Genomic DNA, 57,671 nt, shown 5'->3' on the forward strand with positions numbered 1-57,671 from the left:
TTGCAAAGTAGAACATTGCACGAGCAACGTTACCTTTGTGCTCTACAGGTGGCTCAAAATAGTGCCCATCTGAGTGAGAGGCAAAGCAGTCTCTTGTCGCGCTCTTACCACTTTTAATATCACCAAAGTCATTGGAGCTACGTACGCTATTTGCTTTTGAATCAGTTGGGAAGAGGTGGTGAAGATCTCCTTTTTGTAGCCTTGAACTAAAGGCACCCGTAAATTTTGACTGAGGCCAAGTGTGTTCACAGTTTACGACCTGATGATTTGGAGTTCTTCCATTTCCAATTGAACCAATATTTGGAGTGTTCCCATTAAATACCTTATTACAGTAAACACCTTTTACATAAGGCTTATTACCTTCATCGTATTTTAAATGTAATTCATTAAAAAGGTAGCGCTTGGCCTGAGAGTAAGAATTTTTTGTGTGATTTTGGCTTGTAATTCTCTGTAGTTGTGTTCTTAGGTTTTCATTTTTTAAAAGGTCATTTGCGATATCTGCTTTAAATGATTCCGGATAGTAACCGGCAGTAGCCGTTAGGGCGAGTAGTGCCACTACTAAGAGTCTTAATTTCAAAATCTAATCCTTGATAATGTTTTTGTACATAAAAGCATCTCAAAGATAAAAGGCTTTGCAAAATAAAAAATCAAATAGAAAGGCCTTCTTAACAGAAGGCCAATATTAGTACTGAAATGGAATAGTCAGATATTAGAAGTTATTGATCTTATCAGCTAGGTTAGGGATATCAATAAATGGATTTCTGTTATTTTGAACAGAATAAATAATATTATTTCTTTCTCTTTCTTCTGCATCAACTGGATCAAGTTTGTCCCACTCTCTAAGAACTCTTTCTTGGTTACTTGAGATTGAGATATCGTATCTTACAGAGAAGTAGAAAAGTGCTCTTGCAACATTTCCTTTATGATCCGCTGGTGGCTCGAAAGCACCATTACCTTGAGTTTGAGAAGCTGTACAATCTTCATAATCTACTGGAAAACCATCTACATTATCAAACTCGTAGTTACCTCTTACAGAGTTTGCTTTTGAATCAGTAGGGTATAGGTGGTGTAGGTCTGACTTTTGAAGTCCTTTATCAAAACGGCCAGTAAATTTTGATTGTGGCCAAGTGTGCTCACAGTTTAGAACGTTAGAGTTAGGGATTTGCCCTGGACCCATTGAGCGAGTTTGGTATCTTCTTAGTGTTTTCTGGCAGTATACATCTTTAATGTAGTAACCTTTATCATCTTCTTTTAAATGGATTTTTCCGAAAAGAACTTTTCTAGCACCTTTGTATCCAAGGCTTCTTTGGCCATAACAACGACCTTTATTCTTAGAATCACATCCAAGTACATCCTGTGCATTTGTTTCTTGGTGAGTTGTATTTAGGACTTCAAAAAGATAGCTCTTTAATTCCTCTCCACCTCTTGCAAGAAAATTTTTAGTTTCTTTTGGGTAGTAGTTGTTTAATTCCGAAGCATTAATCGTAAGAGCGAGAAGTAGTGTTGATAGAACGATTGCGATTTTCATCAAATCCCCTTTGGTGTTTGTGTGTGTGAAACTTTTATAGGATATAATTATTAAATTGGCTAATGGGAATATTAAGTTTTTCTAATAAAATCTAACACAAGTTCTAATTTCAGTAATTAGACGCATTGCTCTTAATTAAACTTTGACAAAAGTTTCGAAAAATCTAGCTTTCTTTAGTGTGTTTTTGTATAAGTCATCAAAGAAATCAACAACACTATTAGGGTAACTTAATATGAAATACATCTTACTTGCATCTTTGCTTATATCTTCAAGTGTATTTGCTTACACTAAGACAACTCTTAACTGTATTAAAAAGTTAACATATGATCTAAATGTCGATAGCCGTGCCTTTAAAATTAATACAGATGAGGTTGATGTAGATATTGACTTTGAGGGAAGACCCCTAGATGAAGCAATTGCTATCATTAGAACGACTCTTGAACTTAACGGATGTAATAGTCATAACACAATTAATTTTTCTAAGACGCCATCTGGGCGTGCCAAGAGCCGTTGTGTGGAGCTTGTTCCTGGACAAGACTACTCAATGAGCTGCTATATTGAATCAAATATGGGCTTCTTTTTTGTGACTAAAGACCTACAAACTGATGCTTTTGTCGTTTACTCTCGCTGGGACTAATTAATAGCCCCATAATTCTGATAAGCGCTTTTTAATATTCTTTTCGACACCTATATCTTTAGGTTGATAGAACTTTGGTGTACCATTAGGTGCATATTGTTGTCTCACGAATGAGCCTTCAAAACTGTGTGGGTATTGATACTTTACCTTGTGAAACTTATCTGGAAAGTTTTTTAAATGCTCGGGAACCTCAATTGTCTGTGAGTTTTCAACGTAGGCCAGTGCTTCATTTATAGCATTATAAGCAGCATTACTCTTTACTGTACTAGCTAGATAAGTCGTCGCTTGAGCGAGTGTGATTCTTGCTTCTGGCATTCCAATATTTTGAACTACATGAAGGGCGTTTGTGGCCACTGTTAATGCGTTTAGATCAGCATTTCCGACATCCTCACTGGCAAAGATTACAAGTCTTCTTGCAATGAAAACTGGATCTTCTCCACCATCTAGCATAACAGCTAGCCAAAGAATGGCCGAGTTAGGATCACTCCCACGCATACTCTTAATGAAAGCCGATATCACATCGTAGTGACGGTCTCCACCAGCATCAAAATTACGGGAGTTCTCTTTAATAATATTTTTAACAGTCTCAAAATCAATTTCATCTTCTTGCTCAAGAAGAGAGAAGATTACTTCTAAACTACCGAGGGCAATTCTTGCATCACCGTTGGCATAGTCGCAAATAAGTTCGAGATACTCTTGTGACAATTCTTTTTCCAACTTGGAAATAGTTCTCTTTATCAGTGAGCGAATCTTATCTGTTGTAAAAGACTTAAGCTCAATGATCTTCATACGTGATAGGAGAGCGCGATTTACAGATCGACGAGGATTCTCAGTTGTTGCACCAATAAGGATGAAGCTTCCTTGTTCAACATGAGGAAGGAGGGCATCTTGTTGGGCCTTATTAAAGCGATGTATTTCATCAATAAAGATAATGGATTTTCTTTGGAAGTCACGGGCCTCTTCCTGGGCCTTTTGAATAAGCTTTTTTAGATCTGCAACTCCTGATAGAACAGCACTAAATTCATAGAAATTTGCATGAATTTCGTTACCCAAAACCTTGGCCAAAGTAGTCTTTCCACTTCCAGGAGGCCCCCAAATTATTAATGAAGGAATAGTATCGCTTCTGAGGAAAGGAAAGCGTCTAGCTAGCGCGTCAAAGCCTTCATAATCCTGCCTATTTTCAGGTCTAACCTGATGGGCCAGGGGAGTAACTTTATTATCTTCTGCGTTAAATAAGCCTTGTTGCATATATTACCTATTCGTTATTGGCCATTGACACACTGTGGGGCCGTCGTGTAATTTAACATACCAATTAAAGCTAGACAAAATTTGTGCTTATTGAAGCACTAATAAATCTCGCAAATGCGTCGTTAAAGGCGTTGAGAAAAAAAAATAGAAGGAGGTGAATGTTATGTCTAAAGATTACTCAATCAAAATCGAGATCGATGAAAGATTAAGTGCGGAAAGAGCTCTTAAGAAATTCAAGAGATACTGCGAAGCTTTCGGTGTTATTAGAGAATACAGAAAGAGACAAGAGTATAAGAAGCCTTCTATTAGAAATAAAGAAAAGCTACAAGCGGCTGAGAAGAGAAGAAAGAAAACTCAGACGAAGTACAGTAGAGGTTCTAAAATCTAATTTGATTTAAATTTCTTATATACTGAAGGGCTCCCGATGGGGGCCCTTTGTATTTTAGCTATCAATAAAACATAAGTTTAAGAATACTATTCCAACGAGCGTGCATAACCTTAACGTTACGAACATATTCTCTTGGAAATCCAGTTTGACCCTTTTCTAGGTCCATGTGAAAAACATTCCATTGCATATTAAGATCACCAAGGCGGTCGATAAACCAGCGTTTATCAAGTTCTGGAATCATCTTTAGCTCTAGTGGCGAGAGAAAATTATCAAGAAATTGTTCAAAAGATGGCTTTAACTCATTTGGAATAATGTAGATAAAGGCATCATTTGAATAGTTGTACATCTTTCCAACGTAATTCTTATACTTTTCAATATGTGGAGTATATGTCGAAAAGTTAGTTCCCTCGGTTAGGTGAAGAAGCTGAATATAGGATTGAACCCTGAGGTTTAAGTTGTCGATATTATCAAGAAGGGAGATAAGGTTAATATAGTCATCAACATTTCCGTACTGCTTACTTGGTAGTGAAATAAAGTCTTCTCGTAGCTTTTTGATATTTCGCTCAATTGCTTGAATTAGTGGAATAACTTCCTTTACGTATTGATAGCAGGTCTTTTGATTTTTCTTACAATTGTTAAATGCACCATCAAATTGAAGAACGAGTTTTAATGTGTTCTCTCTTAAGTTGATGAAGTCTTGAGATGTGTACGTGATTCTTTTTACGATATAGTAGAAGTCATTCTTGATCGAACGAAGCTGTGGACGTACATAGCGTCGATAGCTGTAATCACTTAGCTTTAGTTTTGAAGAATCGAAGTTAAAGTACGGATACTCCGCAAAACTTGAAAACGTTAAAAGAATGGCAAAAATTATTTTCTTCACTTCTTAAATGATTGAAGAGATGGCGCAAAATGTCAATGAAATGAACTCTTAACCAACCAGATCGAGATCAGCTTGAGGAGAAATATGACTTAGTTCAATGAACTTTGGTTTCTTTTGAAGAGAGCGAAAATCTCGCACCCAACTATCGGTGTTACAAAGTGAGATTGAAATATTATATCTTGGGATTTTGTTCTTTGCTAAGTTTCTTGGAAATAATCTCAATGGTGCACCGTGAAGTTTGAAGTGAACATCAAGATGAGAAGGGATTTTTCCTGAATAAATAAGCGCTAAGCAAATAAAGGCACCAGCATTTGATGATTCAATTTGAATTCTATCGCCTTTAGATCTTTTAATAAGAGAAAGTAGATCATTTGAATATTTTTCGATTTCTTTAGTGTTTAAGTTTTCAAACTTGAAGATATCTTTTCTGTTTTTAGAAGTTAGAACTCTTTTTTCATTCTCTGAAAAATTAAGGTGAGAAAAATTATTCATCATCACTTCATCAAAGGTAGGCTCTTGAGTATCAAATTTATAAACTACATCAGCTCCAGCACCTTTTACTTTGATTTTTCCAGAAAATAAGACCTTAGACACAACGAACCCCGTAGTTACTAAATTGATAATGTTATTTAGTTAATCGGAACGATTGGGTACTAAGTTAAGTAAATTTCCTATAAAATTTGAAATTTAACTAATTATCATCGAATTTATTCGTCAGACTCACTCATTAACTGCTTGAAAATATTATTCTTTCTCATTTGAAGCAGTTTCATGATATCTGTGGCCGTCTCTTCTAGGGCGCGGTCAGTAACATCAAATACTGGCCATCTCTTATTCTTGCCAAAGATTTCATTGGCCCATTCCAGCTCTTCGATAACTTTATTAGTATCTGCATAATCGCCCGTGTGCTCAGTTGCACCAAGTTTATTTAAACGATTTTTACGAATTGAATAAAGTGCTTCAGGATCAATTGTAAGCGCAAAGATTTTTCTTTGATCAATTTCAAAGAGTTCTTTTGGAAGATCTTGTCCATTAATAATAGGGATATTTACAACCTTAATTCCGTGTTGAGATAGGTACACTGAAAGAGGTGTTTTCGATGTACGAGAAATCCCTACAAGAATTACATCCGCTAGGTGGAGAGTTTCAACATTTCTTCCATCATCGTGGTTAAGCGTAAACTCCATGGCAGCAACACGGTCAAAGTATTCAGAATTAACAGCATGTAGAAGACCGGGTTCACTCTTAGGCTCTTGATGAAAGTAATTAGAGAAAGTCGTAAGTACTGGCCCCATTAAATCAAGAGAGCGCACATGCTTTTGCATTGAGATTTCTTTTGTATATTCTCTAAGTTCTGCTGAAACGATTGTATAAATTACGAGGTCGTGATGAATAGCTGCTTCGTCAAAAATTGATTTAATTTGTTCCTTTGTGCGAACATTTTTAAAACCTGTATAGAAGACTTCGCTTTCTGGGAACTGTGTCATGGCCGCGCGACTGATCGCTTTTGCTGTTGAACCTGTACCGTCAGAAATAATAATTATTTTCATCTTTTTCAAAATTTAGCCTCGATTTAATTCTTTAATCTACTTTATTCAAGAATGAAGTCTTCGACAAGGTTATAGATGTCATTTCGCTGACTCAACGGGTGAAAGCGAGATAGGGGAGTCACTTTCTTTAGGAAGGTTTTTTGGGACTTGGCAAGTCGGCGAGTTGCAAAATAAATCTTCTCGATTAATTCCTCTTCAGATGTAATCTCACCATTTAAGAATTGGATGCTTTCTTTGTAGCCAATGGTCTTTAAGGCCTTAAGTTCAGCATGATGCTTACTGCTCTTCATAATCTCTTTGACTTCATCTAATAAACCTTGAGAGAGCATCTGCTTTGTGCGTTTTAAAATAATTTCCCAATGTTCTTCTTTTGGTAAATCAAGGCAGATATTTAGAGTTTCCCAACCGTGAATATTTGTTGAAAAGTCATACGCACCCTGATCATCGGCTTGCTTCTTCTGCTCAGAGATTCTCTTCCCCGTCATACGATGATACTCATAGGCACGAGTACGACGATAGTGATCGTTCTCATGAAGGTTCTCAAGTGATTCAGGATCATGTATCTTAAGGTAGTTCACAATTGGGGCCATACCCTCTTTTTCGTATAGGGAGCGGGCCTCTTGCTGAATGGCCTCATCTGTTGATTCGGACTCGTACATGCCACGAATTAAACTTCTAAGGTAGAAGGCACTTCCTCCAACAAGAATAGGAATAATTCCTCTTGCATGTAGCTCATTGATTTTATTCTTTGCTAGCTCCACAAAATCTGAAGCATTAAGTTCATTTGTAATGGGGGAGATACTAACAAGATGATGGGGCACGCCATTCATTTCTTCTTCATCAGGCTTGGCACTTCCAATATTTAATTCATTATAAAAGAGGACACTATCGAAATTGATAACGTGGCATCTTTCGATACCTATTTGCTTAGCAAGCTCAATGCTAATACCAGTTTTTCCAGAAGCCGTAGGCCCTAATATAAGAATCAATTTCTTTGTCATTTTAATAATTTTCTCAATTTCTTTGGCGAGATCTTCTTTGCAATCTTCTTCTCAACTAGCTCGTAGAATGAAATAAATGAAAGGAGTTTTCTAACTTCATTTACTTGAAGCTCTAAATCTTTAAGAAGCTCACAATCATTAATTATATTAGTAGCAATCTTTGCGTAGGGAAGGTCTTCAAGAACATGGGATACTGATCTTAAGACACATGTGTGTCCATCAAGGCGCTCAATTTCAATCCCCATTGCCATGTATTGTGCAAGATTTTCCAGATCTGAGATATCTTTTGAGATTGGCTCAGAAATTAACAAAGGAGTCATATTATCGATATCAATATGTTCACAAGCTTCATCTAGGAAGACTTGGGCATCCACAAAGTGCGGCCCTCTTTCAACGTGATTAAAGAGAAAGATATTCTCACCCAGCGCCGAAATAGTTAGCTCACTTTGTTGGCCACTAGCGTTTTCTCCAAACAGAGAACTCTGCCCATGAAAGTCAGTAGATTGGTTTAATTCATTTTGAAATCTTTGAAGATTTAACCCTCCACTAAAATTATCGGCAATGATATTATCTGCACCTTGGTTAAAGAGGGCACTTGAAAGGGAATTAAAATTCGCCTCTTCCTCATTTATCTCAAGAGAGTGATTCTCTGTAATAAGGTCTTGATTTTCTGAAATAAGCTTCTTTGCTGTTGCACTTGTTAGAGAGAATATCTCATTACTTTTTAAAAATTTAATAATGGTTTTATTAGGGTGAACGTTTACATCAATTTCATTTTCTGGAACTTTAAATTGCATGATGTAATCACCAGTAAGGCCTTGAGGCCAAAACTTTTCCATATTTCGAATTATGATTTGATGAATCTTCTTATCTGTAAAGAGGCGGTTGTTTACAAAGAGAAACTGCTGTTTACCGCTATAACCTTTAGAGGCATCTTTTGAAATATAAAACTGGCAACTTGATCCAAGATACTCACCATAGGACTGAAGTATTTCAGGCCTATTCTTACGAGACTTCTTTTTAAAAATTTCTCCAACACGATTAACAGTATGCTCTTGAGCTCGATAAATATCAGGGTCTTGATCATCCCAAGTGATAGAAAACTCAACTTGTGGATAGTTAATTAAGAAAGAATTGATAACACGTTTAAGTGCATTCTTCTCACTTTGACCAGATTTCACAAATTTTAAGCGAACAGGTGTATTAAAGAAGAGGTCTTTGACATAAGTCGAAGTCCCACTCTTATGTGTTGAGTACTTTGAATGCTCAACTGTTCGCGCACCGTGAATGACATACTTTGCACCTTCCTCCGGATTAGAGCGAGGGGCAGAGTGACAAGATATACGTGCAACTGAAGAAATTGAGGCAAGGGCCTCGCCACGAAAGCCAAAAGTATTGAGGCGATAAATATCTTCAAAATTATTTATTTTAGAAGTTGCGTGACGGCAGAAGGCATAGGGGAGTTCGTCAAAGAACATTCCATCGCCATTATCTTCAATTGCAATGAGGTCAAGTCCTGCATTGATAATAGTAACTCGAACTTTAGTTGAGTTTGCATCAATTGAATTTTCTAGTAATTCTTTAAGAACATTGGCCGGGCGTTCAACAACCTCACCGGCCTTGATTTGATCAATTAAGTGTTCGGGAAGAAGGTTAATTCTATTTTGTGTATTTTCTGATATTTCCATTGTACGAACTAGTCGCGATAGAAATTAACCTGGTTTCTTCCACCTTCCTTGGATTTGTATACTGCAGAGTCGGCCCTTTTAAATAGGTCTGTTCCACTACTAACTCCCTGTCTGTAGTCTGAAACACCAATCGATGCAGTTACCGGTAACTTATTATCGTCGTAAATGAAATCGTGAGTCTCAACGGCCTTTCTTAGGCGCTCAGCGATTTCGTATGATTGTTTAATATTAGTTTTTGGAAGTAGGACAACAAACTCTTCTCCACCGTAGCGAGCAAAGATATCAGTTTCTCTAATTCCATTTGATCGAATGACTTCAGCTAGTTCTTTTAAAACGTAGTCTCCAGCATCGTGTCCATAATTATCATTAAGTTTCTTAAAGTGGTCTAGGTCGAAAACAATTAAAGAAAGTGGTGTACCTGTTACTTTCGACTTCTTTACTTCAATATCAAGTTTCTTGTTAAAGAAAGACTTGTTGTAGCAAGCAGTAAGCCCATCTGTATTAGCTTCTAGTTGAAGTTTATCATATGTAAGTCTTTCTGGATCACCTTTAGGAAGGTATTTAAGTGCCATTGCACCCATCTTAATGATGTCACCTTTTTGTAATTCAGTAGGGGCTTCAACTTTACTATTGTTTAGGAAGGTTCCATTTCTAGAGCCTAGATCAACTACTTGATATCCATCTGTTGATGAAACTAGTTTAAAGTGCTCTCTTGAGATTCCATTAAATTCAAGTGGAATATCACACTTTGCACTTCGACCAACCGTAATCTCTTCTTCCTTTAAATCGAAAAGAGTACCGTTTAAATCACCACCAACAACAAGAAGGGCCGCAGGCTTATCTTCGGCTTCTTTATTCGCTGATGCTAGGGCAGCTTTGATGTCAGTTAATACTAGAGTAGCGTCATCACTCATATTCGTCCTTTCAGTACTTTATAATAGATTGTTTCCTTGTAGATTTTAACTAGCGCCCCGATTTTAATCAAGATTGGAAAACATTTCTATCTGTCTAAATCAAGTATTTCTCATAGGTTATCAAGCCATTCAAAGCTATATATTTTTCCGGCCTCAACTCCAGGTTGGTTAAACGGATCAATATTTAGGCAATAACCTGTGATAGCTGTCAAGTACTCGAAGAATACAATCAACTTGGCCAAACTTGGTTCATTTAGTTTTTCTATTTCAAAAGTAATATGTGGAACCTTTTGTTCTTCTAAAGCTTTCCTAGTTCCATAGAACTCCGAGTCCATTAAGTTCTTCAATGTATACTTTCCGAGTTTTTGTAATTTCGGATGATTGAATGAATTACTTAATTTAAAATCGTGTTCAAATTCTTTAATACGAATTAGAAGCATCACTTTATTAAGAGGGCCTTCCATGAATAGCTGCATTTGTGAATGCTGATCAGTAGCACCATATGAAGGAATTGGAGTTAGCCCAATTCGTGAGCCATTTTCATTTTTCTTTCCAAGACTTTCGGCCCATAATTGGACGAACCAATATGCAAAATTTTTCATTTTGCTTGAGTAGGGCATGATCACTGTTTGATCGTAGCCTTGTTCTTGATGATTTAAGAAAGAACTAGTTACTTCTTTAAACTCTTGTGACTTTTTTAGTGAGTGGCCATACTCAAAGCCGCTCTTGCAAAGAGCGTGAATATCAATTCCTGCAAAAATGGCAGGAAGAAGGCCAACTGGAGTTAGAACACTAAAACGGCCACCAACATTTGTAGGAATATCTAGTGTTGTAATACCAAGTTCATCTCCAAGCTCTCTAAGTTGTGACGTATCTGGGTCACTTGCAAAGACAAAGTAGTTTTTGAATTCATCTTCTTTAATACCGAGCTTTATTAGTTCATTTGCAAGGATGGCAAATGAAGCAAGAGTTTCGGCCGTGCCACCAGACTTTGATACCACATAGATTAGTGAATTTTTTAAATCAATACTTTCTAATAATTGGTTTGTGTCATCTGGATCAATATTATTAAAGAAGAAAAAGCGACGTTTTATATCTTTTTTAAGTGCGCTTACAAGCATCTCTGGCCCAAGTGCACTTCCGCCAATACCGACTTGGATAAAGTCGTGACGGTCACTGTATTTATTAAATATATCAACACATTGTTGTGGATAATATTCTTCGCCTAATTTTGTCACAAATTCAAAGCGTGGATTTGTTTGAAACTTTTCAATCTGCGCCGAGACTTGATCTGTCTTGTCTTGTTCTTGAATATAGGAGTTAATTGAAATTTTCATTAGGCTCCGTATTCCTTTTTAAGTAGGCGAGAAATGACAACTTTTTGAATCTGATTAGTACCTTCAACGATTTGAAGAACTTTTGCATCCCTCATAAATCTTTCTACAGGATATTCTTTTGTGTAACCAACACCTCCAAGAATCTGAACTGCATCCGTTGTTACTTTCATTGCTGTATCACTTGCACGCATCTTTGCCATTGAAGCAAGTTTCTGATTAGAAGCTCCGTCATCAATTGATTTAGCAGCAGCTTGAACAAGTAGTCTTGCCGCTTCTACATCACAGGCCATATCCGCCATCATGAATTGAAGTCCTTGGAAGTCAAAGATTGGTTGTTTAAATTGTTGTCTCTCTAGCGAGTACTTAATTGCTTCATCAAGAGCACGAGTTGCACAACCTACTGAGATTGAACCAATTGCAATGCGTCCTTTGTCAAGCCCACTCATTGCAACTTTAAATCCTTCGCCTTCTTTTTGTAGAAGGTTTGCTTCAGGAACAAAACAGTTTTCAAAAAGAAGTTCGCGAGTAGGTGAGATATTCCACCCCATCTTTCTTTCTTTTTTACCGTATGAGAATCCTTCCATTCCATCTTCAACGATAAATGCAGAAACACCCTTTGCTCCTTCTCCGCCTGTTCTTGCCATTACGATATAAGTTTTCGCAATTCCACCTGAAGTGATCCAAAGTTTTGAACCATTTAGAATATATCCACCTTCCACTTTCTTTGCAGTTGTTTTAAGTCCTGCTGCATCTGAGCCTGCTCCCGACTCAGAAAGTGCGAAAGCACCAATTGCTTGACCACTTGTTAGTTCTGGAAGGTACTTTTGTTTTTGTTCTTCGTTTCCAAATATATCTAGGATAGATTGAACCATTGATGAAACAGAGATTGTCACAGCATAAGCAACAGAAGACTTTGCAATTTCTTCTAGAGCATAACTATAGTCTTGAACTGGAAGGTTGAGTCCACCATACTCTTCTGAAACAGTCATACCAGTGAAGCCAAGCTCTCCAAGTTCATTGAAGATTTCCATGCGAAATTTTCCTTCAAAGTCATCGTGCTCCATATGTGGCTCGATTTTTTCAAGTCGAAAACGCTTTAGTCCTTCAACGATCTCTTTTTGCATCTCATTCATATCTATATCCTTTGAGTTCTTCAGTAAGTTCTTTAAGTCATTCGATTCATTATAAAATCCACCTACAGTACCAAATAAATCATAAATGGTTAAATTTTATGAAATTGAATGCTAGAAGCTTGAATTTTTAAACGTAATTCCAGTATGTTAGAAGATATAACCATTAACTATGTTTTATTTAATGAGTTTGTGCGATACAATAGTACAAAGGGTGAAACTCCCTTCCTAGGCGCTAGCAAGGAGAATACAATGAGACACGATATCAATTTGGCCCATTCTGATAAGGCCAATGTAGAAGAGGTTGAGTTAACTAACTCGTTTCCTTACATGCTCTTGATTGCCTCAATGGCCGTGATCACTATCATGCACTTAATTCTTTACCCATTGGCCAAGCAATTTGCAGCAAGCTTCGCTGGATTTTAGGAGTCATGCCATAGAATTTTGTCGCTGAATTCTTAGTGGATTCTGACTTAAGTGTTTAATTTTACTTCCTAACTAACGAAGTTCTTCGTGTCTATCCCGATAACTTTTATAATTTGAATATGAAAACGCTACAAGAATTTAGACCATCTCATAAAAATGTAATCAGCAACGGAAAAGCAAAGAAAGTTCGTGTCGCTCGAAAAGTAAGGAAGGGCAAAAAGGGGAGCTCTTCTTTTACTCCTTCTGGTAACCTGACAAATATAGCACTTGCACTCTGTGCTGTTCTTATGGGTTTTGGACAATATAAGAAGTCATCTGAAGTAGCTAAGTTAAAAGAGGCGAATGCTTCTTTAACTAAAGAGATTACAGCTCTTCAAATGAATTCGATGAAATATATGGCAGACAAGAAAATCCAAGAAATTTCAAAAGAAACTTATAAAAGTAAAGTTGCTCACGTGGATTCATTGAATGCCATTATTGCAAAAAGTAAAGTTGAGCTTGCTAAGGCCAATTTGGAAATTGATAAGCTTAAGAACCTAAAGATGTCTGAGCTACAGTACAAGACTAAGCTTGCACAAATCGAAAATGAATATCAGAAACGTCTAGATGCGCACAACAGAGCAAGTACTGAAACGATCACTCGCATGGGGCGTAAGATGATGGCCGAAGTTGATAGTACAAAGACGCGTGAGCCAGCAAGTGCTACACGTCATGTTGTTCAATTTAAAGGAAGTAAGCCTGTGAATGCAAGAGTACTTACTAACCAAAAAACTACTATTGAATCAGATGAGTGGCGCTCAAATAATATGGAACTCTAATTACTTTCAAATTTTGAAAGAAGTTTCATTGCCATATCCTTTCGATAGGCGATATCGGTCGGGAGTGCTCTGAAGTCAATTTCATGAAGTAAACTCATAAATTTTTTATATCGCTTAGAGAGATCTTCTCGTGTCTTTCCAATAAAGAAGACATCGAGAAATGTAATATTATTTCTTGCAATTGAAATTTCTCGCATATTATTAAAGTAAATCGCCATATTCTCAAGATAGAGTAGAGCCGCAATACTTTGCTCTTCATTAGATGAGCTGTTTTTTAAGTCACGCTCATACAAAGAATATATAAACTCTTCAATCGTTGTAACATCAATTGGTCTTGCAACAGAGATAATTTGAATGATATCGCGTCTAAGGCATGACTGATACTCTGTCTGTTTATCTTGTTGGATGCACTTGTCGTAATCTATCTTATTAATTCTTTCTTGTGCCACTGAAGGAACTATAAAGAGGTAAGTTGGAATTGTTATTCCTAAGAATACGACAAATACAACGATAAATTTAATAAAGTCTCTAAGCTTATTTCTTGTCATTAAAATATATTCCGAATCCAAATTTAATTTTAGATTTTGGATCTTTAGGTTCTACAACTTTGATAATAACTCTTCTATTCGGGTTAAAGAAAATTTTCTCTTTGTTTTTTTCTTTTAACTTTTCTAGCTCTTCTTTTGTGATAAGAGGCTCAGAGTCGCCCTTTGTAGTGGCCGCAAGTGTAGCCGGAGGAAAACCAAAGTACTCAAAGCGAGAAAGAACTTTTGCAGCTCTAACTGCTCCTAATTGCCATGGACCTTCGATCCCTGGAGCAATACTTCTTTCATCTGAATCAGTATGTCCTTCAATCATAATTCGATAGTTAGGATTCTTTGTTCTGATAATATCAATCATAGTATCAAGTGATTGGATACTACTCTTACTTAACTTAGTACTTCCTTCAGGGAAGAGGATACTACTTGAAAATGAAATAATTAGCTCATTATCAATGAGTGATATTTTACTATTTTTTTCAAGTTCAGGGTGCTTTGATATCTCTTCTGTTAGCTCTGATAATTCTGTTTCTGAGCTTTTATATTTGTCCTTTTGAAATGATGTTGAGAGGTCCTTAGCTTTCTTATTGAATCCCACTGGGTCATAATTAGCAAAGGCCATCATTAGAATGAAGAAGCATGCAATTAGGGTCATCATATCTGCATAGGATGTCATCCAATCGCCATCACTGCCTCCACTATCTTGTTTTACTACTTTTTTCTTAACTGCCATTATTAACTCGCCGATTTCCAGTCTAGTCTTTCAGACGGTAAAAGGAATGAGTTTAGCTCTTCTGCCACAAGAACTGGGTTAGACTTGTCTAGAATATGCTTAATTCCTTCGATAATGATATTATCTTTTGTCTCCATTTGAATTTGGATATCTTCTAAGTTTTCAGCAATTGGAATAAATCCTAAGTTGGCAATGATAACTCCATAAAGTGTCGTAATAAGACATACACCCATGGCCGGCCCAATCATCTTCATAGCGTCAGCTCCACCGAGGTTGGCAAGAAGTACGATCATTCCAATTGTTGTTCCCATCATTCCAAATGCCGGAGGAAATTTACCAAGGGTTTTAATCTTTCTTGTATCTTCACTACGAATTGCATGCATATTAACAGCGCGTTGCTCGAGAATTTCGATAATCTTCTCTTTTTGCAGGAATCCATCTGCAATTAACTCAAGTCCTTCCTTGAGGAACTCATCATTTGCTTTACCTGGTAGATTCTCTGCTGCTTCACCTGAACGGTAAGCTTCACAGATTTGCATGATCTCTTTTATCACTTCGGCCGAATTAACCATTTTTCCACCAAGGAATTGTTTAAGGAAAATCTTAAAAAGTGCACCAATTTTATTTAATTGGAAAGCTACTGATGTAGCAGCGAAAGTTCCACCAATTACAATAAATAGAGAAGGGCCATCGACAAACAGACCGAGATTACTTGATGACATTCTTAGCCCTGCAAAGAGGACACCGGCCGATATTATTAGTCCAATTAAAGAAAAAATATTCATTTATTCACCTTTGTAAATATTCATAACAAAATCTTACTATTTTTAACTACTTAGGTTAACTCTCTAAGAATACAGTCACTTTTTTCCTGTCGTGAATTAAAGTTCTTCGAGTATTTTACTCGTCTATGTAGAGGCAACTATGGTTGGCATCGGTACCCAAGACTGAAAAGTTAAAGATTTTACTAATAAACACTGTTCGGAATAATTTTCCTTTAATTTTAGCAACTTATATTAGTTGTCATTTTGTTTTATGATAAATGTCATATTGCTGTGTGTTATCTTTTTAACAGTTTTACAATACTTGGTGTTTATATGAATAAAGTTTTACTAATTTTTGGTTGTTTTTTACTTTTTGGCTGCGTTGGAAAGGTTGAGGATGCAAATTCTGAACAAACTAAGGGAATTAATGATGGAGAGACTGTTATTAATTACACGGGAATTCAAGATGCTTTTCCGATAGCTCACGATAAGGTTGAGATCTACTTCCCACCATCTAATTTAGACCCATTAAAAGTTACGTATATTATCAACTACGATGGTGCTATCGCGCCAATTACAGTACCGGGTCGAACTCTAGTACCTGATTATCGTGGCTTTCTTCGTTATACGGTAACTGGTTTAAATATTAATGAACAATATATTTTCAATGTTCAGGCCAAGGATGATAAGGGACAGCAGTCAGTAAATGATGCCTTTAAATCTGTGACGACATATTCAAACCAGACCGCAAATTTTACAGGAATTGGTAGTATTAAAAATGTATCAGGAGGAGCTTCTAAGAACTCATTGTTAATTGAATGGCCGGCCGCAGAACGTACTGGTGGTTATATTCCTGAAGACTCAGATGTTTCAAAATATGAAGTTGTGTTAATTAACTCTGATACAGCAACTCCAGTTGCTTTTGATGATACTTCATTTTCAGCACCAACTCGTATTGTAAATTATGTTGATGGAAAAAAGATTTCTCAACAAGTTAACGGTCTTCTACCTGGAACAACTTACTACGTAAGAGTAAGAGGTATTCACCATGGTTTTAGTAAATATAGCTCAGATCCAAGTTACTTTTATGAGAAGAATAATAGTTACTTAAGTGCAACGACACTAAGTGATAGTGTAGGTGATATTCAAGTTGATCTAGATTCTTTTGAAGTTACAACACCAAGTAATAGTACTGGTAAAACTTCTCTTGATTTAAGTTGGGCCACAGGTATTGGTGCTATTGATCACTATCGAATTTATTACAAACAAAATGGTACAGGTGAGGCGTGGTCAACATATAAGAATAGTCGCGATGATATTTGCAATGGCGAGGAAACGACAGATCCTGCTTACTATTGTAAGCAAGTTACATATGAAGATAGTAAATCTAAACTTGTTGAGCTTGAGCCTTATACTTCTTATGAAGTATATCTTATTATGTGCTTAGATTCTTTATGTTCGCCAGGAAAGTCTATTATTTATAATTCTCCTAGCGTATATCGCACAAGCCCTCCACTTGTCAGTTTTTCAGGGATTACAGAAATTAATAATCCACGTTACCACTGGGCACTTAACGAAATCTACTTAAGTTATGAACCTGTCGATCTTGCAAGTGGTGTAATCGATGGGATGTTAATTGAGGTTAAGGGAAGAAGCTCTGGAGAGCCTTATATTGATACATTTATTAACTTTCCGGATGGAAATAATACAACATCATTAAATCCATCAACTCTTGATTTTACTAATGGAACAGAAGTTTCAATTAGAGGGATCGATATTAATTCGACAGAAGAATACTGCTTCGCTTTACTGCCTTACGTTTACGTTGGAGATGTTGTTACGCCTAATCGTGACTCAGAAGTTGTTAGTTGTATTGTTCCACAAGTAATGACTCCTACATATGAAGACTTTACTGGGATTAGTTCACTGTACTTTGACAGTTCGAATAATTCGGCGGCTATTTCTTGGACACCACCAGAAGAAGGTGTGTACGACCGATATGTTGTCTTTATGAAGACAACTGCTGGAACTTTTAGTTTCAGTGATGCTGTTAATGGTGACAATGATTACTTAAGATTTGAAGCGGAAGAGAATGCACTTGGTATTACAATTCCTTTTATTCCTGCTGGGACATATTACTTTGGTGCTCTTACTTACTTGTATCAAGAAGACAAATATTCTGAATTTAATAATAGTATTCAAACACTGGTGGTTGAGTAGCTTATGAAATTTTTATCAATTGTACTTAGTTTATTATTACTTGCCAGTTGTGTTGGAAAAGTAGAAGACGCTAATCTCGAAAATGCAAGAAATGCAGAGAGTGGACGACAGACTTTTCAGTTTGCAGGTATTTCTAAAGTTATCCCTATTTCAAATGATAAGGCTGAAGTTTACTTCTTTCCTGCAAACGGACCTGCATCAGAGTTAACATACCTTATAAAGGTTAACGATGCGACGATTCCTGTTGAAGTTAAAGCAGACTCTTTGACAGTAAATGACGAGGGTATGTATCGTTTTACTGTACGTAACTTAAATGTAAATACTGAATATACATTCTCTGTGGGTGTACGTGATGGTAGTACTGGAAGTCAGAGTGAGAATGATGCAACTTTAACGGCCAGAACATTTTCAAACTATACAGCTGACTTCGCAGGCGTATCAAGTGTCGAACCTCTTGTTGGTGCAGCTGGACAAAATACTGTTCTTGTAAAATGGGTACCGGCCGTAACACTTGGGTCGACTTATAATCCAATGCCAAATGATCCAATTGCATATGAAGTTGCTTATATCGCAGCTGATGATGGAACAATTTCAGATTTATTCAATAATACACATCCTGCAATTCAAAGAGATCTAAAGCCTGGTGAAGTAACAGCATCAACAGGTGGAACGACTGAAAGAGAAAGACAAGTTACTGGATTAATGCCAGGTAAGCAGTATTATTTCAGAGTAAGATCTATTCATAAGAGTTATGGAACTTATCAAGATACACAAGGTTACCGCTTTGAGGAAAATAATAAAGTTGCTTCAGTTACAACATTAGGCTCAGGTGGGCTTTTTGATTGGGATACACTCTCTCTAAGAGTGTCTACTCCAGACAAAAACTTAGGTTTAACTTCTATCGATTTAACTTGGGCAGCTGCAGCAGGGCCTTTTGAAAATTATAGAATATATAATTATAAGCTTGGTGAAGCAGAAGAAGATGTTGATCTTGTAAGGGCAAGAATTCCAGAGGAAATAGATTCTTCAGTTATTGATCCATTAAATTCAGCTGGTGATTATCGTACTGCTGATGCAGATGAATTTTCAAAAAGAATAGGAAGTTTGGAGGAGTATGATTACTATCTAACATTTGTAATTGCTTGTCGTACTCTAACTTGTGGTGATGGTGAGAGAATAATTGGAAAGCCAGTTTTCTATCGTGCTGTACCAAAGCTAGCTTCTTTCTCTGGTATCTTAGGTATTCAGAGTCCTCAAGATATTTCTAGACTTAATGAAATAACAATAAACTTCGATCCTCCAGTAATTGAAACGGGTTACTTAAATGGATTTGATATTTACTGTTATGAGGGGGAAAGCGATACAAGTCCTACACTTTTGAACTTTAATGTTGCAAATGCAAGTGGGAAGGCGGCATGTGATGGGCTCATTAGGATAGATGATAATCCTAGTGATTATACTGGATTTGGCTCTTATACGAATGTACGTATTCAAGGAAACTTCTTTGGGCCTGGGGATACTGTTGCTGATAAGGAGTATTGTTTTTCAGCTGTTCCTAAAATTTCTGGGAATAATTTTTCATTAAATGATGTTGAAAATGCGATTGTAAAATGTATTACTCCAATCGTTAAGGTTCCAACTGTAGAGCAATTTCCAGGTGTTCTAAATGCATGTAATACGGGTGCTGATTATATTACTGTTGGTTGGGATGCTCCAACTGGTGGTATTTATGACAAGTATGCTGTTTTCTATAAAGAAAAAGACGGTAAGGTATTTAAGTATACAGATGCACTAGCAAATGATCCTGCCTATACTCGAGTTGATGATATTGTTGCGACAACATATACGTATACAATCCCTTCTCTTGTTCCTGGAAAGATTTATCAATTTGGTGTTCTTCCTTATATTGATGGTCCAGACCCTATTTATGCAGATATCAACACTGGATTAGGTGAGTGTAAAATTGAGGTACCGAAACCAAAGTTTGAAGAATGGGTTGATATTTTTGCAATTGGTCCAAAAGCAAATGGTATGGTTACACCAACGGGACCTGATCGTAATAAAGATTATATTTTAGAAACATTAAACGATAGTGGTCAACCAATTGAAGTTGAAGTTGATCCCTCAACACTAGCTCCAACAAGTAGTTTTGAAGATCAGTTTGGCGTTGCAAGTGGAAGTACTCAGTTTAGTGGTGTTTATGGTGCTAAAGATGGAGTGACAACAAACTCTCTCCACCAATATTCAAATTCCGGAATCATTCGTATTGCTTGGAAGGATGTTACTTTTACTAGTGGTACGCTTTCAATGCAAACATTTATTGATGCCTATGAGACCGGTATGCAAAAGAAAGATCATAAAATTGGATATCGTGTATATCGCTCAGATGATAATAAAATCACTTGGAAAGATATCACAAGTGGTGACTTTGATTTCCAAACTCTGACGAATAAAGGTTTAATTCACCCTGCTGATTATACAGAAAGAAGTCGTACTAATGAAGTACTTGAAACATATCGTGCCGTGATGTTTACAGACTATTCTGTAAAACATATTCAGGCCGGTGATGACTATAATCACGCTCGTGTTTACTATTATAAAGTAGTTCCTGTTTTTAGGGGAGTTGAACTCGAGTATGAAAGAGAGACAACGAATCCTCAGCATATTATTAAGGTTGTTCTACCTCCTGAGAATATGGCACTTGTTCATAGGCTTATGGCAAACCGTCAGCAATGTCGTGAACTTGGAAAAGTTCACTCAAAAGATATTAGTCAGAAATATACTTGTTCTTGGAATGGGGTGGGGGCCAGAGGTCTAACATCTCCATGGATTAAAGGATCAACAGTTTATGACTTTGGCCCAAGTATGTTGATTGACCGTTTTGAATTAGGTTGTAATTTCACGAGAGGGGATTACGCTTATGAAAAAAGTAACTTTTCTGGAACGATTCCAAACTTTACAGGTTCTAATGATTTAGGTTCTGGTTTTATGGGGTGTTTTAACGGTAACGTTCCTAGTTTTACAGCAGGAGCTAATCACCCTAATACTGGAGAGTCTTATACTGATCGAAGCCAACTTCGTGTCGGTGATTGTTTTGGTGAGGATACTGCTTCAATTGCAATTACAAGTAATGCATGTAGCGATCCAGATACTGCTGATCGAAGAAACTTTATTTCTCCAGGACTTTATGGTGACTTTACTGATTGTACTGATCCGGCCAATATTGCGAAAAATTTCTTTGATCCTTATGCTGGAAATGGAAGTTACGCTTCTTATAATGTGCAAAGTGAATTTGCAGCAGTTTACTATTCAAGAAATGCTGTTAAAAGTTATGAAGACCGTATTAGTCATGGTTACTATAGGGGTGCTGGTGGTGCGGCCCTTGCCGATGGTAATAACCTAAGAAATAAAAATTACCTTGGGCCATCACGTTGTATGATTAATATTCCTGTATCGGATTCAACTGATGGTGATAAGCTTAAGCCAAGATGGATTGCTGTAAATAATCTTTCTACTCTTGCTCATGGTGTAGATGATGTTGATATTCTTGATATGTCGATAAATGATGTTCTTGCTAATAATAAGTTATACGATTCAGGGATTAATGCAGCTCCAAGTCCTACTTATACTAATGTTGATGCATCACCACGTTATCGTGGAAATACAAAATTATCACGTATCTTTTCTTCTAATGATTCAAAACTTCCTCCACTAACAGGACTTAGCCAGAGTCAGGCAAGTCGTGTGTGTAATTCATATGAGGTAAAGATTGGAACATATGATGATGATGCGGAAGAATTTAATCAAATTGGGCCAATAAGAGAAAAGAGGCTTATGCGTCGTGGAGAAGGAGTAACGGCAAGTCGCTATCCTAAAGACTTTGATGAAGCAGCTGTTGCAGAACTTGAGACAGGAACAAGAAGTGATGCTCCTGTAACAAGTGGTGTGAATTTTGAAAATTCATGTAATGTCTACGATAGAGACGTTGTAAGTGGAGCAGCGACAAATCAGCAAAGATCAGGTGATCGTCTAATGATCAATATGCCAAGTAGTTACCAAGGAACAGTAACGACGCCGCGTCGTATACCATTTATTTCTGGTTCAAGCTTCTATGATAATGGCGGAACGCAATTTACGACTCAGGCCTGTACATCACGTTTTGGTGTACAAGATATTATTGGAAATAAGGCCGAAATTTCATCAGAACAAATCTTTTGTGGTTTTGAAAGTGAAAAGCTAATGCTTGGAGCTGGTCTTGCCTCAAACTCTGTTGAGGCCCCAAATGGTGCTTACTACCTAAATACGTTAATCTCTTGGGTTATGTCTGATACAGATACTGGCCGTTGTTCATTTGTTGAGCCAGGTGGAGCGAGAGGTGGTAACTATCTTGTTAATGGTGCTTTTACACCTATTTTCGATCTCTTTGGAAATGTTAATACTGAAGTTGCTGAGTCAGTAAACTCAATTGATCCTGGAAGTGTTAGTTATTATAGAAATGGTGACGGCTTCTTCTTGGACTTTGGGCAGGATAACTTTGCACCGAAACTTTCAATTAACGATACTATGGCCCTTAAGTGGGATCAGGATGTTATTGATCGTGCTCAGGATATTTCAACAGATCCACGTCGTGGACGCTACTTTAATCCAATTATAGGTTTACCTCTAGAATGTCAGGGTAGTTTATGTTCAGAAAGTTTAGATAATATGTCGATTTCTCTTGATACTTTTGTAACAGACTTTAGTCTCGATGCTTCGACAATGGATATTCCAAATTTCCCTATTGGTGATAGTCAGATTTTTTCAGATGGGATGTCTGAAACTAGAATTAGTCGTAATGCGTATATGTCTCCATCTTCAAGAGAATATTTTTATGACTTTATCGAGACTGTAGACCCTTCAACGGACACATATGCCACATATTCAAGTACTCGTGGTGGTGCTCTAAAGTCCTCGCTGGATAATGATGGAACATCTGTTGACTATGTTAGATGGAGTCTTTCTCGAGACACGCCAATCTATATGCTGAATTTTGGAGAATCAAATACAAAGAGTAGTGGCCGTTATTCAGCAAAGTTTAATGCTAGAAATGATCACGAGCAGATGAGAACTGAATATTCAGCGGTTAGGTGTGTTGTACGCATCGATGATGAGTCATTTCAATAAAATAAGGTAGAATAAATGAAGAAGTACGTATGGTTGATCTTATTCTTTTTTACAATTATTTCGTGTACTCCTGTCGAGAAGGCAGAGGAGACTGCTGAGATCTTAAATGATGGAGTCGATGGTACTGTTGAATTTTCTGTCGTAGGAAATCTCGACCGAGGAGAGTTTCTACTTGGTGGGCTTGGCGATGAAATACTTATAAGAGTAAAAAATAATACTGGTTATAACCTAAGTGATGCACAACTTTTAATAGATCAAACTTCATCTGCGGGGGTTAAGTTTTTTCCTGATGAAGCTGGTGAGTCAGAAAGCCCTGGTTTTGGTGGGGATTGTGGACTTATTATTCCTTCTAAAGCAACTTGTTATTATAAGTTGAGATATGAAGCACGAACTTCTGGTATTCATACTCAAGATCTCCAATTTAATTATAAAACTCTAATTGATAATTTTTCACAGTCAACACAGTTGAAGTTTTTAACGGGAACTCCAGCATCATTAGTATTTGAAGAGGAGAAAATTAATTATTCATTTGGTGTTGTTGAAAGAACGGAGCCAAAAGTTTTTACTCAAAGACTTGTTGTTGTTAATACGGGAGAATTAAGGGCCCGCAATATCACAATGACTAAACTTGATAACACGACATCAAATGCGATTAGTATTGTTTCAAATACATGTGGAACTGTGCTTTTACAAAATGAAACGTGTGAACTTGTTGTTGAATTTGAGGCTAAAAATTATGGTGTAGACGCACCTGATGGTAACGTTGATGTTGATTACAACTCAAATATTAGATTCGATTATGGCCGTGATCCTGAGGGAGGTATTAATGCTCTTAACGTTTACTTTGATGCCAAATCAATTCGAATTGAAGGAGATATTCAAATTGGTGGTCTTCCTAATTTAAGTTTTGATGACCTTGTCGTAGGTAATATTGATACACAAACATTAAAAGTTTCTAATAAAGGATATAAAGAAGCGATTGTTCTTAGTGTTGACATTAGAAATGCATCAAATACGCTTGTTGCACGATGTTTAAGAGACGATAGCTCTGGGGGAGATAATCTAATCTGTCGTGATCCTTTAGGAGACTTAACAAATAGTTCAAGTAATCTACCTTTAACTATAGTTCCTTTTAAATTTCTTGATACAAGTAAATGTTTTATCGATGTAAATGATTTTAGCTATGTTCGTGGTGAAGATGGTCGAATAACTAATACAGCATTAAAACAAGTTGCTGGAAGAACGGTTTCTGATCCAGGCGGTTCTTGTTTCTTTAACGTTACTTTTCATCCTAGTGTGCAGTTTGGAACAGACGGGAGCTTTAATAACTTTCGCTTTAATGTGCGTTATGATTCAACATGGAAAGATAATGTCGTAATAAAGAACGACCTAGAGTCAGATGAGAATAGCTACGTTGTTGAGGATGCTAATTATTTAGCTGCTGCAAAACTAAGCTTTGATGTCATTGAGTATAAGAATACAACATATACTAATACAGATACTGCTGATAATGACTTATTTGATTATGATCTAGGACGTATCTCACTAATTGCTAACTCAAACTACAAAGAAAGACTTAGAATTAGAGTTAATAATAGTGGTTCGACGTTTGGTGAAGTTGTAAGTGTTACTGATGGAGCACAACCTACTCCTAATGCTATTACTGAAACAAGCTATAATATTAATAACTATTATCAAAATATAAAAAATTCTGGATGTGGTTTTCTTAATCCATATAATGGCCAGTGTGATATTTTATTTGATCTAAATCCAATTGTATCGACAAACCCTGATAGTACTGCCGCTGAGAATGAAGAAAATTCAGCAATGTATGATGTACTAGAGGCATATCCAAATCGTTATAAAATTTTCAGAATCAAGTACAAAGATGGGACTACTTACAATGACGATATGTCTCCACGAACAGATCGTGAAATAGAGATGAAGATGCGCGGCCTTCTTGTGAGAAAAGGCTTATTATCTTTCTCCGATTATACAATGACAGAAGGTATTACATTTTCTCCTGTTACGGCCAATGAAACACGCTATTTTCATTTAAAGTTAGAAAATGTTGGTACTGGCGGTATTACTTATATCAACCTCAACACTCCTTTTGTATTTCCTGGAACTTCCTTTTGGGCCCCAGACTCCAATACTCCTCTATTTGGTGGTGAAATTGTTGATAATCCAAACACAGCCCTTGTGAATGGTGTTGATAAAGATTGTTACAATATTATGGATTCTGGTGGTGCTGCAGGGCCAGTTGCTGCGTCTCCTGGGACAAATGCACCTTCTCTTCTTTCTCCTGGAGAAGTTTGTAGTCTAACAATTAAATTGGAAAAATTATCAAATGATAAACGTGAAGATAGTTACTACAGTACTAATGATCGTAAATGGCAACGTCATTTTTCGGCTCCTCTAAATGGCTCGCATGCTCTAAGAGAATATACTAGTGGGATGATGGTTCAAGACATCTTTAATTTTGGATACTTTGATGGAGACGGGATTGCTGATGCTGCAACTGGATATACGCCTGAATTAGATGGACATGGTGGATTCTATTCGACTCAAGATTACCCTGTTGCAATAAACTCGAGAAGATCTGCGGCGCTTGTTCCTGAAGGAGCACAGCCTATGATTAGTGCAATTCTATGGCGTCAGCAGGTTGATATCCCTTCTCACTCACCACTTGCAGGGGAGTGGGGAAAAAGCTTTGGAAGTTATTCTATTCCTGCTATGTATCGAGATCTTGCTAAGGGAACAGCTGAAGAGCCTATTTCTTATGCTCCGACAAAGTCTATTAATAGAATTGCTCCTTTTAGAGATTCTACATATGACTATGTTCTTTATGCGGGTACTTACTATGCTGGAGAGACGGTTTCACTTCCTTTTCAATTATATAATGCAGGAGAAAGACAAGCTTCTTCGTTAGTTGAAATGTTAAACGGCGATAGTGAGTTTGCTGTTACAACAATGCCTGGAGCAGTTGGCCAAGCATCTCTGGCAAATATTGAATTAAGCTTTGCTCCGGTAACTCAAGGTACTTTTCAAACTGAACTAGAAATTCAATATAGGGACGGATCGCAGACTCTAGTCGATCGTGATTCATATTCTTATACAGATAATATTAAGTCGCTTCGTATTCTTGTTGTTGCAGAAGCAGTTGCGGCAAATACTGGAAGGATTTCATTAAAGTCTCAAAAGTATACTGTTGAATATGATGAATTAACTTCTTCTCATACTGAAGCTCTCGATGTGGCCGTAACTGATCATAACCTAGTTATGAATGGCTATGATACTGCAACATCGGTTAGTGTTGAAGCCGTTCGAGGTTCAAATGTTTATGCAAAAACTCGTCTTGTCTTTACAAATGAAGGGACAACTACTGTTAATAATGTAAAGTTTAATTTAAAGACGTCACTTCTTGGGGCCATCCATGATAATAATGGTGCGGGTGTAGGATACTCTCTTGAGTCTGTTAATTGTGGAGCAAGTTTGGCTCCAGGTGCTTCTTGTTTTGCTGATGTAAAGCATAAGGCAAGTATCGCAGAGTTACCGCTGACAACTCGTTACGGAATTATTTCATATGATATTGGTTCCGATCAATACTATGCAGAATCTTTTAGAATTCAGTTTACAGCAGTTGATCCTGCCAAAGTTGCTGCTGGGAATTTAATTACTAATAACATTAGTGACGGATCAGGTGGGACAATTCCAAATGCTTACTTTATTGATATTGGAACTTACATAAACCCGGCCCATCCGATACTTTCAACATACCCAAGTGGGTCATTGATTAAAAACATTAATTTAAATAATCCAAGTGATGAGAAAGCAAGCTTCTTAAAAGAGTATAGGGAGTACGTTGGTAATCAAAGTGCAGTGATTCCTGCGGGAGACTTTCATACAATATACAATCAAGGTTTTATTAAAGTTGAATTAAATCGACCATGTTTTTATGGTGATGATGAAGATGGCGCCCTTCCAGAAGAAGAATGGGGATTCAACGTGAATACTACTAGTACCTGTACAATGAGAGTCACATTCACATTTGATGAGACATACCTTGGGCAGTATGTAGATGAAAGTGAAAACTACGCTATTTTAAAATACTACGATAGTAAAAGGGCATCAGTTTCTACACTTCCAATTTATGTCAAAGGGTTTATTGAGCCAAACCGTTCAAATGCGATGACGAATGAAATCTTCAATGTTGAAACAGATGATACTGGAAGAATTTATTTAGAATGGGTTGATTTTACACCAATTAATAATGATTGGGGACCAATCATTTCATATCGAGTTTACTATAGTGAATTTGAAAATAATTTAAATGATTTATACAACTCTACTGGTTTAACTTTTGTTGAAACAGCTGGTGTTACACCTAGTGTTGAAATTACAGGGCTTCTGCAAAATAGATTCTACTACTTAAAAGTTGTTGCTGTTAGAGAAACATCATCTGGTAAACAGTATATTTCTATGCCTAATGGATTCACAACGAAGGAAGTTGTCGTTCCTGACGAGACGGCAATTTATGATTATTCGAGAGGACTAATAATTGATAAATTTGCTCTTCCTGAGGGGTCCGGTTCTCCTACTTTCATTACAAAGTCTGAGGCCATTGAAAATTGTGAAGGAACGACTCGTACAATAAGAAAAATGGGGGGGAATAGAAGTAGAGCAAAAGAGCTTATTGATTTAAATGATTACTACCTAATAAAGGCCGATGATACAAATAGTGACTATCCTTTCTTTGCGTTCCCGCATTGGCTAGCCGATGCTCAAGAGGATATTGCGCCATTATTCCCTGGCTTTAGTTGTGATTTAACAAATATGCACAATGAAGAAGATAGTATTATGTATATTAAGAGCTGCGATAATTGTACATGTAATAATTTATCAAAGATTGTTGGAGGGGAAGACTTTCCTCTTGATACAATCATTTATACTTATGATGACTTTAGTGGTGCAGCTAGATGTCGTGTTTCACAAGATGATTTCTAATAAATTTAAGTTTGTATCAGTGGCTAACAATTAGTTTGATGATGCAAACTTAAATTTTATTTAAATCTTAACTAAATCTTTATGAAAATCTCAGTAATATCAGGAGTTTCGAGAGGTTTTTGCCCTGTATTATTTAGTGTTTAGTTAACTTAGAATATTTATGTGATGAATACGTTCTATATTTATATTCTAATATTTTTTCTCCCTTTTTCTTCTTTAGCAGAGGAAGTAAAGGTTGTTGAAACAGTAACTGTTCAAGAAGAAAAAGAAGAGATCACTCCTTATATGATGATTAGAGTGATTGAATCAAGAGGGATTGATAGGCGTGACCTTGCTCTCATCCGTAAATCTGCAATGGAAATAGTTCTTGGAACTTCTTCATTTGAAATATTAATGGGAGATAGCTCCGCTGCAATTTATCAAAATACTTTTGCACTAGATCTTTCAACGAAGAAAAAAACTAATAATTCGTATGCTATCGATTTTAAAATCTTAGATATTCAAAATGGAAAAACGGTTACTCAAGTTTTTAAAGATAATGTTGCGAGAAAAAGGTTTCATCTTGAAGTAAGAAAGTTATTGTATGAATTATTCTATGGCGACGGGTCATCAAACTTAAGGCCGTCAAAGAAAAACCCTAAGAAAAAGAATGCTGAGAAGAAGTTAAGTAATGACATTGTCTCAGCAATAAACTCACTTAAAAATTCTCAAGCTATTAACTCTAATGCTGTCAGTATTTTCTCTGTTGATGAATCTCCAACTGTTGAGGAGATTGTCGTTGCTGGAGATATTAATAAGATTAATAAAAAGAAAAAAGAAAAAAAGAAAGAGAAGAAGAAAGAAGAGAAGGTTGAGATTAGTAACTTTAAATCTCCTGATCTAGATCTAAGAATGAATGCGAAACCTGAAAAGGTTGAGGCATCAACTCTAACATTAATCCCAGATAGCTTCTATGCAATTGGCTACTTAAAAGAAACAACGCTAGCTTCAAATACTCTTAATACAAGTGAAGTAGTCGATACTAGAACTAACCTTACAAGTGTGAATCTTACGTATTTAAGTAATTACAAGGTCGAGGAGTGGCAAGAGTACTTCTCTGTTGGTGGTTCATTTTCAAATATTCTTAGTGAAAACCCTTATGGTATCTCTCCTCGTATGTCTGTTTACGGTGCATATAATAAGCTCCTTCTAGGGGATTCATTTTTCGCTTCAGTAGATGCTGAGTATGAACGCATTAGCTTTGCCAATATCAAGGATAGAGGTACAGGGATTACTGGATTTTCTAATAATATATTTTGGTTTGGCTTTGGTTTTAAGTATGTCAGTGAGCACTTTGCTAAGAAAACAGTTGTGGAAGGGTTCTTTAAAAAGGCACTTATTGGTTCTTCTGATTTAAGTACGACAGGGGACTCTACGCCATTAGATGGTGATAAATATGTGTTAGATTTTTCAGTTAATTTATATAAAAACTTTGGTCTTGGTGGGTATGTTGAAGTTGTAAATCTTGCCTCAGCAGCTACATCCGCTTTTGATACTTCTCACCAGATTTTCGGTGTTAGATTAGTTTATAATTAGGAATTGTTACTATGGATTTTAAGGATAAAATTGAAAGCCTATTCTCTTCAACGGAACCTGAAGTAAAACCGATTCAAGAGGAGACACTAATTTATTTTGGTGATAATCAAAGGCAACAAGTTAAAGATTTTTCAATATTTAGTAAGTCATTTAAGGATCAATCCTTAAAGGCTCTCCAGATCAAGAATGTAGAAATTAAGATCTTAAAAAACTGTTTAGAGAAAGAGTTAATCAACGCATATCTTGTTCAGAAATTGTTAATTGATGAAATGAAGCTTTTAAAGAAAGTCGTAGGAAATATCAATGGAGTGAAGCTTTATGTCACGCCTAGCTTTATGACTATTCAGCTTTGTGAAATTGGGAATATCAGAGCATCGTTAAGTAATATTCAAAGTGACATTTTTGGTAGACGTGGTCTTAAGAACCTTGTTGCAATTAGGCTCACTCGAAGTGTTAAAAAAATGAATTTAGTTTTAAAAGTTAAGTATAAAAATATTGATGAAAAAGATTTTCTACAGTTTAGAAGTCGTGAGGTGATAAATGAAGTTCTTTGATGTTGCAGAAAAAACAAGCCAAAAGGTTGAATTAGATAAAACTGTTAAAAAGACTAAGGTCTTTAAGAATCTTCCAGGTATTGCTCTAGTTGTGATCGATGAAAATGACCAAGTAATCAAAGTGAATACTGAGTTCAAAAAAATGTTTAATAATGTAAACCTAAAAGGTGGAAGTTGGGATATTTTCTTTAAGACAACATTTCGTAAAGAGAAGGGACTTGCAGAGACAAGTAATCTTTTCAAGAATTGTAATGATATTCTAAACGATTATATTATTCATACAGCAATGGATGAGTCTACTGGTTACCGATATGGTTGGATTTATAAAATTCCAGTTGAAATTATGAATAAGGTTTCTCAAAAGAGAACGGCACTAATGGAGTCGAAGAAACTAGATGCTTATAATCTAATTGAAGATGAAGTATTTGGTAAGAGACTTAGTTGGATTAATAACAATTTGTCTCTTTCAGATTTTCTATATGCTGATGATTGCGTTCTTTATTCAAATAGTAATGAAGCTAAGATGTTACTAAAAGACTTTGTAGAGCTTCTGTATGGTGTTTTAAACATGAAAACAGAAGAATCTCATTGCACAGTTGAATTCTCTAGAGGAAAGAGCGGTTTACAAATTACAGGTGTTTTCTCTAATTTTAATTTCTCGGATGGTGACTTTCAGTCAAATATCAGTTGGCATGGAAGAAAGATGCGCCTTAATGATATCTGTAAGGTAATGGAATCACGCTTACCTGATCTTTATACATCGATTTATGTAAAGAACTCTAAAGCTGATCATCAATCAAAACTTAAAATTACTTTAAATGTAAACGATATCGATGGTGTTAGATGGCACGTATCAAGAGGGACTGCAGGTGGTCTTTAAAAAGCTATTGATTCTTGGGCTTCTAAGCTCAAGTTTACTTGCAAACGAAACATTCTATAACTCTGCTAGTATTTCACTAGGGATGATGAATTACTCTGTTACTCCTAATGAAAGTACTCTTCAAAATACTGATGGTACTTCAACAGGTGAGGAAACTGCCGATGCAGCAGCTGCTGCTGTTTCTGCAATTTCAATTCAGGTAAATTGGGAATTCAAATCAGAGTTAAAGAAAAGTTACTATATTAGTGGTGTTCTTCCAATGATGTCAGCAGAAGGGACAGGTGTCTACTCAACTGTAGTCGGAATGAATTGGTACTTTGGTGATATTGGTACGAAATACTCGTATACAAGTAATGGCCAAAACTTAACGATTACACCAACAAGTAAGTATTACTGGGGTGCTTTTGTTGGCCCTGGTTACGTTATTTATAATACTGATTCTGCTAAATACTCAGATATTTTCTTTGATTTAGGCGTAAACCTAGGCGCTGGTTGGCGTTGGGGGAAGAATAGAACAATTAAAGCTGAAGCGGCAGTTAGTCGTGCAACAGGAATTAAAACAACTGGAATTAAAATGGGGGTATTTGTAGGTATTAGCCAATATCTATAAATAATTTTTTAATGAAGTACTTATTACTATTATTACTATCTACATCTGTATTTGCTGCTAAGTTTAATGTTAAGTCTGATCCTAGTGATTGTGACGTATACGTTATTGATAAAAATGGTAAAAGAGTTTCTCTTGGAAAAACACCATATGAAGCTGATGTCGAAACGATGCAAACAAATTATGGTGCAAATGGACCAATTCAAATTGAAGTTTTTAAGCCTGGATTTGAACCATATAGTTTATCTGTTCCAATTCTTGCAAAGTCGGATATAGATATCAGTGCTAATTTAAAGGTTGAGAAAAATATTGAATTAGCTCAGGACTTTGACTTTCTAGTTGGTGATTTATTTGATGTACTAAGGTTAATGAGAGGAAAGAACTTTGATCTTGCTTTTGCTAAGCTTGAAAAACTTGAAGTAAAATTTCCTCACTTTTCGATTATTCATGAAATGAAAGGTTCTATTTCATACTTAAAGAAAGATTTTAAAAACTCTCTTGCTTTCTATCGTAAAGCTTTTGGGATTAATCCTAAAAATAGAGAAGCATATAAGATGAAAATTTATTTAGAAAAGAAATTTAATGTTTCTAAGAATGAAGGAGGTAAATAATGAAGAAGTTGGTATTTATCTCATTACTACTACTTTCTTCTGCGGCTATTTCAAATCCCAAAATGAATGTCCTGCCAAGTCTTGAGTGGCAAAAGAATGAACTAGAAATGAAGGTTCATGATAAGTTACAAAGAGGTACTGAAGTTATTCTTGGCCATGAGCATTTCTTTGTTGATGTTGAAATCGTAACGAATACTCCTGAGACTCCAAACTTCAGTATTCCATTAAATCCTTCTTCTGAAGGAGATACTGGTAGTATTGACGGAAATGGACGAAAGGAATTAGATCTTACTGACGATTCTAAACAAGCTAAGGCAGCTGAAGATGATAAAACAAAATCTGATGCTGAAATTAAGTTTACTAATGATGTTCCGGAAACTGACTACGGTGAGAGTATTGTTTTTTCTCGTTTAGGTATGGAAGCGCCACTTATCGATGATTTTAATGACTTTTCTCCTTCTGGAAAAATCTTACTGACAATGGGGGATAACTCTAAGGATAAAATCAATAAAATGAAAGAAGACTTCTCTAAAGAAAAAGAGAAGCTTGTTGATCAAATTAAAAAGTTAAGGGATGCATCTAAGGCCAAGCCTAGTATGATTGAACAGATGTGGAAGTATAATACTTCTATTGATATTTTCAAAAATATCTCTGAGATTAATATCTCTGTTCGTCTTCCAAATGATATTGCTAAGGATGAAAGAGTTAGAATTGAGGGGCTTATTAAGTCAATCAAGCTTGGTGTAAATGATATTACTCCTAACTTTAAATTTTCTTATACGATTAATGTTCCTCAGAAAGAAGATATTATCTCAAAGAGTGACTTCCTAAAGGCATTAAGTAGCGTTTCAAATATTATTGCAATCGTTCTTGGTGTTTTACTGATTGGATTCGTTGGAAATCGTCTTATATCTAAGTTCTTTGAACTTAATAGTGCTGCTCAAGCAGGTGGTAATTTTACAATGCAAAATGATCGTCCTGAGTCAGATGATGATGGGGGTGCAGGTGAGATGTTGGCCGCTGGTGGTGGCGGAGGAGATGGCCTTGGTGGCGTACACTCTCTTAATGGTATTGAAAGATTTAAGGTTTTTGCAGATAACACTCCTCAAGAAGCAATTCTATTAGTAAAGAAGTGGATTGCTCAAGATACAAAGAGTGGACATGCTGCCCTTAGAGCACTTGTTCAACAAATTGATAATAGTGCACTAACAGATATATTTAAAATGCTAAGTGAGCCAGAAAAGGCAAAGTGGAGAGAGCTGCTCAATAAGCCGCTGAATGCAAATGAGTTATCTCTTGCTAATGATTATATTAGTAATCAAATCGTACAAAGTGTTATTCTTCCTTCAGTTATTGAAGACCCAAATACTTATGATTTACTTCTTAAGCTTAATGCTGAAATGATTAATCAGATCTATGAGAAAGATCCGTATATAGTTTCACTTGTTCTAAATGCTTTAAGTGATAGCTTTGTTGCTGAAGTTCTTTCAAGTTGCGAGTCAGAAACTGTTGATCAAATACTTATGTCTTCTGTTATCATTAAAGAGCAGGAGGTTAGAGATAATCAAGCACGTATTAAAGAAGTTCTTTCTCAATATGTTGAATCGAAATCGAAACTTCCATTCGTTGATAAATTATATGATATTCTTCCAAATGTTTCTGCGACAGTTGAAAAGAGTATTTTCAATACGCTTAAGCAGAATATTAATGTTGAAGAGTTTACAGAACTGAGCCAGAAGAACTTTCCTTCTGAGCTTGTAAGTGAGCTACCTTCTAAGTTCTTAAAGGAAGCACTTGCTAATTACGACCTTGGAAAGAAAGTTTCATTACTTTTTGCTATGGAAGATTCTGAAAGATTGTACTATTTAGACTTATTTGCACCTGATGGAACTAAGGCGCGTGATCTTATGCAAATTGAATTCGATTCTGTTGAGCGAGATGAAATGAGAAAGAGTAAAATCATTGCTGGTAAAGATGATAGCTGGCGTGAGTTTGTTAAGTTCGTTCGTACCCGTATCACGAAAGAAAAAGATGAAAAGACTGAGATCGAAAACCTTGTCCATAACTGGGCGCAAGATTTATACGGCTCTGTCGAAACTAGACCAGATTTAAAAGTAGCGTAATAAAAAAAGCAGCTCTAGAAGCTGCTTTTTTATTTCTTAATTTGATTTTCTATTTAGACTTGTGCAGCCTTTAACAAATTCTTAGCAATGATCATAATCATTACTTCATTAGTTCCTGCACCAATTTCATTAAGTTTATTATCTCTCATCATACGCTCAACAGGGAACTCTCTTGAGTAACCGTATCCACCATGTAGTTGGATAGCATCAAGAGCGATCTTCGTTGCCATTTTTGGAATAGCAAGTTTAACTTGAGCTGCAACAACTGGCCCTTTCTCTCCTTGGTCGTAACGGTAAGCTACGTTGTAAAGGAAGTTTCTCATCATTTCTGTTTCAGTTGCCATTTCAGCGATCATCTTTTGGATCATTTGGTACTCACCAATTGTTTTTCCAAATTGTGATCTTTCATTTGCATATTTAATACATTGATCAACACAAGCTTGCGCGATACCTAGAGAGATACCAGCAATCGTGATTCTTTCGATCTCAAGATTTTTCATCATGTGGTAAATTGAATCACCTTCGTTACCAACCAGTTGCTCTAGGCCTACTTTTGCGTTGTCAAAGATAAGCTCACCTGTTGGTGAAGCACGCATACCCATCTTGTGGATTGGGCTACCAAAGTCAAAGTGACCTTTGTCTTTTTCTAAGATGAAAGTAGAAAGATTCTTTCTTTCTTTTCCTGTTCTTGTATAAACGTAAGCGATATCTGCGTATTGAGCATTTGTGATCCACATCTTCGTTCCATTTAGAAGGTAGTGATCATCTTTTTTCTCTGCTTTAGTTTGAATACCAACTGCATCTGAACCGTATTCTGGCTCAGACATCCCCATACAACCAATATGTTCACCAGTAATTAGTTTTGGTAGGTACTTTTCTTTTTGTTCTTTAGAAGCGTTATTTTCAATATTGTTAACACAAAGGATAGAGTGGGCAAGGTAAGAAAGTGTTGAAGAAGCACAGGCCTTTCCAAATTCTTCCATTACTATTGTTGCAGAAAGGGCACCCATTCCAGCACCACCGTATTCAGGATCTGCTGTAATTCCAAGAACTCCGATTTCACCCATTTTTTTGAAAGCATCCATGTTAAAGCTTTCTTCTGTATCATGCTTTTCCGCTACAGGAGCAAGCTCTTGTCTTGCAAAGTCACGACACATTTTTTGGATTTGTTTTTCTTCCTCTGTGAAATACCACATACTCTCGTCCCCTCTGTCATTTTTAATCAAAATAACTTACCGTGTCTTACATCCTATGGCAATAAAGCCTAAGATGTTTTTAGCCAATAGACTATATTTAGTAAGAACGTAAATTTTGTAAGTCCTTGAAATTGTCAAAGTGTTTTACATGACTTACAATTTTTTTAAGGAGTCGATTGATGCTTACAACACCTGTAGTCAAGGATGAGGACACGGTATTTCCAGGGGAGAATTGGTTTTTCTACTGGAAAACTTCAGCTTCTCTTTGGAAATCTAAAATTGAACAAACGTCTTTAACAGATAAGATTATCGTACCGATAAATTGGAGCTTCCATACGGACACTGGCGATAAGATTGATTTTGCAAAGCAAAAGCCTGAAACGGACTTTAAGCGCCTATATGATATTTGCAAAGAACTTGATAAAGAAATTATTTTTCTCTTACCTGTTTCACCCGTACCATATCTGCCAAATGGAGGTATTCCATATCTCTTAGCTAGAACTGCTAGTTGTGATCAGTATGGTTTAAACCGTGCCAGCGCAGATAGTGACGGAACAATTCATAATTTTTATAGTTTTTATGATCCTCGAGTTTATAAAGGTTTTACACGTTTTTGTTCAGAACTAAATTCATACTTTCAAGAAAGTGGAATTAAGGCACCTTTATGGGCCGCCAACTGCGGTCATTACTCACATGGCCACTTCCATTCTTATGTATTCGATCGTTCGGTAGCGTTTCAAAGTGGCTTTAGCCGTTTTGTTGAAATGAAAAAGAGTGAACTTAAGCTTGAGAAGATTACGGCCGAGCAGGAGCATGAGTTTATTATAGAGTATAATGAAACGATTTCTCGTATCTATATCGATATTGTTAAGCAATCGATGGAAAAAAATTGGCAAGGTGTAAAGAACTTCTCTTTCTTAGAAGGTTCGATGAACTCAATAGAGAATCGAATGCTTGATCAAGTGAGTGACTCAAAGATCATTGATGATGCCCTTAAGAGTTTAGACAACGGAGTTCTTCCGTCTTCTATTCTTCTTCCTAATCGCAATAAAAATGGGATTTATTCTGATTTAAAAAAACAAGTTATTAACTCTTCTCGTTTAGACGAGTTCTATAATGATAAGACGATAATCGCGGATAATGACTATATTTTTAAAACATCAAATGCAGTTAATATTTTTCATAATGTGAAGGACTTTAAGAGTAAGGAGCTTATCGCTTTTTCTGGCTTTATAGATTTCTGTAAAAATCAATTCAGTTGGAATTATAGCTATAGCGATATTAATGAGTTTCATTGGGAAGACTACGTTGAAAGCCCATTTCAATTCTTCTATTTCAATGGAAAAGAGATCAATGCGGAACTTCTAGGAAAGGTCTTGAAACTCTTTATGAGTGGTGGAAAGGTACTTATCGACATTGCATACCTTGAAAAGAACTTAAGAAGAAGACTTGAGTCTTTTTACCTAGAAAATGAATTAAGTGTTGAAAAGATCCGATTTGTAACAGAGATCAATACTGTTACAATGGGTGAGGGGCGACTGCTTATCTTTAACTCAAATGATTTTCAAGAATGTAGTGATGACGAGCTAAGTACATTTTGGAATAAAGTAACCAAGAGTATTGGTTATATTGGATGTGAAATTTCTCAAAGCGGAGAAGTTCGCTACAAATGGCAAGAGAGGGCCATTGCTTCTTCTGATCTTAAATATGATAAGGTTAAGCGAATTAGTTTTTTTAATCCTTCAAGTTATAAACAAAAACTTAATATTAAATATCCATCGGAATACGTTTTCCAAAAGATGATCGATCAAAATCATGTAGAGATAAATAATACTCCACACGAGATTGAATTGAACTTCATGCCTAAGGGAAGTATTTCATTAGATTTTGGGATAATTTCGGAGTAAAGATGGGTGCAAGTGATAAAGTTTTATATGTAAGTTTTGTCTATAGTGAAGAGCATAGTCTTTTCTTTATTCGTTCGATTTTTACGGCCAAATCGTCAATCGATTTTAGTGAAGTGGAACTAGGTCCAAGAATGGAGATAACTTCAGATGGGTACCTAAGTGGATTCTTTGATGAAGAAGAGTTAACGAAGTTTGCTTACGATCTTAGTGATCGTCTAAAGCAAGATAGAGTATGCTTAATTTCTCCTGATTGCTTCAATAAAGTTTTAGAAACAACTAAGAAAATTGGTGGCTTACTTGAATCATTTATTGAGCATGGAAATGTTTTAGAAAATCCAGAAAGAGCAAAGAAAGGGTTCCTATCGAGTTTTATTCGATAGGAACTCTGAAAATTGCCTGTAGAGGTTTATGATCCGAGCCCTCGATATCTCCGCGAACTCTAGCTTCAATTAGTTCAAGATCACGATACCAAATGTAATCAAGTTTATTTCCAAGCCACTTCATTCGATCGTCACGACCTGTGTAGTTAACTTCTGTAAATCCTTCTTTATTTAAAATACCCCTCATCATTTTAATTTTAGACTTTGAATTAGTATTAAAGTCACCTGCAAATACAACGGGGCCATTTGTCGTTCTTATATAGTTAACAACTTGAGTAATTTGTTTTTTAAGAGATCTCTTTCTTACAAAGTTAATCGCATGAATATTAATAAAGGTAATACTGCGGCCATCTTCAAGTTTATATTGACTAGCAAGAGATAGTTTTGGTGTGCGGATAAATGGTTCTCTTACCTTGCTTCTAAGAGGTGTTATAGTTAGTGCCGGATATTTTGAAATATTAGTGACCCCTGTGTTGTACTTTCCCCAGCTAATAAATGAAGTGGCCAATATAATTTCTTCTTCTTCTGGAGAAAAGAGTCGCTCTTTCATTTTCCCTTTGAAACTAAACTCTTGTCCGAGAAGAATATCGCTTTCACTCATTAATACTTCAAAGTCTTCACGCCAGCTTTCATTCTTTCCTTTATACATATTCCAGGCAGTGACCGTGAATAGACTAGGGAATGAGCAGTCATTACATGAAAGGCCTTGTTTTACTTGAATGATCTTATCTGGGCCTGGAATTTTATGAATGAATTTTTCTTGTGCAAAAGATGGAGTTACCAGTAAGGCAACAGCTAAGCTTATCATAAGCTTTTTCATAACAAATCCTTTTGTTTGAATCTAATCTTTTAATATATTTAATTATCTATAAGAGAGAACGAATGTGCAAAGAAATGCAGCTAAAATTTTCCTTTTATAAGCTAAACTGTCAAAGCTAATACCTAATCAATTAGCTCGAACTCTGCCTGAAGAGGAGTGTGATCGGATCCTTCAACTTCTCCAAGAACTCTTGCTTCCACTAGATTTAGCCCACGATACCAAATATGATCTAGAGGTTGACCTAAAAACGTCATGCGGTCATCTGTTCCTGTGTAGTGGACCTGCATAAAGCCTTCTTTTTTTAATAGTATATTCATCAGAAGAGTTTTTGTTGGTGCATTTGTATTGAAGTCTCCTGCAAAGACAACTGGCCCTTTGATATTTTCGACAGTTTTAAGAAGTGTTACAATTTGAATCGTAAAAGGTTGAATACCAACAAAGTTAAGAGCGTGGATATTAACAAAGGTAACAATTTGTCCATTATCGGCCGGATATTGGGTTATTACAGCAAGTTTTGGTGTATTAACAATGGGTTCACGGTCGCTACTTTGAATTGCTTGTTTACCTATTGCCTTAACTATCGAACTTGTAAAAACACCAGTTGCTTGTCCATCTGTATTATAAAATGATGTTGCTAGCACACTTTCACGCTGACTATTTGAAAGAACTTCTCTCATTTCTCCTTGTAGTAGAAATTCTTGACCAAGTATAACTTCACTCTCGCTAGCTAGCTTTAGATAATCGCTTGCCCAAGAAGGCTCTTTTCCTTTGTACATATTCCAAACTGTCACATTAAAACGCGTCCCAAGCTTACATTCTGTGCAGTTAACTGAGCCCTTTGTGGAAAGTATTTTGTCTTTTGAAGGAATTTTATAAATAAGATTGGCCATATTATTTGCGGCCAAGACAGATCCTTGAAGTAATAATAGGGATGTGATTAATAGGCCAAGCTTTCTCATTTTTGTTCCTAATTAGTCTGACTTCACCAGATTTTGTTGTTATTTAGGTTTAATAGATCAAAGAATAGGCTAAATAGCAAAAAATCTACAGAGGAGCTTGTAATATTTAGTCCCTGACCATATAAATGTCACCTAATATTGGAGAATTATATGCAAAAGCAGCTTTTTTACTCGCTTTCACCTAAGACTTTGAAATCATTCCTTATTGAGAATGGTCAGAAGCCTTTTGTGGCAAATCAAATTCTTCAATGGGTCTATGAGAAACACGAGTACACACCTGAGGGGTGGTCAAATATTTCTAAGAACCTTAAAGAGTTATTAGAAGAAAACTTTGATTTCACACTTCCTAAAATTGTATGGAATGGCCTTTCTAAAGATGGAACGAGAAAATTTCTTGTTGCTATGAGAGATGGAAAAACTGTTGAAACTGTTATGATTCCGGCTCGATCTAATCGAAAAACTCTTTGTGTTTCTTCTCAAGTAGGGTGTGCTATTGGTTGTACTTTTTGTCATACAGGAACAATGGGACTTATGCGCCACCTTGAGGCCGGTGAGATTATTGGCCAATTTTTAGCTGTAACAAAATTTTTAAGAGAGAAGGTTGGACCAGAAGAGCGACTTTCTAATGTTGTTTTTATGGGCCAAGGTGAGCCTCTTCATAATTTTGAACAAGTTAAGGCCGCAACAGAACTTATGGTTGATGAAAAGGCCTTAGGCCTCTCTCAGAGGAGAGTAACAATATCAACCTCGGGACTAGTTCCTGCAATTAAGAAGCTAGAAGAGTTCCCATCTGTTAATATTGCTATCTCTTTGCATGCTGCCCATAATGAGATTCGTACAGAGCTTATGCCTATTAATAAGGCGTATGATCTAGATAGACTTCTGACTGCGATTAAGGAAATCCCACTTAAGGCCCATCGCTATATCACATATGAGTATCTTCTTATTGATCAATATAATGATCGTGCCGAAGACGTGGAGGCTCTCTTAAAACTACTTCCTAAGAAGGTATCAAAAGTGAACCTGATTCCTTTTAATGAGTATCCTGAGTCGAATTTTAAACGTCCAAGTGTTAGCCGTATTAACTGGTTTAAGAACCAACTTGATAATGGCGGAGTTACGACAACTATTCGTACGACAAAGGGGAGCGATATCTTAGCTGCTTGTGGTCAGCTTAAGAGTGAGCTAGAAAAAGACTTAAATCTTTGGAAATAAGGTTACTTCTTATTTTCGTAATCCCAATACTTAACTTTTGTATTCTTGGAAGATGGAAGACGCTTTGACTTCTCTGATTTAGAATCGTCTTCGACTTGATATGAATCCTCCCAAGATTCTTGAGTCTTGTGGTGGACTACTTTCTTTTTAAATGAAATTGGCTTTTTCGCTTCTTGATAAAATGAAGGAGCTTCATACTTCTCAGCATAAACAAAGCTAGACTGAATTACTAGAGTAATTATGGCAATTGTCTTAACGCTGAAACCTTTCATATATCCCTCACTTCGCATTTGCGGTTTTATTCCTATATCTTTTCGGATAGGGACAAAATTACTTTAATCGGCAAGTTTGTAACATGTTAAAAAGTTTACGAAATCCAATATTTTTGGGAAGATAGAAGGGTAGATTTATAAGCTCAGGGAGGATGCTTTGTCGAATACAAAATCAAAAGATCGTGCGGTCATAGGCCTTATGGCAATGGTTGCAGTTTTCTTCGTTGTACTAATATTATTTTCTGCTTATACCGTGACAATTTTCAAAGGAAATAACGATATTGCTTCGTCGAGTAAGAAGTCTAAAGACAAGATTGCCCTAATTGAAGTTGAAGGTGTCATCATGGACGCTAAGAAAACAATCCAACTTCTTCACCGTGCTGAAGCGGATGAAGCGGTTAAAGGGATTATCTTAAGAGTTAACTCACCAGGAGGTGCAGTTGCTCCAACTCAAGAAATTTATCAAGAAATTTTAAGAATTAGAGGGGCGGGAAGTTACGCTGAAGTAACGAAGAATCCTAAGCCAATCTATGCATCATTCTCATCAATCGCTGCAAGCGGTGGTTACTATATTGGTGCAGCGACAGAGAAAATTTGTTCATCACCTGGAACACTAACAGGTTCAATTGGTGTAATTATGCAATTTGTTGACCTTTCTGAATTATATAAATTTGCAATGGTTAACCCACAAACTATCAAAGCAGGTCGTTACAAAGATATTGGTCAACCAAATCGTTCGATGACAAAAGAAGAAAGAGCACTTATGACTGAGATGACTCTTGATGTTCATAAGCAATTTAAAGACGATGTAGCAGCACAGCGTAGTGAAAGAATTACTGTTGAAATAGATGACGTTGCACAAGGGCAAGTCTTCTCGGGTGCGCAAGCAAAGAAGCTTGGTCTTGTTGATGAACTCATTGGGCTTTGGCCATGCGCTCGCGAGCTTCATGCGAAGTTAGAGCTTGAAGGGGACCTAAACCTTTCAGAAATGAAGATTAAGAAGAAAGCGAATTTCTTTTCAATCATTGAAGACTTAGAAGATGTTAAAGGTGCAGTTAAGAATTTTGTAAAAGCTAACAGCTCGACAACTTTAATGTACAAATAATAGAGGCATAATGCATATATACTTAAATTGGCTACAAGATCATATACTAGCAGTTGTAGCATTCGTATTTACACTAATTCTCATCTATCACTACTTCAGTGAGAAAGACACAGGTGTAAAACTTTCTAAACGATATCGTAACTCGATCTTTGAAGCTCAATCGAAAGTATTCCTAAATGCAACACAATACCTCATTTCTGGAAATCGTGATCTTGCGATTAAAGAATTCTTAAGTGCTGTTGATATTAATAGAGAAACAATTGATACATATTTTGCTCTTGGTGGATTATTTAGAAGTAATGGTGAAATAGAGAAGGCCATCAGTATTCATCGCTCACTTATTGCAAGAGATAATATTTCTGAATCTCACCGCATTCGTGCTCTGAAAGAGTTAGCCATCGATTTCGATAAGGGAGGCTTTGTTGATAAGGCCATTGAAACTTATAAAGACGTCTTAAAAATCAATCGTGATGAATATGATGTGATTCAGTCACTTTGTCGTATTTATGAAGATATTGGTGACTGGGATCAAGCTTATAATTATCGCATGATGCTTTCCAAAGTAGGGCATGAAAATCAGTCTGAAACGATTTCACATATTCTTGTTCAAAAGGCCAAAAAGTTTTTTGAAAATGGACAGCTTTCTAAGGCGATTGAAGATCTAGAAGATGGATTTCGTTTTGCACCCTCTGTATCAGCAAAGATTTTGAAACTTAGAATTCTTCTTCATGAAGGCAATATTGATGAAGCGAAGTTCTACCTAGTAGAACTTTTAAAAGAGCAACCAATGTATGCTTCTTTTGCTTTTGAATCACTAGAAGAAGGGTTCAAAGGAAGTGAAGAAGAAAAAGAGAAGTACTTTAAAAGATTAAATCTTTTAATTGAATATTTTTTAGAAATGAAAGATGAAGAATTACTTTCTAATGAGTCGATAATTCTTACTAAAATTAGGCTTTTTAAACAACAGCATCAGTTACACAAGGCTTACGAGTTACTAAGTGAATGGGATAAGAACTCTAATGCTACTTCAGAAGCCTTAAAGTCTGAATATATTAAAATTTTAATTGAGCTAGGTAAGAAAGAAGAAGCGGTTTCACAAACAAAAGATCTTCTTGAGAATATGCACCAAACTCTAACAAAGCACTACTGTCGTGAATGTGGTTATAACTCAGATGAAATTTTTTGGCGTTGTCCGCAATGTCACGAGTGGGAAACAATACAGTTTAGATGGAAAGTATAATGAGAATATTTCTAGTATTTTTTCTTCTTTTGCCGGTCTTTGCTCAAACAAAGTCTCAGTCTAGTAATGATCAGAAGAAGACAATTTACTATGTGCAGTCTGTATATTCTCAACTGCACCAAAACCCTTCAAAATTTTCTCGTGTATTATCTACATTTGAATGTGGACAGCCTTTCTATGTTTTAAGTTCACCAATATCTGAGTTCTATCAAGTTGAGTACTCAAATTATAAAGGATTTATGAGTACGAATGTACTTTCTAAAAGAAAACCAGATGGTTGTTGGCAAGATATGTATCGTCGTTTCTTTGATCAAATTGAAATAGGGGTTACTGAGATACACTATTGGGGAAGGCTACAAGATCTTCTCATCAAAGGGGAGAGTAAGTAATGAAGTACTTCTTAGCATTTCTCCTCGTATTTAATACTTATACTCAAGAAAACCTTCCGGTAGAGAATGAATTTGTGAACTTTAATAAAATTCAAAAAGTTCTTAAGAAGGATGGGCTTGAGAAGGCGGCAAAAGAAAAAGCTAAGAAAGCTAAGAAGAAGCAAGTTGATGTTGATGCTGCAAAAAAAGCGTTCTATAACACTCCTGCTGGTAAAGATTTTTGGCATATTATGACTCAGTACTGGCTTGTTAAAAATGTAGGGATACTAAAATGGGATTTTCATAAGCCTGATTTTGGTGTTCGTGAATATTACGCTAAGTTTTTAAAAGAGGTTGGCTACTTTGGTATCAAGTTTGATATTTTATACCTAAACTCACCAAATGTGACCCACTTCGGATTTCCTCTGTCGACCAATCACTACCTATTTGTCATTAGTGTTCCGTTTATAAGAGCAATGGACTTATCGAAGTTACAAATTTCACTTCTTTTATTTGAAGATTTATTGCGGTTAGAGGATCAACAATTTATTAAAAAATTTGATGATGAAACACTTTTAAAATTAATGAATAATAATTTTTATAAAAAAGAATTCCCGAAAGAAGAATTTCATAAGGTTTTAACTCGTTTTAGTGATGTCGTTTTTAATTCTGGTTTTACTTTCAAAGATCAGTTTAAGACAACAAAGAAAATGGATACTATTTTAAAGAATAATCCAAAGTATTGGAAAAACTATTATCACTTACTAGAGAAGATTGATTCTTTAACAAAAGGAAATTTACTTTATAAGAATTATTCAAAGATTTATCCAGCGCCTGAACTACAGTTGAATTGGATAAACCCAACGACGAATTAGTATGAAGTTATTCGCCAAAGAAAAATCTATTTATCTGGCAAAGTATGCCACTTCGACAATAATATATTGGATTATTTACTTTATTCTTGTCTCAATTATTACGTTCTTTCACTTTAGGCTAGGTCATAAGCTTATCATTGTTGAGAATTGGCTATACGATTTCTCTTGGCAAGTGCTGGTTACTGCAAGAATTTTAGGATACCTTGTTTCAATTTACTTCTTCTCAGATATGAAGTTTAGAGATATTAAAGGCCAGTTATCTTTTGACTGGTACAATAGTGTTAACATTCCAACTTATTTAATCTCACTTGGAACACTCATTGTATTTATTTTCTTTAGTCGTCCGTCTCATATGGAAAATGTGCAATTCAGCTTCTGGCAACTAGTTGTTCATAATGTACTTATTTTTACATTTTTCTTTTTTGAGTTCTTAAATTCAAAAATTTTTTTAAAGTCGAGACGTGTAGGAAAGGTTTTTCGTATTTTAATAGAGGGCTCTCTCTTGTATCTTTCCCTATTGGTTTTATTTCCAAGGAATACAAGTTTAGAAATAGGTCATATGTTTTTATTTTACTTAGCTTATGCTCATCTCTATTTATTTAATTATTCCGTACTTAAAGGTATGATTTTTATTTCAATTGTTTTTGTACCTCTTTTTGCCTTCTTGGGTCACGATCCATTATGGGGTACATATTACTCAATATTTTTTTCAAAGCTTGGTAATCTTTTGGTTCCAGCTATAAGTTTATTAATTGTTACATCCGCATATTCATATATTTTAAAAAAGCAAGGAGAAGTATAGTGGAAGGTCATAACTTAGATATTTTCCAAATCCTCTTAGACTCAAGTATTGTCGTAAAATTAGACTTACTTCTTTTAATATTAGCATCAGTGCTTTCATGGACGATCATTTTCCAAAAGAGATCACTTTTTAATAAAACTGAAAAGGCCAATAGTGAATTTAAAAACTTCTTTAGCGGAGTGGCCTCCCTTGAAGAAGCATATCATGATGCTCAGACAATTGAAGATAGTCCGTTGAAGAAGTTATTTCTTTCTGGTTACCGAGAGCTTAAGAAAACAGAAATTGCTCTAGGCGAAGATTATGGACTTATTAAAGAGCATTATTCTTCAATTGCTAATCAATCAATGGAGCGTGCTTTATCAAACGAAGCAGTAGAAGTTGATCAGCAAATGAGCAATGGATTAACAACTTTGGCATCAATCGGTTCAATTACACCATTCGTAGGTTTATTTGGAACCGTTTGGGGGATCATTGATTCATTTTCAGGCCTTGCTAGTGGTGGTGCAACACTTGAAACTGTTGCTCCGGGGATTGCCGAAGCACTTGTTGCGACTGCTGTAGGTCTAGTGGCTGCAATTCCTGCAACTTGGTATTTTAATAAATTTGGACAAAGAAGAAATAAACTTAAAGAGCAACTTCATATCTTTGGTAATCAATTTATCAATGAAGTTGAAAGATATATTTCTTCAAAATCATAATTTAGGGGTTAGTTATGGGTATGAATTCTGGTGGCAATGGAGATGGACCGGTATCAGAGATTAACGTAACACCACTTGTTGATGTTATGTTAGTTCTACTTGTTATCTTCATGATTACAGCGCCCTTGATGTTAAATGGGATTGAATTGACTTTACCAAAGACTAAGGAAGTTAATGTGATGAGCTTAAGCTCTTCCCAAGTTGTTCTTAGTTTTACTAACTCTGAAGAGTTCTATGTGGGTAAGGATAAAATTCTACTAACTGAACTTATTGCTGTTGTTTCAAATAAGCTAAAAGAAACGAAGTCACAGACTCTATTTCTAAGAGCAGACTACCAGCTAGAGTACGGTAAAGTTGCTAAATTAATGTCTTATTTAAAATCAAATAATATAAATGATATCGCTCTGGTTACAGAGCTAGAGGATAAGTAGTATCGAAAAGAGTTTTAACAAATACATTTCTATCTCATTAGGAGCACATGCTGTCCTAATTTTGGGACTGTATCTTCTATCGATCTTTAAACTTGGGACACCTTTTGATCCAAAGAGGGCCAATCTCGATAAGGTTCGTGTTATAGGAAAGGCCATTAAGGTTGATGTTGTGGCGATGCCTAAGATGACTTATCAAGAACTTAAAAAAATGACTCCTCCAAAAGAGCAAGTAGAAGTGGTTAAGGAGAAAGCCAAGGATACTGGTGGAAGTGATAAGGCAATTCTTGAGAAGGCAACTCAGCAAAAGTCTTTAAAGGATATGCTATCTAAGTTTGCTAATCGCAATGTGAAAACAGATACAAAAACAAAACAAAAGGCTAGACCAAAAAAGATTACTGAAGACACAACAGACTATAGCAATATTATTGCTGCAGGAAATAAGTTAAGTGATGGTTCTTCTTATACTGGCACTGGTAGTGCCCAGGCCCAGGGGGACTTTGATAATTATGTTATCTCTGTGATGGAAGCTGTTCGTAAGCACTGGAGACTTCCGGCCTATCTAGCAAACCTTGAGTTATCTTGTCATGTTCAGGTTTTCATTAATTCGCAGGGAAAATTATTAGAATATAAAATTATAAAATCGAGTGGGAACGCGGAATATGATAGTAAGGCAGTGGGATCAATTCGCGCTGTTGGATCATTTCCTCGTCCGAAAAAAGAAATTACTAATAGGCTAGTGGCCGGAGAACTCGTTCTTGCCTTTCCTATATAGGAGTTTTTATGAAGTATTTAGTATTATTACTTATATGTTTAAACGTTGTTGCTGATGGTGGTCTGACTGTTGTCTCTGTAGGGGATGCTGAAGTTGTTAAAGAAAGTTTACTAGTGGAAAAGATTTTTTCAGAGGGAGTCTTTACTCCTAATGAAGTTGAGGAGTCTGAGAATTATATTAATATCGTACGAAACGATTTTAAATTCTATCAGAATTACTTTAATGTTCTACCTCGTCGTATCTCGCAGACTTCTTTTGATAATGTACGATTTACGAATTACAAAACGAAAGAAACTAATTTCTTAGTTCGTTTTAAAATTGTAAGAACCGCAACACAAACATCTCTCTCTTATAAGCTTTGGAATATTGCGGCCGAGCAAGAGCTTATTTCAAAAACAATTCCATATGATGCTAATAATCGAGCGGCCATTCACGCAGTATCAGATGAAATCTACCGCGCCATTGTCGGGAAGCCCTCAATCTTTAAAGATAAGATAGTCTTTGTTTCTGATTATAAGATGCCAGATGGAAAGAAAGAGCTTTTTATCATGGACTTTGATGGGGCAAACCCAAAGAGACTAACATGGCACAATGGTGTTGTTCTTTCTCCTGCTGTATCACATGATGGCTCAAAGATTGTTTACAGTCTGATTGATGAGTCTGTTAAGGGCGCAAAGAAGAATGTAAATCTAATGCTCTATGATGTGGCCACAAAGAAATCGACAGTACTATCTAAGAGAAAGGGCCTAAACTCTGGTGCTATCTTTACTAATAATGGTGATGAAATCATTTTAACTCTTTCACATCAAGGTAATGCGGAATTATATCGCATGAACTTAAAGACTCGTGCAATTACACGCCTAACGAAAAGCTATGCTCCCGATGTTGATCCATCCTTAAGTGCCGACGGCTCAATCCTAACATTTCTATCTGGACGCCCAGGAAAGCCTATGATCTATACAATGGATCCAAATGGTTTAGAGAAGGATGTTAAGCGTATTAGCTACGTTGGTAAGTACAACGCCACTCCACGTTTTCACCCAAGTGCTTCAGAAATTGTTTTCTCAAGCTGGTTAGATAATCGCTTTGACCTCTTTAAAGTAGGATCGGATGGCCAAAACCTTCATCGTCTAACGAAGGATTTCGGTTCAAATGAGGATCCAGAGTATTCAAAAGATGGACAGTTCATTATTTTTACAAGTTTGAGGGTTCTTTCACAATCGAGGGCCACTCAAAGTGTCTATATTATGGACACTTGGGGCAAAATCCTAGGCCCACTGACCTCAAATTTTGGAAAGTGTACAAGTGGTAGATGGCTTAAGTCGTTATAATCACAGTAAAAGTATATTTTTTTTGAACAACCGAGTGTTTTAGTCTTGTAAAAAATTCAGACGCGCTGTATCATGAGTTTAGTTTAACGCTTTGCAGAATACGCATTGAAAAATACACGGGAGTTTACGCATGACAATCGAAATGAAAAAAGAATCAACAAAAATTGAAAATCTACTGTCTACACTTCTTACGACTTTAGATGAGCAGGTTTTCTTTTCTGAACTATCAAAATTCTTTAAGTCAGAAATCGTTTGTGATGAAATCATCGTAAATATTGCACATGAAGACGGAAGCTGTCGCATGGTTGCTAAGAATGCTCGCGCTGTAAAGAACGCACAGAGAATTTCAAAAGGTCTAGGTGCTGTAGGACACGTAATCAAAACTAAGCGTGCTTACTTCTCAAACAACGTACAAAGAGATCCTCTATTTGCTTCGACAAAAACAGAAGCTTCTCACTCTGAACTGTGTGTTCCAATGATTATCGACGGTGTAATTATCGGTACTATTTCTTTCAAAGGAAATAGCGAAGAAGTTAACTTTAAGAAAGAAGACATTAATATGGTTATCGATAGCTTAAATGCTATCCAAAAGCCACTTAAGAATATGAAAATGTACCTATCTGCTAAGTTCCTAAATGAGTCACTTAAGCAGAAGATCGAAGAAAAAGAAAATGAACTAAAGAATTCTGTACCAGGTGTAACTCTTTCTCGTTCAACAACTCAAGAGAAAGAAATCATCGGTAAGTCAGAAATTATGCAAGAGCTTCTAGTTGCAGTTGATCGTGTAGCTGCATCAGATGTTAACTCTTATATGGCAGGTGAGACTGGTGTTGGTAAAGAGATGATCGCTAGAAGAATTCACTGTCGTTCAGAAAGAAAGAATCACGCTTTCATCGTAGTAGACTGCTCAATGGGTAACGATGAGTACCTTGAGTCAGAAATTTTCGGGAAAGAAGAAGTTGATGCTGTAAGAGGTTTCAGAATTAAGAAGGGTGCTCTAGAAGCAGCTAACGGTGGAACAATCTTCATCAACAATATTGATAAAATGCCAGTTAAAGTACAGGCGAGACTAATGAGCTTTATCAACGACCTTGCTTACTCAAGAGTTGGTACTCATGAAAAACTAAGATCAAACGTAAGAATTATTGCAGCTTCTTCAATCAATATGAAAGAAAGTGTTGCTCAAGGTACTTTTAGAGAAGATCTATTCTACAACCTATCAACAATTGGTTTAAGGATTCCTTCACTAAGAGAAAGAAAGTCAGATATTGAAATTCTAGCTAACCACTTCCTAAACCTAGGAAAGTTACCAGAAGCTCAAAAGTCGATGTCTCCAGGTGTTGTTAAGCTTCTTGAAGATTACAACTGGCCAGGAAACGTAAGAGAACTTCACTCAATCATGGAGAGAGCATATGTTCTATCTCCAGGAATGATTGTTGAAAGAGATCACCTTGCTGATAGCATCAAAGTTGAGCAAGCTGAAATCTCTGAAGAAAAAGAAGAAATCAGAGTGTTTAGAGAAATGACGCTAGGTGAAATCGAAAGAGAGCACATCTGCCAAACTCTAGATCACTTAGGTGGTAATAAGACTAAGACTGCTAAAGTTCTTGGGATTACAGTTAAGACTCTTTATAACAAGCTGCACAGCTACGGTATGATTGAAGCAAAAGAAGCTTAAAGAAAATTGATAAAGCGTAATTTTGAAGTTATTATGACAGTCTAAAAGGAGAGCCCATGTCAGAAGACAATAGACTACCAAAGAACTTCAGAAGTTCACCAGATTTAGAGAACTTCTACCGCTTTATTTATGAAAATAACTTAAGAAGTGAAGCGAAGAAAATTTTTGAAGCGTTAAAAGTCGCTACAACTCCTGTAAAGAAAAGAGGAAGAAAGAAAAAGTCTTAACTCTCTTGTAACTATCAACAAATTCATTATAAAATATAAGATGCCCGTTAATTAACGGGCTTTCTTATATATACCAAAGGATCAACATGGAAGTTGTCTCAAACGCTAAATTAGGTCTAAAAGTTTATGATCCATTATATGGATTCATCGACTTAACTCCACTTGAGATGGAGATCATTCACAGCCCATTCTTTCAAAGGCTGCGCTGGATTAAACAATTAGGATTTTCATTCTACGTCTTTCACGGAGCAGAGCACTCTCGCTACGGCCACTCAATTGGTGTACTAAATAATGCTCACCATATTCTAAGGTCAGTTGGCCGCGGTGTGGAAGATGGTGAATTATTTCAAAAAGTTCAAAAGACAAAAGAGGCCAAATATCATCAGGCCATTCGCGTCTCGGCCCTTCTTCACGATATTGGAACATTCTGTTTTTCTCACACTACAGAGATGGCCTATATCAAAATAGGGGAGACGACAAATAAGAAAGGTGGCAAAGGCTTACAAGACGATCATGAAAACCTTGGCTCTTTCATTATTAAGAATACTGACTACGAAGGTGGACTTACTCGAATTCTAAAAGATCATGGAATTGATCCACAGGAAGTTTCTGACCTTGTTAAGGGTACGCACTCGTCAATTCTTGCCAATCAAATTCTTCACTCGGAAATTGACTGTGACCGCATGGACTATCTTTTAAGAGATGCTCACTATACAGGTCTTAAATATGGAACTTACGATAGAGAATATCTTCTACACCATTTCACGACAGAGAAAGTTGCAGGTCATGATATTTTAGCAATTAAAGAAAATGCTCTTCACTGTGTTGAAGACTTTTTAAGCGCGCGCTTTGCTTGGTACTCACAGGTAATTCGATCACCACGTGGATCAAAGTATGATGCCATTGCAGATGCCCTTTGTTACCACATGCTAGAGAAAGGCCATATTTATCGCTATAGTGATTTACTTGATATTATCAGCAATGATCCAATGCGCTTTTACGGTTTTAATGATTCATACTTTATGAATACAATTCACAAGCTACTTGTCGATGGCCAATTCGATAAATATGCAGATATTAAAGATATGGCACGTATCCTTCTTCTTCGTCATGGTGCAAAGAATATTGATACGAGTGACTTCTCACAGTCTCTTCTTGAACAAGATAATATTGGTTTTAATGACAAGCTCTTTAAAAAGACAAGTAATAAGGCCAATGACATTGTTAACTTTGTGAAAGAGAAGGGAAGTGATGCTGATTGGGTTATTCCAGATATTCCTAAGAAGAAAATTATCTTTGTTAAGAGTCCAAGAGAACTTGCAAAGAAGACAACACTTGCTAATCTTCTCTTAGAAAGAGATCCAGTTAAGATTCGTTTAGATGATGGGCAAGTTAAACTACTAGCTGATGTTGAAAATTCAATCATTTCAAAACTTTCAAATACAATGAGTTACACGCCAAATTGCTTCTGCTCTGACGGAGCATATAAATTACTTAAAGAGCAAGGTGTGATTTAAGTTTTTTGGCCCTTTCGATTAGGGGTAAGTAGATACCTTCTAAACTTGCCCCATCGTATTCGATTCTCGTTAGGTTTCCTGTGAGTAGCTCGAGGTTAGAGTTTACAAAGAGCACTTCTGTATAGCCCTCAAATGTTGGGTAGTCCCTCACAAACGCCTTTTCTTCAATCGAATTTTCTAGATTTAAAAGTAGGCAGATGATATTTGCACTCCCTCTTCTTTGAGGAATACGAGGAATGATAAAGCTTAAATTCTCAATGAGATTATTGAGGTACTCATCTCTTTGTCCTTGCCCAAAAGTAACCATGGTCTTATTCGTAATAGAAAAGAAAGTTGCTTCAACTCCCATAAAGCGATGAGATTCATTATCAATTGATAAGAGAGATATCGTTTCGTCACGAGGGGAGAGAATATACTGACAAGTTAGCTTGTCATAGGGAGGCACAAAAATGAACTCTTCAAAGCGGCCTGACGAATTTCGATTTAATCCAATGACCTCAATGAAATTAGACTCGACCTCGCCACACAGCATACCAACAGTGATTGCACGTATGCGACTATTTTGCTCAAGATATTCATTACAAAGAACTTTATCTGTAAAGGCCAGGGTGACATTGACTCCGGCCTCGTCAATTTTATTTGTTTTAAAACGAGGGCCAATATCGACAGGTGTATCGATGACATAGATGATGTCATAAAATGAAAGATTTCTACTTTCCCTGTCTCCATCAACACTACTATCTTGTAAGAGGGAAGATAGTAGGTGAGCATCGATTTGCTTTCCATTAATTTTTTCAAGCACTTTGACCTCTCTTTTTCAGATTTGCAGCTGATTCTACGTAGAAAATTTGCTTCCATCAACAGCTGAAATATTAAGATTTACTTATTTGATGCAGGTGGTCGGTCTTTTTATCTACCTTTGCTTAAAATCTGATTTTGTTATAAAATTAGAGAGTGGCAAAGAGGATTTTTGCCCAATTCAAGTTAGGAAGATTTGAATATAGAAATGAAGGACTCATATCAATGATCTCAAGCAGTTACGCGAATCAAGCAAGTAATTTATTTGGAAACCAGAATTTGAATACAAATATGTATTTTACCCTGGAAAATGTCACTGTTGATTACAACGGTATCAAGGCCATCTCCAATATTAATTTGCAAATCAGAAAAGGTGAAATTGTCTTTGTTACAGGTGCTTCTGGAGCAGGGAAGACAACTCTTTTAAATGTTCTCGCTGGAAATGTTTCACCAACTGGTGGAACGATCAAAATTGAAGATCGCATTTTTACAACACAAGTTTTTCAAGATCTAAGACTTATTGAAAATATGAGTCTTATTGATAATTTACAATTTGCATTTGATCCAAGTGTTTACCGCTCTCGTAAAGAATTTGAGAGCGATCTAAACGAACTAATTAAAATTCTAGGAATTAAAAATCGCGTAAATCTTAAGGCCAAGGATGCTAATGGGGGACTAAGACAAAAGGTTGCCATTATTCGCGCCCTGCTTGCTAAGCCAGATGTATTTATTGCTGATGAGCCATCAAGCTCTCTAGACTTTGATAATACAAAAAGACTTTTTGATTTATTAAATATCTATAATGCGAAAAGAGGAACAACAATTATTTGGGCCTCTCACAATCGCGAATTAGTTCAACGTTTCACGGGACGTATTATCCACTTAGATAACTCTCGTCTAATCCACTCGGGGCATGCATGTTTTATTTAAAAGAATTAGCTCGTTTCACAAAAAACAATCTTTTTGGGCAAGCGCTTTTCTCTCTTTTAACAATCTCTCTTGTTATTTCTGTTTCAAATTATGACAGTTTCAAGAAGAAGATTTCAAATGCACTTCCGGCCATTCAAAATGAGTATTACTTCAATGCTCTTGTCGATGGGGACTTAAATACAAATAGTATTTCAAGAAAGATTAAGGGATTACCTGGCGTAAAGGGTGTTGAGGCCATTAGTGCGACAAAGAGTATGGCCGTGACAAACGAGCTTAAAGACGTTCTTGAACTTGGTAAAGATGAAATCACATCAATTATTTCAATGAAGGGACTAAAAATCATCTTAGATGAAAAAGTTTCGGAGAGTTCGACAAATCTTATTAGAGAGTACTTAGTACGTCTTACTGGTAAGGATAATGTTGTTCTTGGAAGCATTAGAAAGAAAATTTCAAATACTCAATCGTGGAAAAATGTTATGACAGAACTAAAGAGGAGACCTCTTCAAGTTCTAATCACGGTTCTTTCTCTTTTTTGGGTTGTTGCATTTATGACAATAAGAAGAAACTTGAAGCAGGTTTCTTATCTTGTTGAAAAGTTCCAAAGAAAGAAGAATGTTGCTTTCAAAATGTATACAGTAAATATCGTTACATCAATTCTAATTGGTTGTGCTCTTTCATTTGCATTCTTCTCACCAAATGAAGTATTTGCATTAATTGTAAGTGGAGCATTATTAACAACTTCTGCGTGGTACACGATCGGGAAACTTGAATGGCAAAAAGCTTAGTTCTTTTCACAGTACTATTAATCTCTTCTGTTTCAATGAAGGCGCAGGCCGCTCCAAGTCTTAAGGCGATTAAGGGGAAGGTTACAGACTCACGTACTAAGATTGATAATTATAAGAAATCAATCCAGTCTATTGAAACAAAGCTTCAAACTAAGAATGAAGACTACCTTCAGGCGATGAAATCTAGGCAAGACCTTGATTATCAAATATTTGAACTAGAAAAAAATCTTAACCAATCACTTTTTGATCTAGAAGCAGATAAGGTGAGAGTAAAGAAGACAATTCGCCATGTGGCCCTAAGCTATATGGAAAACTCAACACATGAGGATCTTATCAAAAGTCAGCTTCTCTTAAGATCACTTAAGAATGAGAAGAAAGAAATTCAATCAAAGATCGATTACTGTACAAATTTAAAGAAAAAAACTTTTGAGCTTAGAACTCGTTTAACTGAAACAGTAAAAATTGAAAGAGAACTTTATACATTACTACAAGAGCTTGAGACTCGTAAAAATTCAACTGTTCAAGAGTTTTTAACTGAAAAAGAAAATCACGAAAAATTAAAATCAGAATATAGTAAGATAAGAAAATCTCAGCGCTTAGCAAAGAAGAAGGCCCAAGCCAAACTAAAAGCAAGAAAAGCAAAGAGTAAGGGGACTTCAACTAAGCTCGTTGCAAACTTCGCTGTTCCAGTTAAGAAGTATATCTCTACTGAAAATGGTAAGAAGGGGATAACTTATACTGTTAAGAGTGGACAAGAAATCTATGCAACAAAGGCCGGAAAGGTTGAATACGTAGGCTCGCTTGCAAATGTTGGTAATGTTATTATGGTTGATCATGGAAATGATATCCGTAGTATTTATCTTGGAGACTTTGCTTCAAGTGTAAAGAAGGGACAGGCCGTCGATCTTGGCTCTTCTGTTGCTAAAACGAGATTCTCAATTAAGAAGGGGAATCTAAGTAAGGTTTATTTTGAAATTAGAAAGAAAAATACAGCTCAAAATACAGCTCAATTAATTAATACTAAAATTAATATTTAAAATTAGGAATAATAATGAAAAAGCTATTTGTTGCTCTCATGCTGACGGCATTTGTAGCACCTGTACAAGCAAAAGAAACGACGAAGTCGCGTTTCGAAAAACTCGAACTCTTCAATAAAGTTATTCATATCATTGAAACAAATTACTACCGTAAGGTTGATATTGATAAGCTCATTGATGGAGCACTAAAAGGAATGTTCCAAACACTTGACCCTCACTCTGCATTCTTAGATGAAGAAGTCTTTAAGAAGATGCAAGAAGACACAAGCGGGGAGTACGGTGGACTCGGGATCGAAGTAACACAAAAAGATGGTGTTCTTGTCATCACAACTCCAATTGAGGATTCACCAGCAGAGAAAGCAGGACTACTTCCTGGAGATAAAATTGTTGAAATCAACAATGAATCTACAATTGGTATTACTCTAGATGAAGCAGTTGATCGTATGAAAGGTGAGCTAGGAACAGTTATTAATCTAGGTATCCTAAGAGCTGGCGAAAAAGATATTCGCAACTTCAAGGTAAAGCGCCAAAAGATTAAAACAAAACCTGTTAAGTCATTTGCTGTAAATAATTATGCAGTTATTCGTTTAAGCCAATTCCAAAAAGATGCTTCGGCCTATGTTGTAAAAGCACTTAAGAAAGAAAAGAAGAAACTTGGTAAGAATTTTAGAGGTGTTGTTCTTGACCTTCGATCAAATCCAGGTGGTCTTTTAAATGAGGCCGTAAACCTTTCTTCAATCTTTCTAAATGATGGTGTCGTGGTTTCAACTGAAGGACGCGATCCAAAGAATAAAGAAATTCGCTACGTAAAAAAGAGTGGCCATAAAGAATTAGATATTCCTCTTGCTGTTCTTATAAATGGTTCAAGTGCTTCAGCTTCAGAAATTGTTGCAGGTGCCCTACAAGACCATAAACGTGCCCTTATTGTGGGAACAAACTCATTTGGAAAGGGAAGTGTACAAACTGTTTCTCAAATTTCTGAAGAACAGGGTATCAAGCTTACGATTGCTCAGTATATGACACCAAAAGGTCGAAAAATTCAGGCACTTGGAATTAAGCCAGATGTGCAAGTTTCTCAGGTTGAAGGAGAGTTTGTTGAAGAGCATATGTATGACGATGGTGGGGTAAGAGAAGTTGATCTTAGAAACCACTTAACAGCAACAGTTGAAACAGAAGAAGAAAAGCAGGCCCGCCTTAAGCGTGAAAAAGCAGCTCGTCTAAAGAGAATTGAAAGAGCTAAGGAAATCAATAAAAAGAAAGAGGAATCACCTGTTCACAGAAAGTATGCAGCAGATAAGGACTACCAAGTTCTGCAAGCGATTAAATTCCTAAACGCAGTCAATAAATTTTAAAATATCTAGTTGAAATCACAGTGGGATGACGCTCTTCGTCTTCCCACTTTGTCCCTTTTTTAACATCATAAAGGGATGAATAATAAAGTCCCATCAGTCTCACAACTCGTTAATCACATAAAGAAAAATCTCGAGTCTAATTACCAAAATATTAGTGTAACAGGAGAGGTTTCAAACCTTAGCTCCTCTGGTGCTGGACATTGGTATTTCTCTCTTGGTGATGGTAGTGCCCTCATGCAAATGGCCCTCTTTAAAATGGATGCCATGAGAAATCCGATTATTAAAAATATTCGAGCAGGAGATAAAGTTATTGTCTCTGGCTCTGTTTCTGTTTACCCAACTCGCGGTACCTTTCAGTTAATAGTGAAGAGAATCGTTCCTGCTGGAAAAGGTGACCTTCAGGAACAATTTGAATTACTAAAGAAGAAGCTACAGGCCGAAGGCCTTTTTGATATGAGTTCAAAGCAGCCAATTCCGACGATGCCAAAACGCATCGGTGTAATTACGGCAAAGGGAGCCGCGGCCCTGCAAGACTTCTTAAATGTATCTCAAAGACGATCTGAGTATCATCAGGTACTTCTTTCTCCGGCCCTAGTTCAAGGAGTCAATGCTCCAGCTTCAATTCGTAAGGCCCTTGAGAAACTTATTGCTT

At 36.2% G+C, this 57,671-nt stretch carries 52 protein-coding genes (2 of these 52 running past the window's edge); 33 read left to right on the plus strand and 19 right to left on the minus strand.

Going from position 1 to position 57,671, the window contains the following annotated elements; all coding sequences use genetic code 11:
- Positions 1–577, minus strand: partial view of an endonuclease I family protein gene (locus tag M902_RS02060; RefSeq protein ID WP_021265834.1) — the 5' portion only. The gene continues 176 nt to the left of window position 1, outside the view; 577 of the gene's 753 nt are visible here — the first part of the coding sequence; it begins with the start codon at positions 575–577; its stop codon lies off the left edge, out of view.
- A 132-nt stretch (positions 578–709) separates the two neighbouring features.
- Positions 710–1,528 (minus strand): endonuclease I family protein, encoded by an 819-nt coding sequence (locus M902_RS02065; RefSeq protein ID WP_021265947.1) that lies wholly within the window; start codon positions 1,526–1,528, stop codon positions 710–712.
- Between the two features lie 232 nt (positions 1,529–1,760).
- On the opposite strand from M902_RS02065, the gene M902_RS02070 reads away from it, so the two are divergent.
- The gene (locus tag M902_RS02070; protein WP_021266283.1) at positions 1,761–2,165 is read left to right on the plus strand and encodes a hypothetical protein; all 405 of its coding nucleotides are present in this window, start codon (positions 1,761–1,763) and stop codon (positions 2,163–2,165) included.
- Here the strand turns inward: M902_RS02070 and M902_RS02075 are convergent, their stop codons facing one another.
- The gene (locus M902_RS02075) at positions 2,166–3,413 is read right to left on the minus strand and encodes a replication-associated recombination protein A (RefSeq protein WP_021266187.1); all 1,248 of its coding nucleotides are present in this window, start codon (positions 3,411–3,413) and stop codon (positions 2,166–2,168) included. It abuts the gene before it with no gap.
- Positions 3,414–3,576: 163 nt separating this feature from the next.
- Here M902_RS02075 and rpsU point away from each other — a divergent pair, with 163 nt between their 5' ends.
- A complete protein-coding gene (gene rpsU / locus M902_RS02080; RefSeq protein ID WP_021266202.1) occupies positions 3,577–3,801 on the plus strand; it encodes a 30S ribosomal protein S21 in 225 nt (74 codons plus the stop codon).
- A 61-nt stretch (positions 3,802–3,862) separates the two neighbouring features.
- On the opposite strand, the gene M902_RS02085 is transcribed toward rpsU, so the two are convergent.
- From M902_RS02085 to M902_RS02120, 8 genes are all read right to left on the minus strand, one after another.
- Positions 3,863–4,684 (minus strand): hypothetical protein, encoded by an 822-nt coding sequence (locus tag M902_RS02085; RefSeq protein ID WP_021266188.1) that lies wholly within the window; start codon positions 4,682–4,684, stop codon positions 3,863–3,865.
- 48 nt (positions 4,685–4,732) lie between these two features.
- Complete coding sequence (locus M902_RS02090) at positions 4,733–5,278, minus strand: hypothetical protein (RefSeq protein ID WP_021265797.1); 546 nt, start codon at positions 5,276–5,278, stop codon at positions 4,733–4,735.
- Between the two features lie 113 nt (positions 5,279–5,391).
- On the minus strand, positions 5,392–6,234 hold the full coding sequence (locus M902_RS02095; protein WP_040314013.1) for a pyruvate, water dikinase regulatory protein: 843 nt from the start codon (positions 6,232–6,234) through the stop codon (positions 5,392–5,394).
- Positions 6,235–6,275: 41 nt separating this feature from the next.
- Complete coding sequence (miaA, locus tag M902_RS02100) at positions 6,276–7,235, minus strand: tRNA (adenosine(37)-N6)-dimethylallyltransferase MiaA (RefSeq protein WP_021266004.1); 960 nt, start codon at positions 7,233–7,235, stop codon at positions 6,276–6,278.
- Positions 7,232–8,923 (minus strand): DNA mismatch repair endonuclease MutL, encoded by a 1,692-nt coding sequence (gene mutL, locus M902_RS02105; protein WP_021265876.1) that lies wholly within the window; start codon positions 8,921–8,923, stop codon positions 7,232–7,234. Before mutL ends, miaA begins: the two co-directional genes overlap by 4 nt.
- Before the next feature lie 8 nt (positions 8,924–8,931).
- Positions 8,932–9,837: a GGDEF domain-containing protein gene (locus tag M902_RS02110; protein ID WP_021265878.1), complete on the minus strand. Its 906-nt coding sequence runs from the start codon at positions 9,835–9,837 to the stop codon at positions 8,932–8,934.
- A 110-nt stretch (positions 9,838–9,947) separates the two neighbouring features.
- On the minus strand, positions 9,948–11,174 hold the full coding sequence (locus M902_RS02115) for a hypothetical protein (protein WP_021266402.1): 1,227 nt from the start codon (positions 11,172–11,174) through the stop codon (positions 9,948–9,950).
- Positions 11,174–12,307 carry an acyl-CoA dehydrogenase family protein gene (locus tag M902_RS02120; protein WP_021265922.1) on the minus strand — a complete coding sequence of 378 codons (1,134 nt, stop codon included), beginning with the start codon at positions 12,305–12,307 and terminating at the stop codon, positions 11,174–11,176. The genes M902_RS02115 and M902_RS02120 overlap by 1 nt, the downstream gene beginning before the upstream one ends.
- Before the next feature lie 249 nt (positions 12,308–12,556).
- On the opposite strand from M902_RS02120, the gene M902_RS16410 reads away from it, so the two are divergent.
- Positions 12,557–12,730, plus strand: coding sequence for a hypothetical protein (locus M902_RS16410; RefSeq protein WP_021266092.1), 174 nt, complete (start codon positions 12,557–12,559; stop codon positions 12,728–12,730).
- A gap of 119 nt (positions 12,731–12,849) precedes the next feature.
- Positions 12,850–13,548 carry a hypothetical protein gene (locus M902_RS02125; RefSeq protein WP_021265991.1) on the plus strand — a complete coding sequence of 233 codons (699 nt, stop codon included), beginning with the start codon at positions 12,850–12,852 and terminating at the stop codon, positions 13,546–13,548.
- On the opposite strand, the gene M902_RS02130 is transcribed toward M902_RS02125, so the two are convergent.
- From M902_RS02130 to M902_RS02140, 3 genes are read right to left on the minus strand one after another with little or no spacing between them, the layout of a single operon-like run.
- Entirely contained in the window at positions 13,545–14,096 is a 552-nt protein-coding gene (locus M902_RS02130; RefSeq protein ID WP_021266114.1) for a hypothetical protein, read from the minus strand. The genes M902_RS02125 and M902_RS02130 overlap by 4 nt on opposite strands.
- Positions 14,083–14,820: a flagellar motor protein MotB gene (locus M902_RS02135; RefSeq protein ID WP_021265955.1), complete on the minus strand. Its 738-nt coding sequence runs from the start codon at positions 14,818–14,820 to the stop codon at positions 14,083–14,085. Before M902_RS02135 ends, M902_RS02130 begins: the two co-directional genes overlap by 14 nt.
- 2 nt (positions 14,821–14,822) lie before the next feature.
- Entirely contained in the window at positions 14,823–15,605 is a 783-nt protein-coding gene (locus M902_RS02140; RefSeq protein ID WP_021266072.1) for a motility protein A, read from the minus strand.
- Positions 15,606–15,917: 312 nt separating this feature from the next.
- On the opposite strand from M902_RS02140, the gene M902_RS02145 reads away from it, so the two are divergent.
- The 9 genes from M902_RS02145 to M902_RS02185 all read left to right on the plus strand — a co-directional run bounded on the left by M902_RS02145 (position 15,918) and on the right by M902_RS02185 (position 34,324).
- The gene (locus M902_RS02145) at positions 15,918–17,804 is read left to right on the plus strand and encodes a lipoprotein (protein ID WP_021265882.1); all 1,887 of its coding nucleotides are present in this window, start codon (positions 15,918–15,920) and stop codon (positions 17,802–17,804) included.
- A gap of 3 nt (positions 17,805–17,807) precedes the next feature.
- Positions 17,808–22,967: a fibronectin type III domain-containing protein gene (locus M902_RS02150; protein ID WP_021265966.1), complete on the plus strand. Its 5,160-nt coding sequence runs from the start codon at positions 17,808–17,810 to the stop codon at positions 22,965–22,967.
- 15 nt (positions 22,968–22,982) lie between these two features.
- Positions 22,983–27,974, plus strand: a complete 4,992-nt coding sequence (locus M902_RS02155) for a fibronectin type III domain-containing protein (RefSeq protein ID WP_021266415.1) — start codon at positions 22,983–22,985, stop codon at positions 27,972–27,974.
- A 162-nt stretch (positions 27,975–28,136) separates the two neighbouring features.
- Entirely contained in the window at positions 28,137–29,549 is a 1,413-nt protein-coding gene (locus tag M902_RS02160) for a hypothetical protein (RefSeq protein WP_040313752.1), read from the plus strand.
- An 11-nt stretch (positions 29,550–29,560) separates the two neighbouring features.
- Entirely contained in the window at positions 29,561–30,103 is a 543-nt protein-coding gene (locus M902_RS02165) for a hypothetical protein (protein ID WP_021266223.1), read from the plus strand.
- Positions 30,090–30,983 carry a hypothetical protein gene (locus M902_RS02170; RefSeq protein WP_021266368.1) on the plus strand — a complete coding sequence of 298 codons (894 nt, stop codon included), beginning with the start codon at positions 30,090–30,092 and terminating at the stop codon, positions 30,981–30,983. Before M902_RS02165 ends, M902_RS02170 begins: the two co-directional genes overlap by 14 nt.
- Complete coding sequence (locus M902_RS02175) at positions 30,973–31,593, plus strand: hypothetical protein (protein WP_021265972.1); 621 nt, start codon at positions 30,973–30,975, stop codon at positions 31,591–31,593. Before M902_RS02170 ends, M902_RS02175 begins: the two co-directional genes overlap by 11 nt.
- Before the next feature lie 11 nt (positions 31,594–31,604).
- Positions 31,605–32,201 carry a lipopolysaccharide assembly protein LapB gene (locus tag M902_RS02180; RefSeq protein ID WP_021266087.1) on the plus strand — a complete coding sequence of 199 codons (597 nt, stop codon included), beginning with the start codon at positions 31,605–31,607 and terminating at the stop codon, positions 32,199–32,201.
- Positions 32,201–34,324 (plus strand): hypothetical protein, encoded by a 2,124-nt coding sequence (locus M902_RS02185; RefSeq protein ID WP_021265762.1) that lies wholly within the window; start codon positions 32,201–32,203, stop codon positions 34,322–34,324. The genes M902_RS02180 and M902_RS02185 overlap by 1 nt, the downstream gene beginning before the upstream one ends.
- Before the next feature lie 53 nt (positions 34,325–34,377).
- Here the strand turns inward: M902_RS02185 and M902_RS02190 are convergent, their stop codons facing one another.
- Complete coding sequence (locus M902_RS02190) at positions 34,378–35,520, minus strand: acyl-CoA dehydrogenase family protein (protein WP_021265750.1); 1,143 nt, start codon at positions 35,518–35,520, stop codon at positions 34,378–34,380.
- A 179-nt stretch (positions 35,521–35,699) separates the two neighbouring features.
- Here M902_RS02190 and M902_RS02195 point away from each other — a divergent pair, with 179 nt between their 5' ends.
- Both M902_RS02195 and M902_RS02200 read left to right on the plus strand, forming a co-directional pair.
- On the plus strand, positions 35,700–37,427 hold the full coding sequence (locus tag M902_RS02195) for a hypothetical protein (RefSeq protein ID WP_021265742.1): 1,728 nt from the start codon (positions 35,700–35,702) through the stop codon (positions 37,425–37,427).
- A gap of 2 nt (positions 37,428–37,429) precedes the next feature.
- Positions 37,430–37,807, plus strand: coding sequence for a hypothetical protein (locus M902_RS02200; RefSeq protein ID WP_021266410.1), 378 nt, complete (start codon positions 37,430–37,432; stop codon positions 37,805–37,807).
- On the opposite strand, the gene M902_RS02205 is transcribed toward M902_RS02200, so the two are convergent.
- Entirely contained in the window at positions 37,797–38,627 is an 831-nt protein-coding gene (locus M902_RS02205; protein ID WP_021266509.1) for an endonuclease/exonuclease/phosphatase family protein, read from the minus strand. The genes M902_RS02200 and M902_RS02205 overlap by 11 nt on opposite strands.
- A gap of 122 nt (positions 38,628–38,749) precedes the next feature.
- Entirely contained in the window at positions 38,750–39,586 is an 837-nt protein-coding gene (locus tag M902_RS02210; protein ID WP_021266489.1) for an endonuclease/exonuclease/phosphatase family protein, read from the minus strand.
- 150 nt (positions 39,587–39,736) lie between these two features.
- Between M902_RS02210 and rlmN the strand changes: the two genes are divergently transcribed.
- Entirely contained in the window at positions 39,737–40,801 is a 1,065-nt protein-coding gene (rlmN, locus tag M902_RS02215) for a 23S rRNA (adenine(2503)-C(2))-methyltransferase RlmN (protein WP_021265768.1), read from the plus strand.
- Positions 40,802–40,803: 2 nt separating this feature from the next.
- On the opposite strand, the gene M902_RS02220 is transcribed toward rlmN, so the two are convergent.
- Positions 40,804–41,073 carry a hypothetical protein gene (locus M902_RS02220; protein WP_156979692.1) on the minus strand — a complete coding sequence of 90 codons (270 nt, stop codon included), beginning with the start codon at positions 41,071–41,073 and terminating at the stop codon, positions 40,804–40,806.
- 157 nt (positions 41,074–41,230) lie between these two features.
- Between M902_RS02220 and sppA the strand changes: the two genes are divergently transcribed.
- From sppA to M902_RS02275, 12 genes are all read left to right on the plus strand, one after another.
- Complete coding sequence (gene sppA / locus M902_RS02225; protein ID WP_021265851.1) at positions 41,231–42,178, plus strand: signal peptide peptidase SppA; 948 nt, start codon at positions 41,231–41,233, stop codon at positions 42,176–42,178.
- A gap of 10 nt (positions 42,179–42,188) precedes the next feature.
- Complete coding sequence (locus tag M902_RS02230) at positions 42,189–43,418, plus strand: tetratricopeptide repeat protein (RefSeq protein WP_021265958.1); 1,230 nt, start codon at positions 42,189–42,191, stop codon at positions 43,416–43,418.
- The gene (locus M902_RS02235) at positions 43,418–43,807 is read left to right on the plus strand and encodes an SH3 domain-containing protein (protein ID WP_021266066.1); all 390 of its coding nucleotides are present in this window, start codon (positions 43,418–43,420) and stop codon (positions 43,805–43,807) included. Before M902_RS02230 ends, M902_RS02235 begins: the two co-directional genes overlap by 1 nt.
- A complete protein-coding gene (locus tag M902_RS02240) occupies positions 43,807–44,661 on the plus strand; it encodes a hypothetical protein (RefSeq protein WP_021266218.1) in 855 nt (284 codons plus the stop codon). The genes M902_RS02235 and M902_RS02240 overlap by 1 nt, the downstream gene beginning before the upstream one ends.
- Before the next feature lies 1 nt (position 44,662).
- The gene (locus M902_RS02245) at positions 44,663–45,463 is read left to right on the plus strand and encodes a hypothetical protein (protein ID WP_021266145.1); all 801 of its coding nucleotides are present in this window, start codon (positions 44,663–44,665) and stop codon (positions 45,461–45,463) included.
- Positions 45,463–46,161 carry a MotA/TolQ/ExbB proton channel family protein gene (locus M902_RS02250; protein ID WP_021266061.1) on the plus strand — a complete coding sequence of 233 codons (699 nt, stop codon included), beginning with the start codon at positions 45,463–45,465 and terminating at the stop codon, positions 46,159–46,161. Before M902_RS02245 ends, M902_RS02250 begins: the two co-directional genes overlap by 1 nt.
- 14 nt (positions 46,162–46,175) lie before the next feature.
- Entirely contained in the window at positions 46,176–46,592 is a 417-nt protein-coding gene (locus M902_RS02255; protein WP_021266289.1) for a biopolymer transporter ExbD, read from the plus strand.
- A gap of 61 nt (positions 46,593–46,653) precedes the next feature.
- A complete protein-coding gene (locus M902_RS02260; protein ID WP_021266272.1) occupies positions 46,654–47,364 on the plus strand; it encodes a TonB family protein in 711 nt (236 codons plus the stop codon).
- Between the two features lie 8 nt (positions 47,365–47,372).
- Positions 47,373–48,695, plus strand: a complete 1,323-nt coding sequence (locus tag M902_RS02265) for a PD40 domain-containing protein (protein WP_021265714.1) — start codon at positions 47,373–47,375, stop codon at positions 48,693–48,695.
- Between the two features lie 130 nt (positions 48,696–48,825).
- Positions 48,826–50,373, plus strand: coding sequence for a sigma-54-dependent Fis family transcriptional regulator (locus M902_RS15660; protein WP_021265818.1), 1,548 nt, complete (start codon positions 48,826–48,828; stop codon positions 50,371–50,373).
- A 56-nt stretch (positions 50,374–50,429) separates the two neighbouring features.
- On the plus strand, positions 50,430–50,600 hold the full coding sequence (locus M902_RS16415) for a hypothetical protein (RefSeq protein ID WP_021266323.1): 171 nt from the start codon (positions 50,430–50,432) through the stop codon (positions 50,598–50,600).
- Between the two features lie 86 nt (positions 50,601–50,686).
- Positions 50,687–52,117 carry an HD domain-containing protein gene (locus M902_RS02275; RefSeq protein WP_021266447.1) on the plus strand — a complete coding sequence of 477 codons (1,431 nt, stop codon included), beginning with the start codon at positions 50,687–50,689 and terminating at the stop codon, positions 52,115–52,117.
- On the opposite strand, the gene M902_RS02280 is transcribed toward M902_RS02275, so the two are convergent.
- Positions 52,095–52,919, minus strand: coding sequence for a hypothetical protein (locus tag M902_RS02280; protein ID WP_021266018.1), 825 nt, complete (start codon positions 52,917–52,919; stop codon positions 52,095–52,097). The two genes, M902_RS02275 and M902_RS02280, sit on opposite strands and share 23 nt — an antisense overlap.
- A 152-nt stretch (positions 52,920–53,071) precedes the next feature.
- Here M902_RS02280 and M902_RS02285 point away from each other — a divergent pair, with 152 nt between their 5' ends.
- The 5 genes from M902_RS02285 to xseA form a co-directional block, all read left to right on the plus strand.
- Entirely contained in the window at positions 53,072–53,845 is a 774-nt protein-coding gene (locus tag M902_RS02285) for a cell division ATP-binding protein FtsE (RefSeq protein WP_156979693.1), read from the plus strand.
- Positions 53,833–54,630: a hypothetical protein gene (locus M902_RS02290; RefSeq protein WP_021265907.1), complete on the plus strand. Its 798-nt coding sequence runs from the start codon at positions 53,833–53,835 to the stop codon at positions 54,628–54,630. The genes M902_RS02285 and M902_RS02290 overlap by 13 nt, the downstream gene beginning before the upstream one ends.
- Positions 54,615–55,667 carry a murein hydrolase activator EnvC gene (locus tag M902_RS02295; RefSeq protein WP_021266520.1) on the plus strand — a complete coding sequence of 351 codons (1,053 nt, stop codon included), beginning with the start codon at positions 54,615–54,617 and terminating at the stop codon, positions 55,665–55,667. The genes M902_RS02290 and M902_RS02295 overlap by 16 nt, the downstream gene beginning before the upstream one ends.
- 14 nt (positions 55,668–55,681) lie before the next feature.
- Positions 55,682–57,019: a S41 family peptidase gene (locus M902_RS02300; protein WP_021266191.1), complete on the plus strand. Its 1,338-nt coding sequence runs from the start codon at positions 55,682–55,684 to the stop codon at positions 57,017–57,019.
- A 75-nt stretch (positions 57,020–57,094) separates the two neighbouring features.
- Positions 57,095–57,671, plus strand: partial view of an exodeoxyribonuclease VII large subunit gene (gene xseA / locus M902_RS02305; protein WP_021266109.1) — the 5' end (the start) only. 722 nt of this gene lie beyond the right edge of the window; 577 of the gene's 1,299 nt are visible here — the first part of the coding sequence; the start codon lies at positions 57,095–57,097; the stop codon falls past the right edge of the window.

The sequence above is a fragment of the Bacteriovorax sp. BAL6_X genome, from assembly GCF_000443995.1.
Taxonomy (GTDB): Bacteria; Bdellovibrionota; Bacteriovoracia; order Bacteriovoracales; family Bacteriovoracaceae; genus Halobacteriovorax_A.

Excerpts from the sequence above, each read along its gene's own strand:
- M902_RS02290 (WP_021265907.1), top strand. The coding sequence starts at position 53,833 with ATGTTTTATTTAAAAGAATTAGCTCGTTTCACAAAAAACAATCTTTTT.
- M902_RS02195 (WP_021265742.1), top strand. The coding sequence starts at position 35,700 with ATGCTTACAACACCTGTAGTCAAGGATGAGGACACGGTATTTCCAGGG.
- rpsU (WP_021266202.1), top strand. The coding sequence starts at position 3,577 with ATGTCTAAAGATTACTCAATCAAAATCGAGATCGATGAAAGATTAAGT.
- M902_RS02065 (WP_021265947.1), bottom strand. The coding sequence starts at position 1,528 with ATGAAAATCGCAATCGTTCTATCAACACTACTTCTCGCTCTTACGATT.
- M902_RS02230 (WP_021265958.1), top strand. The coding sequence starts at position 42,189 with ATGCATATATACTTAAATTGGCTACAAGATCATATACTAGCAGTTGTA.
- M902_RS02165 (WP_021266223.1), top strand. The coding sequence starts at position 29,561 with ATGGATTTTAAGGATAAAATTGAAAGCCTATTCTCTTCAACGGAACCT.
- M902_RS02300 (WP_021266191.1), top strand. The coding sequence starts at position 55,682 with ATGAAAAAGCTATTTGTTGCTCTCATGCTGACGGCATTTGTAGCACCT.
- M902_RS02265 (WP_021265714.1), top strand. The coding sequence starts at position 47,373 with ATGAAGTATTTAGTATTATTACTTATATGTTTAAACGTTGTTGCTGAT.
- M902_RS02235 (WP_021266066.1), top strand. The coding sequence starts at position 43,418 with ATGAGAATATTTCTAGTATTTTTTCTTCTTTTGCCGGTCTTTGCTCAA.
- M902_RS02275 (WP_021266447.1), top strand. The coding sequence starts at position 50,687 with ATGGAAGTTGTCTCAAACGCTAAATTAGGTCTAAAAGTTTATGATCCA.
- mutL (WP_021265876.1), bottom strand. The coding sequence starts at position 8,923 with ATGGAAATATCAGAAAATACACAAAATAGAATTAACCTTCTTCCCGAA.
- M902_RS02075 (WP_021266187.1), bottom strand. The coding sequence starts at position 3,413 with ATGCAACAAGGCTTATTTAACGCAGAAGATAATAAAGTTACTCCCCTG.
- M902_RS16410 (WP_021266092.1), top strand. The coding sequence starts at position 12,557 with ATGAGACACGATATCAATTTGGCCCATTCTGATAAGGCCAATGTAGAA.
- M902_RS02295 (WP_021266520.1), top strand. The coding sequence starts at position 54,615 with ATGGCAAAAAGCTTAGTTCTTTTCACAGTACTATTAATCTCTTCTGTT.
- miaA (WP_021266004.1), bottom strand. The coding sequence starts at position 7,235 with ATGACAAAGAAATTGATTCTTATATTAGGGCCTACGGCTTCTGGAAAA.
- M902_RS02115 (WP_021266402.1), bottom strand. The coding sequence starts at position 11,174 with ATGAAAATTTCAATTAACTCCTATATTCAAGAACAAGACAAGACAGAT.
- M902_RS02240 (WP_021266218.1), top strand. The coding sequence starts at position 43,807 with ATGAAGTACTTCTTAGCATTTCTCCTCGTATTTAATACTTATACTCAA.
- M902_RS02255 (WP_021266289.1), top strand. The coding sequence starts at position 46,176 with ATGGGTATGAATTCTGGTGGCAATGGAGATGGACCGGTATCAGAGATT.
- M902_RS02210 (WP_021266489.1), bottom strand. The coding sequence starts at position 39,586 with ATGAGAAAGCTTGGCCTATTAATCACATCCCTATTATTACTTCAAGGA.
- M902_RS02095 (WP_040314013.1), bottom strand. The coding sequence starts at position 6,234 with ATGAAAATAATTATTATTTCTGACGGTACAGGTTCAACAGCAAAAGCG.
- M902_RS02070 (WP_021266283.1), top strand. The coding sequence starts at position 1,761 with ATGAAATACATCTTACTTGCATCTTTGCTTATATCTTCAAGTGTATTT.
- rlmN (WP_021265768.1), top strand. The coding sequence starts at position 39,737 with ATGCAAAAGCAGCTTTTTTACTCGCTTTCACCTAAGACTTTGAAATCA.
- M902_RS02150 (WP_021265966.1), top strand. The coding sequence starts at position 17,808 with ATGAAATTTTTATCAATTGTACTTAGTTTATTATTACTTGCCAGTTGT.
- M902_RS02120 (WP_021265922.1), bottom strand. The coding sequence starts at position 12,307 with ATGAATGAGATGCAAAAAGAGATCGTTGAAGGACTAAAGCGTTTTCGA.
- M902_RS02180 (WP_021266087.1), top strand. The coding sequence starts at position 31,605 with ATGAAGTACTTATTACTATTATTACTATCTACATCTGTATTTGCTGCT.
- M902_RS16415 (WP_021266323.1), top strand. The coding sequence starts at position 50,430 with ATGTCAGAAGACAATAGACTACCAAAGAACTTCAGAAGTTCACCAGAT.
- M902_RS02135 (WP_021265955.1), bottom strand. The coding sequence starts at position 14,820 with ATGGCAGTTAAGAAAAAAGTAGTAAAACAAGATAGTGGAGGCAGTGAT.
- M902_RS02130 (WP_021266114.1), bottom strand. The coding sequence starts at position 14,096 with ATGACAAGAAATAAGCTTAGAGACTTTATTAAATTTATCGTTGTATTT.
- M902_RS02190 (WP_021265750.1), bottom strand. The coding sequence starts at position 35,520 with ATGTGGTATTTCACAGAGGAAGAAAAACAAATCCAAAAAATGTGTCGT.
- M902_RS02185 (WP_021265762.1), top strand. The coding sequence starts at position 32,201 with ATGAAGAAGTTGGTATTTATCTCATTACTACTACTTTCTTCTGCGGCT.
- M902_RS02110 (WP_021265878.1), bottom strand. The coding sequence starts at position 9,837 with ATGAGTGATGACGCTACTCTAGTATTAACTGACATCAAAGCTGCCCTA.
- M902_RS02125 (WP_021265991.1), top strand. The coding sequence starts at position 12,850 with ATGAAAACGCTACAAGAATTTAGACCATCTCATAAAAATGTAATCAGC.
- M902_RS02170 (WP_021266368.1), top strand. The coding sequence starts at position 30,090 with ATGAAGTTCTTTGATGTTGCAGAAAAAACAAGCCAAAAGGTTGAATTA.
- M902_RS02140 (WP_021266072.1), bottom strand. The coding sequence starts at position 15,605 with ATGAATATTTTTTCTTTAATTGGACTAATAATATCGGCCGGTGTCCTC.
- M902_RS02155 (WP_021266415.1), top strand. The coding sequence starts at position 22,983 with ATGAAGAAGTACGTATGGTTGATCTTATTCTTTTTTACAATTATTTCG.
- M902_RS02245 (WP_021266145.1), top strand. The coding sequence starts at position 44,663 with ATGAAGTTATTCGCCAAAGAAAAATCTATTTATCTGGCAAAGTATGCC.
- M902_RS02145 (WP_021265882.1), top strand. The coding sequence starts at position 15,918 with ATGAATAAAGTTTTACTAATTTTTGGTTGTTTTTTACTTTTTGGCTGC.
- M902_RS02205 (WP_021266509.1), bottom strand. The coding sequence starts at position 38,627 with ATGAAAAAGCTTATGATAAGCTTAGCTGTTGCCTTACTGGTAACTCCA.
- M902_RS02200 (WP_021266410.1), top strand. The coding sequence starts at position 37,430 with ATGGGTGCAAGTGATAAAGTTTTATATGTAAGTTTTGTCTATAGTGAA.
- M902_RS15660 (WP_021265818.1), top strand. The coding sequence starts at position 48,826 with ATGACAATCGAAATGAAAAAAGAATCAACAAAAATTGAAAATCTACTG.
- M902_RS02220 (WP_156979692.1), bottom strand. The coding sequence starts at position 41,073 with ATGAAAGGTTTCAGCGTTAAGACAATTGCCATAATTACTCTAGTAATT.